Source organism: Streptomyces roseirectus (genome assembly GCF_014489635.1).
Taxonomy (GTDB): Bacteria; Actinomycetota; Actinomycetes; order Streptomycetales; family Streptomycetaceae; genus Streptomyces; species Streptomyces roseirectus.
On record NZ_CP060828.1, the window covers coordinates 799,048 to 856,021 of the forward strand.

Genomic DNA, 56,974 nt, shown 5'->3' on the forward strand with positions numbered 1-56,974 from the left:
GGCAGCGGCAGGGCGGCGCCGGCGAGGTGGACGACGAGGAGGTCGACGAAGGCCGCCGCGAGCAGGGCGCCGACGGCGAAGCCCCGGACGGTGGATCGCATGCCGCACACCGTAACGGGGACGAGCTGGTACGTTCCGACTCCCGAGAGCGTTGGGAGCGCGACCGTGCCGGACACCAGGTTCCTCCTCGGCGCCGTCGCCGGGGCGGCCACCGTCCTCCTCGCCGGCGGCGCCCTCACCCGCGCGCTCTCCACGACCGAGTCGACGACCCGGCTGGACGAGTTCGACACCGTCTGGCTCGACGGCCGCAAGGCCCTCGCGCCGAACATCGTCGCCGGTCGCACGGAGGGCAGGTACCACCCGCTGCCCTGGGTCGGCTTCCGCGTCCACGGGGTCAGTTGCCCCGGCGCGCTGCTCGCGGTCGCCGGGACGAGGATGACGTGCACCGGGCGCCGGGAGGACGGCACGGTCGTCGGCATCCCCGTCACGGTCGTCAACGCGACGGACACCCACATCACCTGGAAGTTCGACCGGTGCGGGTGCGCCACCGGCGCCGGCGTCAGCCCTTGACGGGCCCGCCGTTGATGGCGACGCGCCGGCCGTAGCGGGCGTAGGGGTAGTAGTCGTACGTCGCGTGGTGCTGGACGCACCGGTTGTCCCAGAAGACGAGCGTGTCCGGGGCCCAGCGGACCCGGCAGTGCAGGACCGGCCTGCGGGCGATCGTGTCGAAGAGCAGGTCGAGCAGGGCCCGGCTCTCGTCGGCGGACAGCTGCGGGATGCGGCTGGTGTACGCCTTGTTGACGTACAGCAGCGGGCGGTCGGTCTCGGGGTGGCGGGCGACGACCGGGTGTTCGCTCTTGGGGACGACGTAGTCCGGGGGCAGCGGGTAGCCCGCGAGGGCCTGCGCGCCGTCGTGGATCGCGGTCAGCGGGTCCAGCAGGGCGCGCATCGCCGGGGAGAGCATCGCGTAGGCGAGGTGCATGTTGGCGAACAGGGTGTCGCCGCCGCAGCCCGGTTCGGGGATCTCGGTGATGTGGAGCATCGAGCCCAGGGAGGGTTCGGCGTCGGCGGTGCCGTCCGCGTGCCAGCCGTTGCCGGCCACGTTCGCGGCGGCCGACGTCGTGCGGATCTCCAGGATGTGCGGGTCGCCCTCGGGCGGCGGCGGGTTGACGGGGCGCAGTTCGCCGAAGGCGGCGGCGAAGCGCTTGTGGTCCTCGGGGGTGATCTTCTGGTCGCGGAAGACGAGGACGTGGTGGTCGCGGAAGGCGGTCCGGATCTCCTCCAGCTGGTCCTCCGGGATCTCCCGCGCCAGGTCGACGCCGGAGACCTCCGCGCCCAGCACGGGCGTGATCCGTTCGACGGTGAGTGTGCGGTAGGGGTGCGCGGGACGTGTGGTCACCGCTTCCAGCGCTTCGCGCTCGTACGACTCCATGTCGTCAACCTCCAAAGGGGGATGGGGATCTACAGGTGCGCCCTGATGGCCTCGGCCACCGTGTCGACGTGGGGTGCCGCGACGACGCCGTAGTGGTCCGTGGGCAGGTGGCCGATGACGGCGGACGGGGGCAGGCAGTCACTCCACTGCCGGTCCTGTTCGTGCAGGGCGACGCGGGCGGGGATGTCCGCACTGCGGTGCTCGGCCAGCCACAGACGCGTGGGGACGGCGGCCAGGGGCCGTACCCGGTGCTCGCCGAGGCTGCGCAGGTTCGCGCGGCAGCAGCGGGCCAGCCGCTCGGCGTACGCCTGGGCGTGCCCGGCCGGCGACGAGGAGGCGCCGAGTTCGGCGGCGAACACCTTCTCCAGGTGCGCCTCGTCGTAGGCGGCGACCAGTTCCTTCGCCCGGGGCGGCGGCGGGTCCAGCAGGTGGAGGGCCGCCGGTGGCCGGCCGGCCTCCTCGGCGAGGCCCGCCATCTCCATCGCCACCCGGGCGCCGTAGGACCATCCGGCCAGGTGGAGCCGGTGATCCGGGCCGCCGAAGCGCTCCCGCAGCGCGGCGTCGTACTGCCGGGCCCGTTCGGTCAGCGACCAGACGGGCGCCCCGCTGTCACGGAGTGCCGGGTCGGCGATGAGGCACACGGTCGGCGCCGGACCGAGCGCCGCCACCAAGGGGCGGTACGCCTGGATGTCCCCGCCGACGGGGTGCACCAGGCACAGGACGGCCGGGCCGGTGCCCTCCTGCCAGACGTCGAGGACGACGTGGGCGGGTGCCTCGGGGGTGGGCTCGGCGGCGGTGAGGGCCGCCTCGACGTGTTTCAGGACCTCCGTGAGGCTGACGCGGTGGCTCAGGGAGGTGAGGTCGATCTCGACGCCGTGGTCGTCCTCGATCTGGGCGAGGAGGCTGATCAGGGTCAGCGAGTCGGCGCCCAGGTCGTAGAGGGAGTCCTCGGGGTCGAGTTCGGCCACGCCGAGCAGGTCGCGGATCACCCGGGCCAGGGATTCCGCCCGCTCCCCGGTGGCACCGACGGCTTCGCGGGCCGGCCCGGGTTCCGGGGCGCCGGCGGGGCTGTAGAAGGCCCGGGAGGCGTCGAGGTCGGTGGTGGAGACGAGGAGTTGGGGCAGTTTCAGGGCCAGGGCCCGCGCGAAGACCGTCTTGCCCTCCTCGACGCTCAGGCCGACCGCGAGGTGCGCCTGGTGGCGGCTGTCGCCGCCCAGGGCCCGGGTCGCCATGCCGGTCTCGCTCCAGATGTCCCAGTCGACGCCGATCCGGACGGTCGTCTCGCTCTCGTCGGCCCGGTGGTGGGCGAAGCCGTCGAGGAGACCCGCACCGGCCGCGTAGTCGCTCTGGCCGACCCCGCCGAGCAGGGCGGACATCGACGAGCAGTACACCGCGTACTCCGGGCGGTGGGCCCCGATCAGGTGCTCGACGACGAGTGCGCCCCGCTCGCGGACCGCGGCGGCCTCGCGCGCCGCGCCGGCGTCACGCCGGACGAGCAGCCCGCCGTGTCCGAGACCGGCCGCGTGGACGACGCCGTCCAGCCGTGCCGTGTGCTCGGCGACGGCCGCCGCGACCTCGTGCGCGGTCATGGTCGCGAGGTCCGCCGGGACGAGGCCGACGCGGTGGGCCCAGCCGGTCAGCTCCTCGGGCAGGCGCGGGTTCCTCGACAGCAGCAGGACCCGGCCCCGGGTGTGTTCGAGCAGCCAGGCCGCGACGGCGCGGCCGATGCCGCCCGTGCCGCCGAGCACCAGGTGGACGGTGTCCGCCCCGGCCGGCACGGAGGGCCGGGTGCCGTCCGGTTCCGGTACGGGGGTGGTGCCCGGCCGCCACCAATAGCCCTGCCGCAGCGCGAGCCGGCGCGGCAGGGGCGGCCCGGCCTCGTGGCTCGCGGCGACGGCCGAGGCCACGTGTCCGGCCCAGCGGGTGAGGTCGCCGTCGGGGAGGTCGAGCCAGTGGCCGTGCAGGGCGGACTCCTGCGGGGCGACCTCGACCGGCCCGGCCAGGAGCGCCAGTTCGGGGCGTTGCACCGATCCATTCACGGACTGAGCGCCGTAGGAGAGCCACCACACACGGGGCGAGCCGGTCCGCCCGGCCAGCGCCTGCGCCAGGGCCGCCGTGCTGTCCAGGCAGGTGTGCCGGGCGTGGGCCAGGGCGTCGGCGCCGACAGGACCGGTCACGCCTAGGGGCAGGGCGTGCACCCACTCCGTGTCAGCGAGAGCCTTTTCAGGCAGCGCGTCGAGGAGCTTGCTCAGGGACGCCGGGTCGGCGGGGTCCACGTCGTAGGCGTCCGGTCCCCTGCGGGCGAAGGCGTCGGCCGGGTGGACCCGGATCACCCGTGGCGCGACCGCCTCGAAGGGGGCGAGCGCTGCCGACGGGGTGTTCTCGGGGGCGACGACGACCACGGCGGACGCGCGGCCGGCCGGTCCGGCGGGGTCCGCGACGGTGGCGCGGCGCAGGCGGACCCAGTGCGGCTGGTGCAGCCAGTTCTCCGGGGGCAGCCGCCGGGGCGCGGCCGATTCCTGGGGCCGTCGCTCGAAGTCGTACTCCGCGAGGGAGAACGACGGGGGCGGGAAGTCCCAGGGCGCCGGGGCGGCGCCCGTCCCCCAGTCGACGGGGTGTCCGGCGGTCCAGTCCTCGGCGAGTTCGCGGGCCGTGCGGCCGGTCGCGTGGACCACTGCGGCGTCCGGGTCGGCGATGCCGGGCGGGACCTCGCCCGCGGCCACGGCTCGGAGCACGCGCACGGCATCGGCGGCGTCCGTCACCGGGGCCGCGATCCGCAGGCGGCGGGCGGGCAGTCCGGCCTGGAGGTGGCGCAGCACCGACGCGTGGCGCTCCGGGTGCTGGTCGAGGTAGTCGGCGATCCGGGCGGCGTCGGCGGTGAGGGCGTCCGTGCTGGAGGCCGACAGGACGAGGCAGCCGGGGATCTCGGGGGCCGTCGCAGGGGCGGGCGCGGTGTCCTGTTCCACGACGACGTGGGCGTTGGTGCCGCCGATCCCGAAGCTGCTGACGGCGGCGACCCGGGCGCGTCCCTCGGGCCAGGGCGTGGCCTTCGCCGGGACGTGGAAGGGGGTGGGGTCGGGGCCGATCTCGGGGTTGAAGGCACGGAAGTTGAGGGTGGGCGGGAGCACTCCGTGGCGCACGGCGAGGACCGCGCGCACGAGGCCGACCACACCGGCGGCGGCGCCCAGGTGGCCGAGCTGGCTCTTGACGGAGCTGAGGGCGCAGCGGCCGGACTCGTCCACGTCGAACGCCTGCCGCAGCGCCGCCACCTCGATCGGGTCGCCCAGCCGGGTGCCGGTGCCGTGGGCCTCCACGTAGCCGAGGTCGGCGCCGGTGCGGCCGGCCCGGGACAGGGCGCTGCGGATCACCTCCCGCTGTCCGGCCAGGGACGGCGCGGTGTAACTCATCTTCGCCGCGCCGTCGTTGTTGATCGCCGAGCCGGTGACGATCGCGTGGACGGTGTCGCCGTCGCGGCGGGCTTGCCGCAGCGTCTTGAGGACGACGACGCCGACGCCGCTCGCGCCGACCGTGCCGGTGGCGTCGTCGCTGAAGGGCCGGCAGTCGCCGTCCGCCGAGAAGATGTGCTGGGGGCGGTAGCGGTAGCCGCCGGTCAGTGTGGGGTCGACGAGGACGCCGGCGGCGAGCATCACGTCGGCCTCGCCCTGCCGGAGCAGGCCGGCGGCGAGGTGCACGGCGACCAGGGAGCTGGAGCAGGCCGTCTGGGCGCTGAGGACGGGGCCGGTGAGGCCGAGGTGGTAGGCCGCCTTGGTGGCCAGGAAGTCCTTCTCGTGGTGCAGGGCGAGCTGGAAGCCGTCGGGCAGCCGGTCGGGGTCCGCCTCGCGCAGCAGGGACTGGAAGTAGGTGTTCTCCCCCGCGCCGGCCACCAGGCCCACGCGGGTGGCCGAGGTGTCCGCGACTCCGGCGTGTGCCAGGGCCTGCACGGCGGCCATCAGCAGGTGGCGCTGCTGGGGGTCCATCAGGCGTGCTTCCTGGGGGCTGATGCCGAAGTGGCCCGGGTCGAAGGCGAGCATGCCGTCGAGGGTGCTGTGCACGCCGACGACTCCCTCGGGCGCGTCGACGGGCCGGATTCCGGTGCCGCCGGAGACCACCAGGTCCCAGAAGGCGGCCAGGTCCGGGGCGCCGGGCAGCCGTACGGCCATGCCGACGACCGCGATGGGCTCGCCGGGGTCGGGGGTCTCGACGTCGTGCGCGGTGGGCGGGGCTGATGGCTGCGGGGTGGTGAGGTGGCGGGCCAGGGAGCGGACGGTGACGTGCTCGAACAGGTCGGCGACGTTGAAGCGCAGGCCGAGTGCCGTGGTGCAGCGCAGGTGGAAGCGCATCAGGGTGAGGCTGGAGGCGCCCGCCTCGAAGAACGTCTGGTCCGGGGCGATCGGCGCGCCGGTGACCTCCTCGAAGGCGGCGGTGAGGCGTTCCTCCTCGGGGGTCAGGCCCGTGCGGGCGGTCGCCGAGCGGCGTATCTCCTCGCCGGGTGCCCGCACGACCGCCTGCCGGTCCAGCTTGCCGCTGGGGGTGCGGGGAAGCCTCTCCAGTTCGCGGAAGCGGTCCACCCGTACGTAGGTGGGCAGCAGGGCGGACAGGTGCGCGTTCAGGTCGTCGGCGGACGGTGTCTCGCCACGGATCTCCAGGCCCGCCGTCAGCCGGTCGCCGTCGGCGGTGACGGCGGCGTTGACCACGGCGGGGTGGCGCAGCAGGGCCGCCTCGACGGAGCCGAGTTCGAGCCGGTGGCCGCTCAGTTTGATCTGCTGGTCGTCGCGGCCCGCGTAGTGCAGCAGGCCCGCACGGTCGAAGTACGCCCGGTCGCCGCTGCGGTAGAACAGCCCGGCGCCGGGGAGTTCGGTGAACCGGGAGTCGTTCAGCGCGGGGTCGCCGAGGTAGCAGCGGGTGGTCATGGTCCCGCCGATCAGCAGCTCGCCGGTGCGTCCGGCCGGCACCGGGTCGCCCTGGGCGTCCACCACCCGCAGGTCGGCGCCTGCCACCGGGCGTCCGATGGCGGGGCGCTCGGGCCACCGTGCGGGGTCGCCCTCCAGGCACAGGGCGCTGACCACATGGGTCTCGGTCGGCCCGTAGTGGTTGAACAGCCGCGCGCCGGGCAGCCCGGCGAACCAGCGGCGGATGCTGTCGGTGCACACCAACTGCTCGCCCGCGGTGACCACTTCACGCAGCCGGGAGGGATACCGGTTCAGCCGGACCGCGTACTCGGCGAGCAGGTTCAGGGCCACGTAGGGCATGAAGATCCGCTCGGCGCCGGTGGCCTCCAGCCGGTCCAGGAGCGCGGGGGCGTCCTGACGCCACTCGGGGCGGACGAGGTGGAGGCTGCCGCCGGTGCACAGGGTCCCGAAGATCTCCTGGAAGGAGACGTCGAACGCCAGCTTCGAGAACTGCTGGGTCGCGGCCGGGGCGGTCAGACCGCCGGGGCCGGACTGCCACCCGATCAGGTCGCACAGGGTCCGGTCGTGGATCTGCACGCCCTTGGGGACGCCGGTGGAGCCCGAGGTGAACAGCGTGTAGAGGGGGCGGGCTCCCTCGTGCGCCGGAGTGCCGGCCGTGCGCGAGTCGTCCGTGCGCGGGTCATCCGTGCGCGCGTCGACGAGGTGGCGCACCACCCCGTCCGGGAGCAACGCCTGAAGCGCCGGTGCGCTGTCCCGTGTGGTCAGGACGCACAGCGGGTCGGTCTGTTCCAGGACCCGGCGCAGCACGTCGGCCGGGTAGGAGGGGTCGAGGGGGACGGCGGTGACGTTCAGCCGTGCCAGCGCCAGCAGCGCCGTCACGTGTTCGACCGAGGGGTCCAGGTACAGGGCCGCCCGGCAGGGGGTGTCGTCGGCCGGGACCGGGTAGCGGCCGGCCAGTTCGGCGGCGAGGGCGGCGGCGCGGGCGTCGAGGGCCGCGTAGCTGAGGGCGGCGCCGTCGGCCGTGACGACGGCGGGGGCGTCCGGGGTGCGGGCGACCTGGCGGGCGAAGCCTTCGGCGACCGTGGTGAAGCCGGGCCGCGGGGCGGGGCCTCGTCCGTGTTCCGGGAGGGACTGCCGGTAGGGCGTGACGAGTTCACGCGCGGTGCGCTCGCCACCGGCCGCGAGCGCGTCCACGCCCTGCCGCAGCAGCGCCGCCATCGCCTGGACGTCCGCACCGGTGAACCGGTCCTCGTCGTACTCCCACAGCACGTCCAGCCCGTCCGCGTGCTCGACCACGGAGACCGTCATCGGGCACTTGGCCTCCGCCGGCGCCCACCACAGGGGGCGGGCGGCGCAGCCGGGCAGCCGCAGCGCCCCGAAGTCGGTGTTCTCCAGGACGAACAGGAAGTCGAACGGCGTGCCGTCGCCGACGGCCTCCCAGCCGGTCAGGACGTCCATGAGCGCCACGTCCTGGCGTTCCAGGACCTGCCCCGTGCCGGTGCGGGCGAGGTGCGCGCGCAGATCCTCACCGGGTGCGACGGTCAGCGGCAGCAGCACGGTGTTGGCCATCATGCCGACGCTGTTCTCGAACTCGCGCACCGGACGGCCCGCGACCGGGGCGGCGATACGCGGGCGCACCAGGCCGGTCACGCCGTACAGGCACCAGGAGAACACGTTCAGCAGGATCTGGAACCGGGTCAGCCCGAACTCGGCGCACAGCCGGTCCACTTGGTCGCGCCGAGCGGCGTCGAGCGAGGTGTGCAGCAGACGCGCCCGGGGTGCCGCGTCCATGTCCTGGGCGGTCAGCGGTTCCTGAGGCTCCGTCAATCCCTGGTAGAACGCGAGGAGTTCAGCGCGCTGCGTCTGGTAGGCCGCGCTCGCGAACCGGTCGTTCTGCCAGACGGCGAAGTCCAGCGGGGTCGGCGCGGGCGCCTCGTGGAGGCCGCTCCCCGCGTAGGCGGCGGACAGGTCGCGCAGCAGGACGCTCACCGACCAGCCGTCCACGGCGATGTGGTGCAGGTGCAGCAGGAGCGTGCCGCCGCCCTCACGCGGCAGCCAGCAGGCGCGGAGCATGCGGGGGACGGCGAGGTCGAAGGGTTCGGCGAAGAAGGTGTCGGCGAAGGCGTGCGCGTCCTCCTCGTCCCAGGTCCGCCGGGAGTCGCCCGGCTCGTGCCACGGGTCGTAGGGCTCGCCGACGTTCTGTTCCAGGCCGTCCGGTCCGAGGCCGAAGCCCGTCCGTAGCGCCTCGTGGCGTGTCACCAGGGCGCGCAGGGCCTGTCGCAGGGCGGCGGTGTCGACGGGGCCGTCCACGTCGAAGACCTGGTTGACGGAGTAGGCCCGCGAGTCCGGGGTGCGGCGCTGGAGCAGCCACAGCCGCTGCTGTTCGCTGGTGGCGGGTGCCGTGCGGGCTCCGGAGACCACGGGGGCGGCGCTGTCCGGGCCGGGGCCGTCGGTGGTGAGGGACCGGGCGACGGCGGCCAGGTCGCCGTGCAGGACGGCGGCCTGGGTCAGCTCGCGGCCCCAGCGCTGCCGGGCGGCGAAGCAGAACCGCAGCGCCTTCAGGGAGTCGCCGCCGCTGGCGATCCAGCGGTCTCCTGGTCCGAGGCCGGTGGTGTCGAGGATTTCCTCGGCCAGGGCGACGACCTGGCGTTCGGTCTCCGTCGCGGCCGGTGCGCCGGTGTCGGAGGCGATGGGGCGCCAGGGCCGGCCGGCCTGGCGCAGCAGGGCGGCCTGGTCGACCTTGCCGTTGGCGTTCAGCGGCAGTTCGGCCACGCGGTGGATGTGATGGGGGCGCATGTAGGCGGGCAGGCGGTCGGTCAGGTGGCGGTCGAACTCCTCGTAGGACACGTCCTGTTGGAGGACGACGAACGCCAGCAGCTCGTTGGGCCCCTCCTCGCCCGCGCGGCGCGCGCACACGTGGGCCCGCTCGACCGCGGGGTGCGTGAGGACCCGCAACTCCACTTCGCCGGGCTCGATCCGGAAGCCGCGGACCTTGACCTGCCGGTCGATGCGCCCGACGTACTCCACCAGGCCCTCGCGGTCGGCCCGTGCGAGGTCGCCGGTGCGGTAGTACCGCTCCGCGCCGCCGTCGAGCCACGGCAGGCGTACGAAGCGCCGCTCGGTCTCCTCGGGGAGGTTGCGGTAGCCGGCGGCCAACCCGGCGCCGCTCAGCAGCAGTTCGCCGGTCTCACCGGGCGCGGCGACCCGTTCCTCGCCGGGGACGACGACGACCGCGCCGCTCTGCGGCAGGGGGCGGCCGATCGGCACCACGTCGCCGTCGAAGTCCGGCGGGATCGGATGGCTCAGGGCGAACGTGGTCGACTCGGTCGGCCCGTACCCGTTGAACAGCCGGGCGCCGCTGCCGGCGTTGTTCCGGTACCAGCGGCGGATCACCTGGGGGTTGAGCTGTTCGCCGCCCACCAGTACCTGTCCGGCCTCGGCGAAGCAGTCCGGGACGGCCGTGACCATCGCGTTGAACAGCGACGCTGTCATGAAGAAGGTGTGCACGCGGCCCCGCTTCAGGGCCTCGGCGAGCCGTTCGGGGGTCTGCACGTCGGTGTCGTTCAGGATCACGCAGCAGCCGCCGGTCAGCAGGGGTACCCAGACGTCGAAACTCAGCGCGTCGAACGCCGGGTTGGCGAGGCAGCCGAAGCGCTGGCCGGGGTCGAGGCGTAGGTAGCCGGGTCGGGCGAGCCGTCTGATGCCGGCGTCGCGGACCTCGACTCCCTTGGGCTGTCCCGTAGTTCCGGAGGTGTAGAAGAGGAAGGACACCTCGCCGGGCGCGGACGGGGCCGCCACGGCGGCAGCCGCGTCCGGAAGGCCGGGCAGCAGGGCGTGCACCGCGAACGTCCGTACGTCCTGCGGGAGTTCGGCGGCGCTCTCGGCCGTCTCGTGCACCAGGGCGACGGCGTCGGAGTCCCGCAGGATGAAGTGCCGGCGCTCAGCGGGGCTCTGCGTGTCGAGCGGCACGACTCGCGCGCCCAGCCGGAGGATGCCCAGCATCACGCAGACCAGCCGCCACGACCTCGGCAGCGCCACCGCCACGGCCTGCCCCGCGCCGACGCCGTGCCGCTCCAGCTCCCGGGCGACGGCGTCGGCCGCCGCGTTCAACGTCCCGTAGTCGAGGCCGACTTCGCCGTCGACGACCGCCTCGGCGCGCGGTGTCCGCAGGGCTCGGCGGTGAATCTCAAGGGCGATCCCGGCCACGTCGGTGGGGGACGTCTCGCCGCGCGGTGTCATCGTGCCTCCGACGTGCCTGAAGGTGCGGTGCTGGGTGCGGTGGTCATCCGGTGCAGTTCGGCGGTGAGGACGGCGGCGACGCGGGGCAGTTCGGCGCTCTCCAGCATGTCCCAGTGGCCGCAGGCGACCGGCTCGACGGCGAACCCGCCGCCGGCCCGCCGCTGCCAGAACTCCCGCAGGCCGCCGGCTGCGTCCGGGTCCTCCACGGCCGTCGCCTGCATCAGGACGACGCGGGCGGGCGAGACGGGGACGGCGTAGTCGCGGGCCGTCTCGCGGTGGTGGTTGTAGACGTTCAGGTAGCGGGCCACCTGGTCGTCGTCGATGCCCGGGTACATGCCGTTGAAGCGGACCAGCTTGTCCCGGAACTCGTCCATGCCGACCGGTGCGAGCGCGGCGCGCTGTCCGTCGTCCTGGGCGCCGTGGGTGTCGAGGAGGACGACGCTGACCTTCTCGTGGCCGGCCTCGGCCAGCCGGCGGCCCATCTCGTGGGCGACGAGGCCGCCGTAGGAGAGCCCGCACAGGACCAGGGCCTCGTCGGGGCGGGGGGCGACGAGCCGCAGGTACTCCTCGGCCATCGCCTCGACGCCGGGCAGGGTGGACTCGCCGGGGTTGATGCCGGGTGCCTGGAGGCCCACCACGCCGATGTCGTCGGCGAGTTCGGCGGACAGGGGCAGGTAGCAGAAGGCGGTGCCGCCGGCGGGGTGCACGCAGACCACGCGCTGCCGGCCGGCGCCCGCGCGGAACTCGACCAGGCTGCTGGGCCGCGTGGCCTCGCCGCCGTGGCCGCGCACCCGTTCGGCGAGCGCTTCGATGGTGGGGTGCAGCAGGACGTCGCGGACCGGCAGGGTGACGCCGAGTTCCCGTTCGACGGCGGAGGCCATCTTGATCGCCGATATCGAGGTGCCGCCCAGGTCGAAGAAGTTGTCGCCGATGCCGATGGCCGGGTGCAGCAGCACCTCGCGCCAGATCCGGTACAGCGCCATCTCCGCGTGGTCGCGGGGCGCGGCCGCGTTGACCCGTCCCGCGAGGGCCGTGGACGCGGCGCGCAGCACCTCGGTCCGGTCTGCCTTGCCGCTGCGGTTGAGCGGCAGTCGCGGGAACTCGACGACGACGGCGGGGATCATGTAGTCCGGCAGGCGGTCCGCCAGGTCCGCGCGCCACTCGTACGGCATCCGCGTGGCCCCGGTGTCGCAGCCGACGCCGGCGACCAGGCGGGGGCCGCCGGGTGCGTCGCGGTCGGCCAGGACGACGGCTTCCCGCACTCCGGGGAGCGCCAGCAGCGCCGCCTCGACCTCGCCGGGTTCGATCCGGAAGCCGCGCAGTTTGAGCTGGTCGTCGCGGCGTCCGGCGTACTCGGCGTTGCCGTCCGGCAGCCAGCGCGCCAGGTCGCCGGTGCGGTAGAGGCGTTCGCCGGGGACGAAGGGGTCGGGCACGAAGAGTTCGTCGGTGAGGTCGGGGCGGTTCAGGTAGCCGCGGGCCAGGCTGGCGCCGCCGAGGTAGACCTCGCCGGGGACGCCGACGGGGACCGGGCGCATGCGGTCGTCGAGCAGGTAGAGGCGGGTGCCGCGCAGGGGCCGTCCGATGGGGCAGGGCCGGTCATACGGCTGGGGGTCGGTGTAGGCGGTGGAGTAGAGGGTGGCCTCGGTCGGGCCGTAGCCGAAGCAGATGCGCAGGCCGGGCAGGAGTTCGCGCATGCGGTGCAGGGTGTTCTCGGGCAGGGACTCCACTCCGGTGAGGAGCTGGCGCAGGCTGGATCCGGCGAGCCGCGCGGCCGGGTCCTCGCCGATCCACAGGACGTAGGAGGGGGGCAGGAACGCCTGGGTGACCTTGCGTTCGCGCATCCAGTCCAGCAGTTCCCGGGGGTCGCCGCGCAGTTCGTCGGGGACGAGGTGGAGGACGGCGCCGGTGGTGAGGGGGACGAGGAGTTCGTGCACCGACGCGTCGAAGCCGATGCTGGACCAGGCCGAGGACGCCTCGCCGGGGGCGTCTCCCATGAGGTCGCGCCAGTGGTCGAGGAGGTTGACGACGCTGCCGTGCGTCACCGCGACGCCCTTGGGGCGGCCGGTGGATCCCGAGGTGTAGATGACGTAGGCGAGCCGGGCCGGGTCCGCGTCGAGGGCTGGCGCCTCCTCGCATGTGCCTTCCGCCTCCACCTTCGCCAGGTGTTCCCACCCTGACTCCTGGTCGCTCAGGACGAGGACGGGTGTGGCGTCGTCCACCATGGCGGTGAGCCGTTCCGGGGGCTGGCCGGGGTCGAGGGGCAGATAGGCGGCCCCAGCCTTGAGGATCCCGAGGACGCCGACGACGAGTTCGGCGGTGCGTCCGGTGTGCAGGCCCACGACGCGGTCGGGGCCGGCGCCGCGGGCGATGAGCGCGTGGGCGAGGCGGTTGGACCGGCGGTCGAGGGTCGCGTAGTCGAGTGCGGTGTCGCCGGCCACCAGCGCGCACTGCCCCGGCCGTTCGCGGACCTGCGCGGCGAACCGCTCCAGGACGCCGGCCGGCGCCGGTCCGGTCACGGCGGGTCCGGTGCTGAAGTCGGCGAGCAGGGCCCGCTGTTCGTCCTCGTCGAGCAGGGTCAGGTCGGTGATCTGGGCGTCGGGGCGTTCGGTCATCAGGCGCAGGACGCGCAGGAACTGGCGCCGGTAGCGTTCGACGGTCGTCCGGTCGAAGAGGGCCACGGCGTAGTCGATCTCGCCGGTGAGCTGTCGGCCTTCGTCGGCCAGGGCCAGGACCAGGTCGAACTTCGCGGGGACGTGGGCGGCGTCGGTCCTGGGTTCGACCGTCAGGCCCGGCAGTTCGAGTTCCCGCCGCATGGAGGGGACCCAGGCGACCATGGTCTGGAACAGGACGGTGCAGGCGGGGCTGCGGGGCGGGTTGACGAGTTCGACGACGCGTTCGAAGGGCAGGTCGACGTGTTTCAGGGCGTCGCGGATCCGCTGGTTCACCTGTTTCAGGGCGTCGGTGACGCTGGGTGAGCCGGAGAGGTCGGCGCGCAGGGCGACGGTGTTGACGAAGAAGCCGATCAGGCCCTCGACGTCGCCGCGCCGGCGGTTGGCGGTGGGGGCGCCGACAACGATGTCCTCCTGGCCGGAGAGCAGGGCCAGCAGCACGGACCAGCCGGTGAGGACGGTCGCGTACAGGGAGACATCGTTGTCCTCGGCCAGGGCGCGCAGGGCCCGCGTCAGGTCCTCGTCGACGGTCACGGGCACCCGGGCGCCGCGGAAGTCCTGCTCGGGCGGGCGGGGCCGGTCGGTGGGCAGGGGGAGCGCGGCGGGGGCGCCGGCAAGTGCGGCGGTCCAGTAGTCGGCCTGCGCGCGGGGTTCGTCCCCCGCCATCCACTCCCACTGCCAGCGCGTGTAGTCGCTGTACTGCCAGGTCAGTTCGGGCAGCGAGACCTCCTGGCCGCGCTGGAGCGCGGAGTACAGCAGGCCCAGCTCTTTCAGCAGCAGGGAGCGGGACCAGCCGTCGAAGACGAGGTGGTGTGCCGTCAGGATCAGGACGTGGTGGTCCGGCTGGAGCGCGATCAGGCAGCCGCGTGCCATGGGTTCCTCGCCCAGGCGGAAGGGGGCTCCCTCCGCCTCCGTCCGCAGGCGGGTGAGCCGTTCGGCCTGGTCCGGTGCTCCCGTCAGGTCCTCGAAGGTCACCGGGAATCCCGTGTCCGGCGGGTCGACGACCTGGAGGGCCGTTCCCTCGGTGGGGACGAGCCGGGTGCGCAGGGCCTCGTGCCGGGCCGCGAGCAGGCGCAGCGCCTCGGTGAGGAGGTCGCGGTCCAGTGGTCCCCGGATGTCGAAGGGCATCGGCTCGTTGTAGGCGGCGCCGGCGTCTCCGTCCATGCGCGCCATGACCCACAGGCGCTCCTGCGCCAGGGACAGGGGCGCGAATTCGGTCTCTTCGCCGGAGGGAGCGCCGGCTGGGATTCGGGACAAGGACACGGATTACCCTTCACAAGAAGAAAACGCGGCGGAAACATTTCCGGCAGCGCCGGAGTGATGTCCGGAATAGGTGAGTCGCGGTCGAGGCGCGATCTGGGTGAATTCCTGAAGGGTGCGCGAAGTGTACGCGGGGTGAAGATTTTGGGGGGTTTCTTTTATTCGGCCGCCCGCGCGGCGGCCCATTCGCGTTGATGCTAAATGCGCTCGGATTAGGCGGTCAACTGTGACCAGCACCACAGGAATTCGGCGGCGGAACGCCGTTTGGTGATCACCTCGACGGCGTCACCGCAGCTCGCCGGTCAGCCTGCGTGCCGCCACCTCCGCCCCGTCGGTGCGGAGCCGGCCCGCCAGGGACCGCGCGCGCTCGCGGGTCTCGGGCGACAGGGCGGTCTTGAGCGCGACGCCCAGGGTCTCGGCGGTCGTCTCCCGCGCGTCGAGGGCCGCGCCGAGGTCCAGCGCCGCCACCCGGCCCGCCCAGTACGGGTTGTCCGACAGCTGGAGGGGGACGACGACCTGCGGCGCGCCCGCGCGGGCCGCCGTCAGCGTCGTGCCCGCGCCTCCGTGGTGGACCACGGCGGCCACCCGGGGGAACAGGTTCTGGTGGTTGGCCTCGCCGACGGCGAAGCAGTCGTCCCCGTCGTCGAGGAGGTCGAGGTCCGCCCAGCCCCGGGACACGAGGACCCGGTGCCCCTGGGCGCGGATCGCCTCGACGGCCATGGCGCCGACGCCCTCGGCCGGGGACATGCTGCCGAAGCCCACGTAGACCGGCGGGTCGCCCGCGTCCAGGAACCTCGTCAGGTCGGCCGGGAGGGGGCGGTCGTCCGGCAGGGTCCACGCGCCGGTCTGCACGACGTCCAGGCCAGGGGTTTCCTGCCACGGGCCCAGGACCGGGTCGGCCGCGAGCCACGGGTGGTCGGTGATGATGTGGTCGCGCACGTTGTCCACCGCAGGCAGGCCGAGCGCCGCCCGGTGCCTGGCCAGCGCCGCGCCGAACTGCGCGTCGACGTTGCGGGCGTCGAACTCCCACCGGGCCGCGTTGCCGGCGGCCTCGGGCTCCGGCCAGCCCGGCCGGGGCGGCGGCGCGTGGTGCGGCGACGGCAGGTGGACCGCCGCGTAGCTGACGTAGAGGTAGGGGATGCCCAGGGACTCGGCCACGGACCGCGCGGCGACCTGTCCCAGACCGGCCGCCAGCACCACGTCGCAGCCGTCGAACGCCGCGGGGAAGGCGCCGAACTGCGTCTCGACCAGCTCGTCGCGGTAGCGGGCCAGGTCCGCCGCCGAGGGCAGGGTCTTGCCGCGCATCATCTCCTTGACCGGCGGCCCGACCGGCACGAGCCCCACTCCGACGCCCGCGAGCCGCGCCGCGAACTCCTCGTCCGGCGGGGTACACATCCTCACCTCGGCGCCGAGCTCCCGTAGCCGCACCGCGAGTGCCACCAGCGGCTCGACGTCGCCACGTGTCCCGTATGTGGACAACAGCACGCGCATTCAGCGTCCTCTTTCGTCGGGTTTCTCATAACGCCGGGCGGGCTCCGCCGGGCCACAGCGGAATTATCCTTTCCCGAGTCACCGGAAACAGTCGCACCGGTAAGAATTTCGTATGCGATCGGCGTGAAAGGTTCGGCGCCGTCCGGAACCGGGCAGTCTGTGCCCGGCGAGGTGTGCAATTCCCCCCTCCACACAATCGGAGCGCTACGCGATGCAGAGTTCGTTCACACCCGTACCTGATGTGTCGGTCATCCTGCCCTGCGCCGGGCACGGAACGCGTTTCGGGGCGCCCTACCCGAAGGAGCTGCACTGCCTGGCTTCTGGAATCACGGTGCTGGACCGCAGCCTGGAAGCCGTCGTCGAACTCGCCAAGAGCGGACTGACCGTGCGTCTGGTCGTCGTGTTCGCGGAGCACAAGCTGGACACGGTGCGTCATCTGGCCCGCTACGCCGACCTCTTCCAGATGGTCTTCGTCTACCAGGCGGACTCGTACGGACCCGGTCTCGACGGGGCGATCCGGGCCGCGCTGCCGATGACCCGGGGGCCGGTGGCCCTCGTCCTGCCCGACATCGTTGTCACAGGGCCGGACACCCAGGGCAAGCTCCTCGACGCCTTCCGGCGGGTGGAGGTCGCGGGCTGGAGCGTGGTCGCCGCCGAGGAACGGGACCACGAGACGCTGCGGCAGATGGGCGCGCTGGCCGTGGCCGAGGTGGACGGCGTCCTGACCGTGGGGGCGGCCACCGACAAGCCGGCGGACCCCTCGGGCTTCAACGCGTTCTGGGGCATGGTCGCCGTCGCCGAGAACGAGGCGCACCGGCTGCCCGACGTCGTGTGCGTGGGGGCCGCCAACCCGCTGGCCGGCGCGACCGCCCTCATGGTGGAGGGGATCGTCAACTACAACACCCCCGCGGGCTGACACCGAACGGCTCCGGCCCCGCCGCCCGTGGGGGCGGGGCCGGAGCGCGGTCACGGGGTGACGCTCAGGAGGGTGCGGCCGACGGCTCCGGTGCCGTCGCCGTAGCCGATCAGGCCGAGGTAGGGGCGGCCGGCCGGGAGGTCCTGCCAGGAGACGGTGACCCCGGTGGGGGTGCCCCGGGTGACCGGCTGTTCGGCCGGGGTGGCCGTGGCGGTGTGGTCGGGCCGGGTGCCCTTGCCGATCAGCCAGGTGCGCAGGGTGTACGTCTGGCCGGTCGCGCCCTGCGGGAGGGCGTACTGGTTGAGGTAGACGTCGTAGGTGCCCGGCTCGGTGAGGTCGACGTGTTCGTCGTTGCCGGTGACGAGGTTGACGAGGTTGTCGCCGTTCTTGTCGAGCACCCACAGGTCCAGGTCGCTGCCCGGCAGGTGGTCGGCGGACCGGATCGCGACGCGGGCGAGTTCGGTGCCCTCGGGCACGGTGATCCGGGTCCTGATCGTGGCGGCCGGCAGCGGCGACCGGCCCGGGGCGAAGTCGGGGTTGGTCCCGGTGAGGGTGCCGGTCTCGGCGGTGCCCGCGTACAGGCCGTTCACCGCCGTGGTGAGGGTGCCGTCCCAGCCGGGCTTCGGCGCGAGGGCGACCGAGCCGGTGGCGCCCTCGCCGGTGGCCTCGGCGGCGACGGCGAGCGGGGTGGCGCGCAGGGCGACGGCGCTGCGGACCCGGTGGCCCTGCCGGTCGTGCCAGGTGAGCGAGCCGAACGCCCAGTCGCCGTAGGCGGCGTCGGTGCGGGTGAAGGTGACCCGGTAGCCGGCCGACGCGCCGGGCTTCACGACGAGTTCCTTCGGCGTGACCTCGGCCCGGTAGCCGGGCGGCGTGCGCAGCTCGGCCGTGTAGACGCCGGTCGCGGCGCTGACGTTGGTGACGGTGCGGGTGACGGTCTGCTTCCCGGCGAGGGCGCCGACCGAGATCGTCGGGTAGTTCAGGTCGCTCGGGGCGGTCCGCTCCCCGGTGGGGCAGGAGTCACCGGCGGTCACCGGGGCGCCCGTGACGGCGCAGTTGTACGCCGTCCAGTCGGCCGGGGTGGAGTCGTAGACCAGGCCGGGGTCGTCGGCGCGGTTCGGGACGGCCTGTCCGGCGCCGTAGTCGAGCGGGGTGGCCGGGCGGCCGGTGCCGATGCGGGTGATGGGCTCGCCCGCGCGGTCCGTGGTGGTCGCCGTGGTCATCAGCGCCGACCTGATCTCCATGGGGGACCAGTCGGGGTGGCGTGCGCGCAGCAGCAGCGCGAGGCCGGCGACGTGCGGGGTCGCCATCGAGGTGCCGGACATGATGCCCTGCTCGCCCGTGAAACGGCCGTCGTCGCCGCCCGGGGTGGTGCCGGCGACGATGTCGAGGCCGGGGGCCGCGAGGTCGGGCTTGAGCAGGTCGCCGGTGACAGGGTTGGGGCCGCCGGAGGAGAACGCCGCGATCTGCGGGGCCCGTTGCGCGACGGCTCGGGCCGCGCTGAGGCGGACGGTGGCGCCGGGGCCGTCGGCGTATGCCTTGACGGCGGCGCCCGCGGTGTTGTCGAGGTGCACGCGCGGGAGGGGGTAGGTGTAGGTGAGCCGGTCCTGGACCGCGTTCGGGTTGTAGAGCACGATGCCGACGCCGCCCGCCGACTCGACCTCGACACTGGTGTCGGTGTTGACGGACTGGCCTCGCCGGCACAGCACGACGGCGCCCTTGACCTTGGCCGGGTCGAGGGTGCCCGGCTGGCACAGCTCGGCCTGTCCGACGTCCGCCCCGCTCTTGGCGGCCTTCGCGGCGTCGACCAGCGGCGCGGACGGTACGGCGCGGTCGCTGATGCCGGCCCCCTCGTACGTCTTGCCGTCGCCGAGGGTGACGGTGGTGCGGTAACCGGTGTCGTGGGTGGACGCGGCCACCGTGGTCACCCAGGGGACGTTGTTGCGGACGGTGCCGGGGCCGGAGTTGGCGGCGGAGGCGGCGATGAAGACGCCCGCCTTGGCGGCGTTGAACATCGCCGTGTACTCGGGGGTGGCGGCCAGGGCGTTGCTGCCGACGGAGTAGTTGATGACGTCGACGCCGTCGGCCACGGCCTTGTCGAAGCCGGCGACGACGTCCACGGTCGGGCAGCCGACGCTCCAGCAGACCTTGTAGACCGCGATGCGCGCGGCCGGGGCGATCCCGGAGACACGGCCGGAGATGGCGGTGCCGGGCACGTGCGCGGGCACGTCCATATCGCCGGCCGCGGTGGTCGCGATGTGGGTGCCGTACGAGCCGGAGTCCCGGGGCGAGGCCCAGTCGGACTTCGTCGGGTTGGGCAGGCCCTGGTTGAAGTACTGGGCGCCGATCACCTTGTTGTTGCAGGTGACTTGGTGCGCGGTGTCGGCGCCCCGGTCGCAGGCGCCCTTCCACTTCGCGGCGATGATCCGGGCGTCGGGCCGGGGTTCGGGCAGGGCGCGCAGCGACGGGTTGTCGGTGTCGATGCCGCTGTCGAGCACGCCGATGATCGTGCCCTCGCCCGCGTCGCGCTGCCCGCCGGGGGTCTTCGCGTACAGTCCCGTGCGCTCCTTGAGACCCAGGAACGCGGCGGTGTCGGGGACGGGCAGGTGCTCGGACGTCGGCTCGGACGGAGGCTCGGGAATGGGCTGGGTGCCGGCGGGTGCCGTGGCCCGCACACTCTCTTCGGCCGGGGCGTCGTCGGCCGGCCTGCGTATCTCGTTGGGCGTGAGCGAGACGACGCCGGGGGTGCGGGCCAGTTCGGACGCCTGGCGTGCCGTCAGGCGGGCGGCGAATCCGTTCAGCACGTACTGGTAGGTGTGCAGCGGTTCGACGCCCGCCACCCGTTCCAGCACCCGGTCGCGTTCGCGGGTCAGCCGGCCGGTGTAGTCGCGGACCGCCTGGGACCGCGTGTTCAGCCGTGCGCCCCCGGCGGGCGCGGTGCCGGGGTGGGCGGCGACGGGCTGGTCCGCGAGCTGGACGAGGTAGGTGCCGGCGGCGTAGGTCGTCCGCCGGGCCGCGTCGGCCGGCGCGTTGGACGCCTGGGCGGCCGGTCCCGAGGTGAGGGCGAGGCCGGCGAGGAGTGCCGGGGTCAGCAGGAGTGCCGTTCTGCCGCCGGTGCGGCGTCGGCCGGGGTGGTGCTGGGACACGTGGGTGCCTTTTCCCGCGCACGGCTTGCGGGCGTGTGCGCGTGACGGTCGGTCCGGTGTGGGAGGTGTGATCGAGTTCCCCCGTGATCGCCGTCATCCTGGGCCACGGTCCGGTCGCGGCGGACGCGAACAACTTGAGAGCTGAATAGATTCACCGGCTCTTCACAGCGTTCTCATGGCGGACGGGCGTCCGGGGAACCCGTGACCTTCTGGGCAGCACGGCCGATACTGCCGTGAGGGTGGCTATGATCCGCACGACCGCCTTCGGCCGCCGCCCACCGCCAAGGGCGAACGACGTCACTAGGAGACACGCCATGAGGATGCTCATCAACGTTCCGGAGACCGTGGTCGCCGACGCGTTGCGAGGGATGGCGGCGGCGCATCCGGAGCTGGTCGTGGACGTCGAGAACCGGGTGATCGTGCGCCGGGACGCGCCGGTCGCCGGGAAGGTGGCGCTGGTGTCGGGCGGCGGTTCGGGGCACGAGCCGCTGCACGGGGGCTTCGTGGGCCCCGGCATGCTGTCGGCGGCCTGTCCCGGCGAGGTGTTCACCTCGCCGGTGCCGGACCAGATGGTGCGGGCGGCGGCGGCCGTGGACAGCGGGGCCGGGGTGCTGTTCGTCGTGAAGAACTACACCGGGGACGTCCTCAACTTCGAGATGGCGGCCGAACTCGCCGAGGACGAGGGCATCCAGATCGCGAAGGTCCTCGTGGACGACGACGTCGCCGTCACCGACAGCCTTTACACCGCCGGGCGGCGCGGCACCGGGGCGACGCTGTTCGTGGAGAAGATCGCGGGCGCGGCGGCCGACGAGGGGCAGCCGCTGGAGCGGGTCGAGGCGATCGCCCGTCAGGTCAACGAGAACTCCCGGAGTTTCGGCGTCGCGCTGAACGCCTGCACCACCCCGGCGAAGGGCTCCCCCACCTTCGACCTGCCGCCGGGCGAGCTGGAACTCGGCATCGGCATCCACGGCGAGCCGGGGCGGGAGCGGCGGCCGATGATGACGTCCGGGGAGATCGCGGACGTCGCCGTCAACGCGATCCTGGACGACTTCACGCCCCGCAACCCCGTCCTCGCGCTGGTCAACGGCATGGGGGCGACGCCGCTGCTCGAACTGTACGGATTCAACGCCGAGGTGCAGCGGGTGCTGGCCCAGCGCGGGGTGGCCGTCGCGCACACGCTCGTCGGCAACTATGTGACCTCGCTGGACATGGCGGGCGCGTCGGTGACGCTGTGCCAGATCGACGAGGAGCTGCTGCGGCTGTGGAAGGCGCCGGTCAGCACGGCGGGACTGCGCTGGGGGATGTGATCCGTCGTATGGCGAACGTGTCCGCCGACCGAGGAGTTCCCATGCTGGACGCCGGTTTCCTCATCCGCTGGCTGACGACGGCCGCCGCGCTCGTCGAGCGTGAGGCGGACCGTCTCACCGAGCTCGACTCGCCCATCGGGGACGCCGATCACGGCGCGAACCTGCGGCGCGGGTTCACGGCCGTGACCGCCGCCCTGGCGAAGGAGGCGCCCGCGACGCCGCGCGCGGTCCTCCAGCTCGCCGGACGGCAGCTCATCTCGACCGTCGGCGGCGCCTCGGGCCCGCTGTACGGGACGCTGCTGCGCGGCACCGGCAAGGCGCTCGGGGACGCGGCCGAGGTGAGCGAGGCCGAGTTCGCGGCGGCGCTGCGGGCGGGGGTGGAGGCGGTGATGCGGCTCGGCGGGGCCGCGCCGGGCGACAAGACCATGGTCGACGCGCTGCTCCCGGCCGTGGACGCCCTCGACGCCGGGTTCGGCGCGGCGCGGGACGCGGCCGAGCGGGGTGCGGAGGCGACCGTGCCGCTCCAGGCGCGCAAGGGGCGCGCGAGCTATCTCGGCGAGCGCAGCGTCGGTCACCAGGACCCGGGGGCGACCTCGGCGGCCCTGCTGATCGCGGCGCTCGCCGACAGTCAAGAGCAAGGGGAGGACAGCACTTCATGAGCGAGCGGAAACTCGTCGGGATCGTCCTGGTCTCGCACAGCGCGACGGTCGCGGAGTCCGTCGCGGACCTCGCGCGCGGCCTCGTCGGCGACGGCACGGACGTGCCGGTGGCCGCCGCCGGAGGGACCGAGGACGGCCGGTTCGGGACCAGCGCCGCGCTGATCACGCGGGCCGCCGCCGAGGTCGACCAGGGCGCGGGGGTCGCCGTCCTCGCCGACCTGGGCAGCGCCGTCCTGACCGTCAAGGCGCTGCTGGAGGACGACGAACTCCCGCACGACATCCGCCTGTTGGACGCCCCGTTCGTCGAGGGGGCGATCGCGGCGGCCGTCACGGCGGCGACGGGGGCGGACCTGACGGCGGTGGAGGCGGCGGCCGGGGAGGCGTACGCGTACCGCAAGGTGTGAACCGGTGGGCCGTCGGGTGCCGGACGCCTGATCATGGGCGGGCCACCCGACGGCGACCCGGTCTACGGCTGACGGGCCCTAGCCGTCCCCGCGCACGAACAGCTTCGCCAGGCGTTCGCCCACCGCCACCGCCTCCTTCTTGTCCTCGATCGGCTTGACCCGTGAGTCCTTGAAGACGATGTAGGTGACGCCTGAGGGGACGCCTCCGGTGCTGGGGTCGGCGGGGATGCCGAGGGCCTTGGCGGTGGCGTAGGACGCCTCGCCGATGATGTCGTCGGGTCCGGTGTCGCCGACGACGGCGTACTGGATCCGGCCCTGGTAGATCACGGCGGCGACGGATCCGGCGAGGACGCCGCTGTCGCGGTGGTTCCAGGTCCGGCTCTTCATGGGGACGACGATGTAGGGCAGCGTCTCGGCGCTGAGGTGGCGCCCGTCGGACTGCTGGAACGCGGTGGTGGGGGCGAAGAGGGGGTCGGTGTCGCGGTTGCAGTGGCGGCCGGGGCGCCCGTCGCAGTCGATGTCCATGTCGGCCTTCCAGAAGACCGCGTCGCGGGTGCCGCAGACGGGGACGGTGCGCGGGGCGCCGTCGTCCGTGCGGTACTTGCCGCGTGAGACGGGGTCGCAGTCGCGGACCTTGGCCAGCAGGTCGTCGGCGTCCACGGGGCCGTCGGAGGTGGGGAGGCCGAACGCCTGGGGGACGGCGGGCGCGGTCGGTGCCAGCAGGGCGAGGCAGACGGCGGCGAGTGTCAACGACTGGGGGCGACGCACGTGGAGAAACCCAATCCGTGGGGGGACTCTGACGGACACTCAGGTAAATCTGGTGCCCGCGCGTCCCGTCGGCCACCTCAAGGGGGCCGTACGGTGCACGCGGGTTGACGGACCGCCAGGATCCGGGGCTGCGGCGGGGCCGGCAGGTTGCGCCGTACGGAGGAATCCGTCACCTGCCCGGCGGCCCCGGGGTGCGGGCCCCGCCGTGGCCGCGTTGGCTTCGGCTGAGGCAGCACGGCCGTTCCCGACCCCCGGCGGATGAACCGCCGACCGTGCCGCCGGGAGGGCACATCCGATGCGCACACTTCAGCTTCTCGTCGGCTCCGGGGCGGCTGCGGCGACCGTCGCGCTGGCAGCGGGTCCGGCGTTCGCGGCCGGGATCTCGGTGAGTACGACGGGGTCGACGGTGTCGGTGGTGACGAGCACGTGCACGACGCAGGTCGACGGCAGCTACGGCACCGGGTCTCTGCTGACCAGCAGCCAGACCAGCTTCAGCCAGGGCCGCCAGGCGACCCTGTCCGGGACGACGGTCAGCCAGTCGGCCGCCTGGACGAACGTCACCCCCGGCACGTACACGGTGATGGTGCGCTGCGCGGACGGCCGCGACGCCGGTTCCCAGGTCGTCATCGTCTCCACCGCCTCCGCCCCCACCATCTCCGCGACCTCCGCCCCCTCCCGCGGCGTCCTCGGCGGTATCGGAGGCGGCATCCGCGACTACGGCACGGTGACCCTCGCGGCGGGCGGAGCGCTCACCGCCGTCGGCATGCTGGCGGCGGGCTGGTTCCTGCGGCGCCGCCGGCGGCCGTACCGGCTCTGAGCCCGTTCTCCACGGTCCGAGGTCAGGGTTCCTCGGCGGGGAGTTCCGCGAGGGCTCGGGCGAGCCAGTCCGTCCAGAACGTCTCCAGTTCGATGCCGGCGCGCAGGACCAGGTGGTGCAGCCTGGCCTGCGTGCTGTCGTCCCCGGGCGGGAAGTCGCGGGCCTCGATCTCCTGGTACTCGGCCAACTGGCGCTGGTGCAGGGCGAGATGGCGGGTGAGGTCGGTGGCGAGGCCGGCGGTGCCGACGACCGCGGCGGCGCGCAGGCGCAGGAGGGTCGCGTCGCGGTGGGGGCGGGGGTCCTGGGGGCCGGCCGTCCAGCGGGCGAGTTCGGCGCGGCCCTCGGGGAGGACTTCGTAGGACTTCTTCTGGCCGCGCGCGGGGGCCTCGGAGGGGAGGGCGCGGATATGGCCCTCCGCCTCCAGTTTTCCCAGCTCGCGGTAGATCTGCTGGTGCGTGGCCGACCAGAAGTATCCGATCGACCGGTCGAACCGGCGGGTCAGCTCCAGCCCCGAGGACGGTTTTTCGAGCAGGGCGGTGAGGATCGCGTGCGGGAGTGACATGCGGTCATCCTAGAAAGGCCCCTACAGGGCGGCGGCGGTCTCCGTGCCCTGCTTGATGGCGCGTTTCGCGTCCAGTTCGGCGGCGACGTCGGCGCCCCCGATCAGGCGCGGCGTGCGGCCCGCGGCCACCAGCGCGTCGTACAGGTCCCGGCGCGGTTCCTGCCCCGTGCACAGGACGACCGTGTCGACCTCGACGACCGTGCTGTGTCCATCGACGGTGATGTGCAGGCCGGCGTCGTCGACGCGGTCGTAGGTCACACCGGGGGTCATGGTGACGCCCCGGTGCCTGAGTTCGGTGCGGTGGATCCACCCGGTGGTCCTGCCGAGGCCCGCGCCGACCTTGGTGGGCTTGCGCTGGAGGAGGTGGACGGTGCGGGGCGGGGTGGGGCGGTCGGCGGTGGTGAGGCCGCCGGGGGTGGTGTGGTCGTGGTCGACGCCCCAGGCGCGGAAGTAGGCCGCCGGGTTCTCGTGGGCCTTGTCGCCGCTGTCGGTGAGGTGTTCGGCGACGTCGAAGCCGATGCCGCCGGCCCCGAGGACCGCGACGCGCTCGCCGACAGGGGCCTCGTCGCGCAGGACGTCGAGGTAGCCGAGGACGCTGGGGTGGTCGACGCCGTCGATGTCGGGGACGCGGGGGACGACTCCGGTGGCGACGACGATCTCGTCGTAGGACGTCAAGTCGTCGGCCCCGACAGGGGTGTTGAGGCGGACGTCGACCTGATGGGCCGTCAACTGGTGGCGGAAGTAGCGGATCGTCTCGTCGAACTCCTGCTTGCCGGGGACCTTGCGGGCGATGTTGAGCTGGCCGCCGATGTCACTCGCGGCGTCGAACAGGGTGACGGCGTGGCCGCGTTGGGCGGCCGTTACCGCGCAGGCGAGGCCGGCGGGTCCGGCGCCGACGACCGCGACGCGTTTGCGCAGGCGGGTCGGGGAGAGGACGAGCTCGGTCTCGTGGCAGGCGCGGGGGTTGACCAGGCAGGAGGTGATCTTCCCGCTGAACGTGTGGTCCAGGCACGCCTGGTTGCAGCCGATGCAGGTGTTGATGGCCTCGGGGGTGCCGGCCGCCGCCTTGTTCACGAACTCCGGGTCGGCGAGCATCGGGCGGGCCATCGAGACCATGTCGGCGACGCCGCCGGCCAGCAACTCCTCGGCGAGTTCCGGGGTGTTGATGCGGTTGGTGGTGACGAGGGGGATGCCGACCTCGCCCATGAGCTTCCGCGTGACGAAGGTGTAGGCGCCGCGCGGCACCGACGTCGCGATGGTCGGGATGCGGGCCTCGTGCCAGCCGATGCCGGTGTTGATGAGGGTGGCGCCGGCCGCCTCGACGGCCTTCGCGAGGGTGACGACCTCGTCGAAGGTGGAGCCGCCGGGGACGAGGTCGAGCATGGAGAGCCGGTAGACGAGGATGAAGTCGTCCCCGACGGCCTCGCGGACACGGCGGACGATCTCGACGGGGAACCGCATCCGGTTCTCGTAGGAGCCGCCCCACTCGTCGGTGCGGTGGTTGGTCGGGGCGGCGATGAACTCGTTGATGAGGTAGCCCTCGGAGCCCATGATCTCGACGCCGTCGTAGCCGGCCGCGCGGGCGAGGCGGGCCGTGCGGACGTAGTCCTCGATGGTCTTCTCGACCTCGGCGCCGGTGAGTTCGCGGGGCGTGTGGGGGCTGATCGGGGCCTTGAGTGCGCTGGGGGCGACCAGGTCGGGGTGGTAGGCGTACCGGCCGAAGTGCAGGATCTGCAGGGCGATCAGGCCGCCCTCGGCGTGCACGGCGTCGGTGACGGCGCGGTGCCGCTCGGCCTCCTCCTCGGTGGTGAGCTTGGCGCCGCCGGGGTAGGGGCGGCCCTCGTCGTTCGGGGCGATGCCGCCGGTGACGATGAGGCCCACTCCCCCGCGTGCCCGTTCCGCGTAGAAGGCGGCCATCCGTTCGAAGCCGCGCTCGGCCTCCTCAAGGCCGACGTGCATCGAGCCCATGAGGACGCGGTTGGGCAGTGTGACGAAGCCCAGGTCGAGCGGGCTCAGCAGGTGCGGGTAGCGGCTCATGGTGCCCTCCTTCGCGGTGTGTGCCCCTCTGTTGTAGAGGGCCGGACGTCATTATGCAACTAGTTGCAAAACAGTGCGGGGTCGGCTCCCGGGCGCGCGGGCTGGTATGACTGGCCCATGCAGGAAGAGACCGCGCGGTCCGCGATCGACACGTTCATCTCCGCCTTCAACGCCTCGGCCGACGCCTATGTGACGTCCCTGCTCGCCCAGGCCCTCACCTCGGACGTCGTCTTCTGGGGTCCGCTCGGCCGCAGCGAGGGCATCGAGGCGGTGGAGCGCTTCGTCCTTGACATCCGCCGCCACCCGGCGGGCACCGGCACCATGGTCCGCTCCTCGGCCATCGACATGCCCGACGAGTGGGCCCGCTACCGCTGGGTCTTCACCACGCCCGACGGCGGCCCCCGGCTCGCCGGCACCGACGTCGTCCACCTGCGCCGCGGCCTCATCGACCAGGTCATCGTCTTCGCTGGCGAGATCGGGCCGCCCGGCTTTGCGTGAAAGCGTGAGCGGACAGGCCCGGGTCCGCCAGCATGGGCGGCATGCCTGTGAAGAGTGACGGTCTGACCCACGAGAACGAGCTGGTCGCGCGGAACGTACGGCGGTTCCGGCTGGAGCGGGCCATGTCGCTGGGGGAACTCGCGCGCCGGTCGGGGCTGTCGAAGCAGACGCTGTCGAAGATCGAGCAGGGCACCGGCAACCCGACCGTCGAGACCCTGTCCCTGCTGGGGGCCGCCCTCGACGTCCCCACGCGCAGGCTGCTCACCGAGTGGGGGACGCCCGTCCACGTCCAGCGGCACGACGAGGGCGAGTGGTCGCGCGCCGGGAACTGGTCGCAGCGGCTGCTGGACGAGGTGTACGGCTCCGGGTACGTCCGCACGCTCGTCCTGCGCCTCGACCGCGCGGCGGGCCGGCCCGAGCCCATCGCCCCGCACGCGCCCGGCACGCTCCACCACGTCTACGTCATCACCGGCCGGCTCCGCACGGGACCGCTCACCGAGCCGGTCGACCTCGCGGCCGGGGACTTCGCACGCTTCCCCGGGGACATCCCCCACCAGCACATCTGCCTGAGCGAACGCGCCGTGGCCCACATGGTGACAACACTGCCGCAGGTCAGGCAGGTCAGCTCGACGGCGGTGCGCTGAGGCGAGGGGGGACGGCTGCGGGGCGGCGAGGCGAGGGGGCGAGACGGCGGCGATCCGCCGGGACGTGGGGGGCGCCGGCGGCAGTTCGGCGAGGCGTGCGGGGCGTCAGCAGCGGTCCAGCGAAACATGCGAGGCACCGACGGCAACTCGGCGAGACGCGCGGGGCGTCAGCAGCGGTCCAGCGAAACGTGCGGGGTGTCGTCGGCCGCGCTCCGGCGAAACATGCGGCGCGTCAGCAGCGGTCCAGCGAAACATGCGGGGCACCAACGGCAACTCGGCGAGACGCGCGGGGCGTCAGCAGCGGTCCAGCGAAACGTGCGGGGTGTCGTCGGCTGCGCTCCGGCTAGTCGTGCGGGGCGCGTCGGCGGCGTCGCGGCGACCGCCGGTTCCCTCAGCCCCTCAGCCCCGCAGGTCCCTCACGCCGGCCCCGTGCTCGCTCGCAGTGAGATCGGCGGCGTCAGCAGGTGGTGGCGGGCGGGGGCGGACGGGTCGGTGAGGCGTTCGATGAGGAGGTCCACCGCCAGCTCGCCCATCCGCGCGGCGGGCACGTCGGCCGCCGTGAGCGGCGGGGTGACCGTCTCGGCCCAGCGGGCGGCGACGACGCCGGTGACGGAGAAGTCGCGGGGGACGTGCCGGCCGGCGTGCGCGAGCCCCCGGTACAGGCCGCCGAGCGCGGCCTCGTTGAGGGTGACAAGGGCGGTCGTCGCGGGGTCGTCGCGCAGGATCCGCTCCACGCACGCCTCGCCGGAGGCCGCGTCGTCGCCGCAGCAGTACGCGCGGACGGTCAGCCCGCGTTCGGCGGCGGCCTTGGTGAAGCCTTCCAGCCCCCGGTGCGCGGACTCGTAGCCGGAGCGCAGGAGGCGTTCGGGGCGGTTGACGAAGGCGATGCGGCGGTGGCCGAGGTCGGCGAGGTGGTGGACGCAGGCGGCGGCGAGGGCCGTGTGGTCGAGGGCCACCCACCACTGGCCCTCCGGGCGGGCGGTGCGGCCGATGGTGACGGCGGGGAAGCCGAGGCCGGCGAGGTGGTCGACGCGGTCGTCCGCCAGCTTGATCTCCATGAGGATCGCGCCGTCGACCCGCCTCTCCCCGAGCAGGCGTTGGAAGGAGCGGTCGCTGTCGACGCCGCTCGGGGAGAGCAGGACGTCGTGGTCGTGGGCGGCGGCGGCCTCGACGACGCTGCCGATGAAGTCGAGTTGCATGCCGGTGTAGTGGGGCCCGGCGGGCGGGAAGACCAGGCCGATGGTGGAGGTGCGGCCGTTGGCGAGGGCGCGGGCGCTGGCGTTGGGGCGGTAGCCGAGTTCGTCGATGACGTGCTGGATCTTGCGCCGGGTGTCGTCGGAGACGGGGCGCTTGCCGCTGAGGGCGTAGGAGACGGTGCTCCGGGAGACACCGGCCCGCCGGGCGATCTCACCGATGTTCACGGGTGCTCCTTCGGCTGCGGCGGGCGGTCCGGGTCCCCGCGTCGAACTGCGGGGACCCACGCCGAAAGCCTACGCACCGCGCGGCCTCGGTCAGCCCGTCACCCGGATCTCCAGGAGGACCGTCGGCGGCTTGCCCAGGCCCTCGCCGACGCCCTGGAGGTCGTTCTTCGGGACGTCGACGGTCTCTGTCTGCCCCTCGGCGGTGAGTTCGACGCGGACCGGGTGGCTCTCGGTCTGGACGGCGAAGACGTCGGCGAGTTCGAGGGTGAGGAAGCCGCTCGCGGACGTGGTGGCGAAGCAGAAGTCGCCGGTGCCGGTGCGGGAGAGGACCTTGATCTGGTCGGCGGCGTCGTCGCAGGCGGCGAGGGTGATGTGGCCGTCGCCCCGGACGAGCTTGATGCCCCGCTCGGCCTCGATCTTCGCGGCGTTCGGGTAGGAGAAGTCCTCCGCGAGGTAGGGCGGCTCGTCCCCGGCGGTGGGCGCGGCGCCCGGGGCGGCGATGGCGAGCGCGGTGCCCGCGGCGAGGGCGGCGCCGACCCCGGCACTGGCGATCAGGAGTTTATGGGCGCGGGAAATCACCAGGGATTCCTTCCGGTGTACGGACAGAAAGTGTGCGACAAACGGGCAGATCCGGGAAATTCGCCGGTACGGCGTCGCGTCGGTACGACCGGTCTCGCTTTACGTACCGTTGGCACACTTCCCCCGTTTTTGACCGCCCCGATCTCGGCCACGATCGTACGGTATCAAGCCGCTCCGCAGGTGGGACAGGACGTATTCTCCGGGAGGCACCGTCCGGTGCGTCTTGTGCTTTCCTCGGGAAAGAAAGGATTTGACCCCGTCTTGACGCATAGATTCAGAACAGACGGAATACGGAATTCCGCACGAGCCCTCTGTCTCGTCCTCCTTCTCTCGCTCTTCGTGGGCCTGCTCGGCACCCCCGTCCAGGCGGCCGTGCCGCCGGACTCCGGCGAGCCCGTGGGCACGGACCACATCCCCGACACCCCGCGCGGCGAGGTCCTGCGCGCGTGGAAGTCGGGCGGCCCCGGTGTGAAGGCGGCGGCGGAGGCCGCGCTACTGGGCACGGACGCCCAGGTCCGCGCGTTCCTCGACAGCGAGCGCGCCGTCGCCGAACTGTCGGACGACCGCGTGGCCACCGTCCAGATCTTCTCGGCCGGCGGCCGGGGTGTGCGGGAGGCGGCCGAGCGGGCGCTCGCCGGGACCCCGGCGGACCTCGACGCGTTCATCGAGTCGGGCTGGCAGGCGCCGCTGGTGCAGGACCAGCGGGTGCGCGCGACGCAGATCATCAGCGCGGGCGGCCCCGAGGTGAGGAGCGCGGGCCGGGCGGCGCTCGACGGCACCCCCGACGACGTGCAGCGTTTCATCACCGACGGCCAGTACGACGCCCGGCGCGACGACGAGCGCGTGGAGGTCGTCCAGCTCCTGTCGGCCGGCGGTCCGGCCACGCGTGAGGCCGCGCAGGTGGCGCTGGACGGGACGCCGGAGGACGTGACCGAGTTCCTGGAGGTGGGCCGGCACCTCGCGCTCGCCCGTGACCAGGAGCTGGCCACGATCGAGGACCTGGTGAAGCTGGTCGAGGAGTCCGGCCGGCTGGCCAAGGTCGAGACCGAGGCCGCCAAGGAGGCGTCGGCGCGGGCCGTCGCGGCGACGAAGCTCGCCAAGGAGGCCGCGCAGAAGGCCGCCGCCGAGACGGCCGCCGCGAAGGAGGACGCGACCAAGGCGTCCAACGCGGCGGGCCGGGCCGCCGATGCCGCCAGTGGCGCGGCGAAGGCGGCCCAGGAGGCGATCAACGCGTCCCGGGCGGCGAACACGTCGGCGCGCATCGCGGCCAACGCGGCGGCGCAGGCCGCCTCGGCGGCGTCCGCGGCGGCCCAGTCGGCGGCGAGCGCGCGCGGTGCCGCGGCCGACGCGGCGACGGACGCGACGAAGGCGTCGGCGGCGCGCAAGGCGGCCGAGGGCGCGTACGCGGCGGCCAAGGGCGCGGAGACCGCGGCGAAGGCGGCCGATCAGGCGGCGATCGCGGCCGACGAGTCGGGCAAGGCGGCGCTCGCCGCCGCCAGCGCGGGGACGAACGCGGACCTCGCGGCGGCTGCCGCGCAGGAGGCGAGCGGGCACGCCAACGTCTCCAGCGCGCAGGCCCAGCGGGCGACGGCGGCCGCCGCCGAGGCCCGTCGGCAGGCGGCCGAGGCGACGCGCGCGGCCAACCGTGCCGTCGCGCTCGCGGCGAAGGCGGCGAAGGCGGCCCGTGCGGCGCGGGACGCGGCCAACTCGGCCGCGGTGCACGCCCGTAACGCGGGCGCGGCGGCCGAGGAGGCCGCCGAGCACGCCGGGGACGCCGCCAAGGCGGCCACCGAGTCCACCAAGCACGCGGCCGAGGCGAAGAAGGCCGCCGACGCGGCGACCGCAGCCGTCGTCGAGGCCAAGGCCACCTACGACGTCGCCCGCGAGGTGGAGGCGGCCGAACTCGCCGACCGCCGCTACACGGACGTCGAGCAGGCGAAGGCGCTCAAGCGCGCGGACGCCGAGCGCACGGCGCGTGAGCAGCGGGCGGCGACCGAGGCGCGGGCGGCCGACGAGGAGGCGCGGGCCCTTGCGGAGGAGGTCACCGCGCCGGACGCCGACCTGACGCGGATCGCCGGCAAGGCGCGTGCGGTCGCGCTGCACATCGCCGCCACGCGCGGCCCGTGGAGCGTCACCACCGCCGAGTCCGCCCTCGCGGGTTCGGACGCGCTGGTCGTCGAATACGTCAGGACGGGGCTGCCGGAGGCCGCCCGGCGCGACGAGTACGCCCGTACGGTCAACCTGGCCTGGGAGTCGGACTACGCGGCCGTGCGGACGGCCGCGAAGGCGGCCCTGACCGGGGACGCGGCGCGGATCAGCGCGTTCATCGCGACGGGCCAGCACCAGGCGGCCCGGGACGACTACCGGATCCGGGTCACCCAGCTGGTCACCGGCGCCGGGCCCGGCGTGAAGAAGGCGGGACAGGCCGCCCTGGACTCCGGGTCGACCGACGCGCTGCGGGAGTTCGTCCACACCGGGTACTACACGGCGCGCACGAGCGACGAGCGGGTGCGTGCCGTCCAGCTCTACAGCGCGGGCGGGCCGGAGCTGAAGGCCGCCGCCGATGTGGCGCTGAACGGGCCGCCGGAGGTGCTGCACCGGTTCATCGAGGTCGACCAGTACCGGGCCGTGCGCAAGGACCGGCTGACGGCGACCCACGTGTCCCGGCTGCAGGGCATGATCGCCGGGGCGGCGCGGGTGGCCGCGACGGCGCAGCAGAACGCGCTGATCGCCGCGAAGGTGGCGGCGACGGCCCGCAAGGCCGCCGAGGAGGCGGCCCGCTACGAGCAGCAGGCCAAGGAGTCGGCCGCCGAGGCCACGGAGTACGCCAGGCAGGCGGACGCGCACGCCGACGCGGCGGAGAAATCCGCGGCCGAGGCGGCGGCGTCCGCGCGGACGGCCCGTGCCGCCGAGGCGTCCGCGAAGGACGCCGTGGTGCGTGCCGACGTGTCGGCGGGCCAGGCCCGGTCGTCGGCGGCGGCCGCGCAGGTGTCGGCGAGCAGCGCGTGGGCGGCGGCCGACGCCGCGTACGCGTCGAAGATCGCCGCCGGTGAGGACGCCGCCGCGGCGAGCAAGGCGGCGACGCAGGCCGGCGAGGTGGCGTTCCGCAAGCTCCAGGAGGAGATCCGGCAGCACTTCGCGCAGGCCGCGGCCGAGGCGGAGGAGTTCGGTCTGCTGGCGGAGGACGAGGAGTTCGCCGCGTACATGGCCGAGCTGGAGGACATCGACTGGGGTCAGGTCCTCTCCGAGGGCGGTCACTTCGCCCTCGACGTCCTCGGTCTGATCCCCGGTTTCGGCGAGGCCGCCGACGGTGCCAACTGCCTGTGGTACGCCGGTGAGGGCAACGGGATCGACGCGGGTCTGTCCTGCGCCGGGATGGTGCCGTTCGCCGGGTGGGGCGCGGCCGGGGTCAAGGGCGGGAAGTGGGCGACGAAGGCGGACGATTTCTTCCGCCGGCTGTTCGGCAAGACCCCGCAGTTCCCGGTGTGCGTGCGGCCGCTGGCGCGGACGGCGCTCGCGGCGGGCGCCACGTCGTGCCCGGTCAACTTCCAGAACCTGGGCAACGACATCTTCCAGTCGCCGGGCGGCCTGGTCTACATGCCGCAGGGCAGTTCGCACCGCATCGACCACGTCATGGAACACACCCGGCCCAACCCCGACAAGCCGTTGCACGGCGTCTTCGTGACGAAGGGCCAGGACGAGGTGCTGGCGATGATCGACGACGCCTGGGAGCGGGTCAAGAACCAGACGCCGCAGATCAGCGCCGGGAACAAGGTGTTCGCCCACGAGTACGCCGAGGCCATCGGCGAGGGCGGCGAGAAGTTCCTGTGCATCGTGACCCGGTACAAGAGCAAGAAGTACCGCGTCATCACGGCGTACCCGTCGGCGTCGGCGTCGTGTCCTCGGACGTGACCCCGGCAGGCTGACAAGCTCAGGGGCGGCGACCTGGTCGCCGCCCCTTCCCGCACCTCCTCACGACTCCTCGACGACAAGGCCCGCCATGCACTCCCCCGACCGCCTCCGCACCCTCCTGCGCGAGCTGGACGACCCCGACCGCCTCGAACTCCCCGCAGGCCACGACCTGTCCGCCGCCCGGCACCGCTTCGCCCGCCTCGCCGGGGCCCTGGAGGACCGGTTCGGCCCGTCCGTGACATCCGGCGTGGTCCAGGACGCGAGCTTCCACGGCTACGTCTCGACCCCGGACCGCTGGGTCCTGCTGAGCAACTTCGGCCCCTTCGTCACCACTGGCACTGGCCCTGACTGGGGCGTGCCGGGTTGCGAGGAGGGCCTGGACCCGGGGTTCGTGACCTGGCTCGACGGCCTCTGCGCGTCCCTCGGCTGCGTGTACGTCCCCGTCGCCCTCCTCCTGGAGCCCTACGACGGCCCCTCGCCCCTCGCCGACGAGCCGATCCCCGGCGAGGAGGACGAGGACGACGACGCGCCGCCGCTGTGGTGGGACCGGTACTTCCAGTACATGTGACGCCGTTCAGCGGGCCGGGATCAACTCCGCGCGGCCGAACAACAGGGCGTAGCCGGGCGGGAGTTGAGCGAGCACCCGGTCGACGAGGTCGTCGCCGGCGACTTCCGGCAGGGTGCTCAGGACCGAGCTGACGTCCCAGCGGACGGTGGCCAGGGCGGCGGCGTTCTCGCTGCGGGTGGCCACCGAGGCGACGAACTCCGGGCCGGTCAGCGGGCGCCGGGCCGGGATCTGGGCGGCGATGATCCGGGCGGCCTCGCCGGGCAGGGCGCGGGCGAGGGCGACGCGCTCGTCGGCGACCACCTGGGTGCCGAGGGCCGCGAGGACGGTCCGGGTGATCCGCTCGGCCTCGGCCGGGGTCGCGTAGTGGCCGTTGCGGCGGACTCGTTCGACGAGGTCGGACCAGTCGTTCTCGCGCGCCGGGGTGGGGGGCACGGTCGTCACGGTCATGGGTGGTTTCTTCCTCCACGGTGCGTGGGTGTGCGGCGCCCCGCGGCCGGACGTCGCCGCGGGGCGCTGGTGGTGCGGTGGGGTTACTTGCCGAGTTCCCTGCGGCCGGTGCCGCCGGTGATGCGGATGCGGCGCGGCTTGGCCTGTTCGGCGACCGGGATGCGCAGGGTCAGGACGCCGGCGTCGTAGGAGGCGTCGACGCGGTCCGTGTCGAGGGTGTCGCCGAGGAAGAGCTGACGGGTGCAGGTGCCCGTGGGGCGTTCGGCGACGATCAGCTCCGCGCCCTCGGGGGCGGGGCTGCGGCGCTCGGCGCGGACGTTGAGGACGTTGCGCTCGATGTCGAGGTCGATCGTCTCGGGGTCGATGCCCGGGAGGTCGAAGTGGACGATGAAGTCGTCACCCGACCGGTAGGCGTCCATCGCCATCGCGGTGGGGCGGGCGCTGGAGCCGAGGACCTGCTGGGCGAGCCGGTCGAACTCGCGGAACGGGTCGGTACGCATGAGCATCACGGGTCACTCCTCTCTTCGGATTCCGGGGTGCGATGCCCTGTGCCTTCTTATATAGCGCCGAGAAGGAAACTTGACAACCCTGGACTCAGGGCAGGGATGGTCCGCCCTTCAAACATTCAGGGCGGTTAAGTTCCCGCAACATCCCCGGCACGAGCCCATAACGCTGCAAACGGTTTGCGCATACCTTTCTGAGGACGGGCAGGTGCGTCGGCACGACGAAAGTTGATCGCCCGACCAGGGGACTCCAGTTGATGCCCAGCAAGACCGTCCTGACCCGTCGTCGCCTCATCGGACTCGCCGCCCTCGGTGGCCTCGCCGCGTGCAGCAAGGTCGAGGGAGGCGCCACCGACGACGCGGAACTCCTCCCCGCGCTGCGCAAGCGCGGCTACGTCAAGGTTGCGTACGCGAACGAGGCGCCGTACGGATTCCGGGAGGGCGGCACCCTGAAGGGCGAGGCACCGGCGCTGCACGGCGAGGTGTTCAAGGCGCTCGGCGTGCCGGAGCTGCGGCCGGTGTTCTCGGAGTGGGACGGGCTGATCCCGGGGCTGCTGGCCGGGAAGTACGAGGTGATCAGCGCCGGGATGGCGATCCTGCCGGACCGCTGCGAGAAGGCCGCGTTCTCCGAGCCGGAGTTCATCTCGCCGACGGCCATGATGGTGCCGTCCGGGAACCCCAAGAAGCTGACCGACCTGGCGTCGGCGAAGCGTGCCGGGGTCACCGTCGGCGTGATGTCGGGCGCGGCCGAGAAGGGGTACGTGCGGGACGCCGGGATCGCGGACGGCCGGATCAAGACGCTGACCAAGCCGCAGGACGGCGCCGACGCCGTCAAGAGCGGGCGCATCGACGCCTTCGTGCTGACCGGTGTGTCGCTGCGCTGGCTGGCGCGGACCAACAAGGGGCTCCAGGTGACCGAACCGTTCGTGCCGATGATCGGCGGGGTGAAGCAGTACAGCCCGGGGGGAGCGGTGTTCCGCAAGACCGCGACCTCGCTGCGGGACGCCTTCAACGTCCAGCTGAAGAAGATCACTTCGGACCGGGAGCGGTATGTGCGCCTGCTGGGCGCGTACGGTTTCACGGCCGCCGAACTGCCGCCCGCCGGTCTGTCGACCGCGCGTCTGTGCGCCGCCTGAGCCGGAGGCGTCGTCATGGGTGACTTCCTCTCCTTGTTCCGCGACGAACTGCCCTCGGTCGGCTCCGGGTTGTGGGTGACCGTCCAGGCGACCGTGCTGGGCGCGCTGCTCGCCGTCGCCGTCGCGTTCGGCTGCGGTCTGGCCGCCGGGTCGCGGCTGCGCGTGGTGCGCTGGACGTCTCGGGGGGTCGTGGAGTTCTTCCGCGGGACCTCCCTCTACATCCAGTTGTTCTGGCTGTACTACGCCTTCCCGCTGCTGACCGGGTACCAGTTCGATCCGCTGGCGTGCGGGGTGCTCGCGTTCGGCCTCAACTACGGGGCGTACGGCTCCGAGGTGGTGCGCGGGGCGCTCGCGGCGGTGCCGACGCCGCAGCGGGAGGCCGCCGTCGCGCTGAGCTTCACCCCGCTCCAGCGGCTGTACCGGGTGCTGCTGCCGCAGGCGTGGCCGCAGATGATCCCGCCGTTCACCAACCTGCTCATCCAACTCCTCAAGTCCACGCCGTTGTTGTGGCTGATCTCGGTGGCTGACCTGACGACGGTGATCCAGACGCTGCGCGACCGTACCGGGGAGACCGTGCCCGCCTATCTGACGCTGCTGGCCCTGTACTTCGTCCTCGCGTGGGCGCTGACGGCCGGAATGCGGTGGCTGGAGCGGCGTGCCGCCGGACGGCTGGGCCGTACGGTCGCGCCGAAGGCCGGGACGCCCGTGGTGATGAGCGGGGGCCGCCCGTGAACTACCACTGGGACTGGGACGCGGTGCGCGAGGCGTTGCCGCTGCTGCTCGAAGGGTTCGAGACGACGCTCCTCGCGACCGTGCTGGGGACGCTGGTCGCCGCCGTCCTCGGGCTCGCGCTCGCGGTCGGCGGGCGGGCGCCGACGCGGTGGGTGACCCTGCCGCTCGCGGGCCTCGTCACGTTCGTGCGCTCGACCCCGCTGCTGGTCCAACTCGCGGGCGCGTACGCGGTGTTCACCACGCTGGATCCGCTGACCATCGGCGTCGCGGTGCTCGGCGTCCACTACTCCGCCTACCTCGCGGAGGTCTACCGGGCCGGTATCGACGCCGTCCCGAGGGGGCAGTGGGAGGCGGCGCGGGCGCTGTCCCTGACGCCGGGGCTGACCTGGCGGGACGTCATCCTGCCGCAGGCGGTGCGCACCGTGCTGCCCGCGCTCGGCAACTACGCGATCTCCATGTTCAAGGAGACGCCGTTCCTCGCCGTGATCACCGTCGCGGAGATGGTCGCGCAGGCCCGTGAGTACGGCGCCGACCACTTCGCCTACCCGGAGGCATTCACCCTCGCCGGCCTGGTCTTCCTGCTGGCGAGCTACCCCACCTCGCTCGCCCTGCGGAAACTGGAGCAACGCCTTGGCCACTGACACCGAACCCCGCGTCCATTCCACCGCCGCCGTCACACCCCCGATGATCCGCTTCGAACGGGTCGTCAAACGCTACGGCGAGAACACCGTCCTCGACGAACTCGACTTCTCCGTCGAGCGCGGCCGGCACATCACCCTCATCGGGCCCTCTGGCTCCGGCAAGACCACCATCCTGCGGCTGCTGATGACGCTGGAGCCGGTCACGGACGGCGTGATCTGGGTCGACGGCGAACCCCTCACGCACCAGCGCACCCCCGACGGCTCGCTGAAGCCGGCCGACGAGAAGCACCTGCGGGCGCTGCGGCGCCGGATCGGCATGGTCTTCCAGCACTTCAACCTGTTCCCGCACATGAACGTGGTCCGCAACATCACCGAGGCGCCCGTGCGGGCCCTCGGACAGCCCCGGGAACAGGCCGAGGAGCGGGCGCGGGAACTGCTCGACATGGTCGGCCTCGCGGACAAGGCGCTCGCGCATCCCACCCAGTTGTCCGGCGGGCAGCAGCAGCGGGTCGCCATCGCCCGCGCGCTCGCCATGGAACCGGAGGTGCTGCTGCTCGACGAGGTGACGTCGGCTCTCGACCCCGAACTCGTCACCGGCGTCCTCGACCTGCTGCGGGAGATCGCGGAGACGACCGACATCACGCTGCTGTGCGTGACGCACGAGATGGGGTTCGCCCGGGACGTCTCCGACGAGGTCCTGATGTTCGACGCCGGGCGGGTGGTGGAGGCGGGCAGCCCCGAGCAGTTGTTCAGCGCGCCGAGCCACCGGCGTACGCGGGAATTCCTGAGCGCGGTGCTGTGAACCCGAACCGCCGGCTCCGCGCGCGTGGTCCGCCCGCCGGGCCCGTCGCCCGTCTCCCCGTTCCCGGCCCAAGGGACTCATGCCCTTTCATCCTGCCCTGACCATCGACCGCCCGACCGTGGACGACGGGAGCGCCCTGTGGCGCATCGCCCGGGACTCCCAGGTCCTCGACGTCAACTCCCCCTACAGCTACCTCCTGTGGTGCCGTGACTTCGCGGACACCTCGGCCGTCGCCCGGCACGCGGGCGAACCCGTCGCGTTCGTCACCGGCTACCTGCGGCCCGACCGCCCCGGCACCCTCTTCGTCTGGCAGATCGCCGTCGCCGACGCCCACCAGGGGCGGGGACTGGCCGGCGCCCTGCTCGACGCGCTGACCGCGCGGACCGCCGCGCGCATGGTGGAGACCACCATCACGCCGGACAACGCCGCCTCCCGGGCACTCTTCGCGTCGTACGCGGAACGTCACCGCGCACCGGTCGAGGAGACCGTGCTGTTCGACGACGCGCTGTTCCCCGGCGCCGGGCACGCACCCGAGGTGCTGCACCGCATCGGCCCCCTGCGCTGACCCTCCCCCTTCTTTTTCCTCCCTCCCCCCTTTATGAGGAGTTTTTCGCATGACCACCATCGAGACGCCCCTGAGTACGTTCGAGCTGCTGGAGTCGGAGGTCCGCAGCTACTGCCGCGGCTGGCCCGTCGTCTTCGACCAGGCGCGCGGCAGCCATCTGTGGTCCGAGGACGGGCGCCGCTACCTGGACTTCTTCGCCGGCGCCGGCTCGCTGAACTACGGGCACAACAACCCGGTCCTCAAACGCGCCCTGCTGGACTATCTGGAGCGGGACGGCGTCACGCACGGCCTGGATATGGCGACGACGGCCAAGCGGGCCTTCCTGGAGAGCTTCCACGACCTCGTGCTGAAGCCGCGCGACCTGCCGTACAAGGTGATGTTCCCGGGGCCGACGGGGACCAACGCTGTGGAGTCCGCGCTGAAGCTGGCCCGCAAGGCGAAGGGGCGGGAGTCCGTCGTCTCGTTCACCAACGCGTTCCACGGGATGACGCTGGGGTCGCTCGCGGTCACCGGCAACGCGTTCAAGCGGGCCGGGGCGGGGATTCCGCTGGTCCACGGGACGCCGATGCCGTTCGACGACTACCTCGACGGGCAGGTCCCGGACTTCCTGTGGTTCGAGCGGCTGCTCGCGGACACCGGGTCCGGGCTGAACCATCCGGCGGCGGTCATCGTCGAGACCGTGCAGGGCGAGGGCGGGATCAACGTGGCCCGGCCCGAGTGGCTGCGGGGGCTCGCGGCGCTGTGCGCGCGGCACGACATGCTGCTGATCGTCGACGACATCCAGATGGGGTGCGGGCGTACGGGGTCGTTCTTCTCCTTCGAGGAGGCGGGGATCACGCCGGACATCGTGACCGTCTCCAAGTCGATCAGCGGGTACGGGCTGCCGATGGCGCTCACCCTGTTCCGGCCCGAACTCGACCTGTGGGAGCCGGGCGAGCACAACGGGACATTCCGGGGGAACAACCCGGCGTTCGTGACGGCGACGGCCGCGCTGCACGCGTACTGGGCGGACCAGGAGACGGAGCTGCGGACCCGGCGGCTCGGTGAGCTGGTCGAGCAGCGGCTCCTCGCGCTGTGCGCGGAGCACACCGGGACGTCCTGCCGGGGGCGCGGGCTGGTGTGGGGGGTCGAGTTCGAGGACCCGGCGCGCGCTTCCGAGGTGTGCGCGCGGGCGTTCGAGCGGGGGCTGCTGCTGGAGACGTCGGGGCCCGAGGGTGAGGTCGTGAAGCTGCTGCCGGCGCTGACGGTGAGCGAGGCCGAGCTGGACGAGGGGCTGGACATCCTCGACCGGGCCGTGCGGGCGTCGGACTGAACGAGGGTCGCACTGAACGGAGGATGACTTACCCATGATCATCAGGTCGCTTGCGGAGATCGAGAACACCGACCGCCACGTCCGCTCCAGGTCCGGCACCTGGGAGAGCAAACGCATCGTCCTCGCCCGCGAGAAGGTCGGGTTCTCGCTGCACGAGACGGTCCTGTACGCCGGGACCGAGACCAGCATGTGGTACGCGAACCACGTCGAGGCGGTGCTGTGCGTGGAGGGCGAGGCGGAGCTCACCGACGAGGAGACCGGCCTCACCCACCTCATCACCCCCGGCACGATGTACCTCCTCGACGGCCACGAGCGGCACACGCTGCGGCCGAAGACGGACTTCCGGTGCGTGTGCGTGTTCAACCCGCCCGTCACCGGCCGTGAGGACCACGACGAGAACGGCGTCTACCCCCTGCTCCTGGAGGACTGATCCCATGACCACGCTCACCGATCTCTACCCGAGCCGTGGCCCCCGCGAAGTCACGACCCCCCGCCGGGACCCGGTCGTCTGGTCGCCGCCCGGCACCCCGGGGCCGATCACCCCGGCCGACCTCGCCGCCTACGACACGGACGGCTTCCTCCCGGTCGACCGGCTCCTCGATCCGGCCGAAGTGAACGTCTACCGGGCCGAGTTGAACCGTCTCCTCGACGACCCGGCGGTCCGCGCCGACGAGCGCGCCATCGTCGAACCCCGCTCCGGCGAGGTCCGCTCGGTCTTCGAGGTGCACCGGATCAGCGAGGTGTTCGCCGCCCTCGTCCGTGACGAACGCGTCGCGGGGCGGGCCCGGCAGATCCTCGGCTCCGACGTGTACGTCCACCAGTCCCGGGTCAACGTCAAGCCCGGTTTCGGGGCGTCCGGGTTCTACTGGCACTCCGACTTCGAGACCTGGCACGCCGAGGACGGACTGCCCCGCATGCGCACCGTCTCCGTCTCCATCGCCCTGACACCCAACTACGACACCAACGGCGCCCTCATGATCATGCCGGGCTCCCACAGGACGTTCCTGGGCTGCGCCGGCGAGACCCCCCGCGACAACTACAAGCGCTCCCTCCAGATGCAGGACGCCGGCACCCCCTCCCCCGACGCCCTGACCCGCCTCGCCGACGCCCATTCCATCCGCCTCTTCACCGGCCCCGCCGGCTCCGCCGTCTGGTTCGACTGCAACGCCATGCACGGCTCCGGCGACAACATCACCCCCTACCCCCGCTCCAACCTCTTCATCGTCTTCAACAGCACCGAAAACCCCGCCACAGACCCCTTCGCGGCCCCCGTCCGCCGCCCGGACTTCATCGGCGCCCGGGACTTCACGCCGGTCCGCTGAACCACCACGGCCGTGCCCCGGCCTGTCCCGGGGCACGGCCGTGAGGCGAGGTACAACGAGGCGGTTCAGGTGCCGCCGGCGAACCGGCCGAGTGACATCGGGGGCCTGTTGTGCGCGGAGCGCGGGCGGCCGGCGTCGGCGCGGCGGGCACGACGTCGGCGGTGGTCAACCGCGACCCGCGCCGCTCCGAGAACCCTGCCCGGCGAACGCGCGCCGCCACCGCCTCCTGCCGACGTACATCGTGCGCGGCCCCGGCGACGGCGGCTACGCGACCGTCGAGCGGGCCGTCTCCCTGAGCCGGCCCGGCCTCGCGGCGCGGCTGATCAGAGCCTCTGAGCCCATTCCGTGGAGCAGGACGCTGCCGAGGACGCAGAGGACGGTGGTCTGGAGGACGGTGTCGGCGCCGGGGCCGTCGGGGAGGCTGTTGTAGGCGATGAGGCCGAAGACGATGGTGGTGGTGCCGCGGGGGCCGAGGAGGCCGAGGAGGAGGCGGTCGCGGCGGTTCAGGGGGGAGGCGGTGAGGGAGAGGAGGACTGGGATGATGCGGACTGCGGTGAGGGCGCCGAGGCAGAACAGGGCCGCCTGCCAGCTCACGCCGATCTCGAAGGTGACGACGGCCGCGAGGCCGACGACGAACCACATGGTCATCGTGAGCAGCGAGGTCACATCCTCAAGGAGGACCACCTCGTGGCTCCCGAGGGCCGAGCGGTGGGCCTGCCTGCGGGCGACGAGGACGCGGTGGACGTACCGGAAGGCGATCCCGCACACGAACGACGTGACGAACCCGTTGCCGCCGATCTCGACGCCGGCGCTGTAGGCGATCAGCGGGGTCAGCAGGACGGCGAACCGGCGTGACTGGTCGGTCGTCCAGCCCGCGCGGTCGGCGCGGTGCAGCAGCCAGGCGACGAGCGCGCCGATGATCAGCCCGGCGATGATCGCCTTGACCGCCTGCCCGGCGGCGCTGGTCAGGGCCTCGGTGGGGGTGTGGAGGGCGGAGTCCCCGCCGGCGAGCAGCAGGGCGAACAGGAACAGCGGCGAGACGATGCCGTCGTTGTAGCCGCTCTCGACGTTCAGCACGCTGCGCACCCGCGACGCCAGCCGGGTGTCGCGGACGACGCTCTCACTGGGCGCGAAGTCGATGGGGACGACGATGCAGGCGATCACCAGCATCAGCGCCCACGGCAGCCCGGGGAACGCGAGCTTGCCGAGCAGGACGGCCGCGCCGAGGCTCAGCGGCAGCGCGATCAGCAGGACCCGGCCGACGAGCTTCGGCGCGTTGCCCCAGAGCTTGCCGCCGCGCACCTCGGTCGCGTCGACGAACAGCAGGAACGCGAGGATGATCTCGGCGGCGTGCTGGGCGACCTCCGTGTTGAGGGCTGCGGCGACGGAGTCCTCGATGCTGAGCCCGACGACGATCCCGGCGAACACCATCGTGGCCGGTGCGCCGAGGTGCCAGCGCTGGAGGCGCAGTGCGGCGAGGGAGCGGATCAGGGCCATCACCGCGGCGGCCAGGATGGTGGGGAGCACGTTCTTCCATGGGGCGGTAGGGGGACGAAGAGGGACTGACTGGAGCGTAACCGGCGGGGGTGGGACCCCGCGCCCTCAGCTCAGTGCGTCCCCGTCACCGTCGCGGCGATGCCCTCGACCAGCCCGCCGTACAGGTCGGGCCGGATCACCGCCAGGACGGCGATCGTCGCGGCGATGCTCAGAAGGACGCCTTCCCAGCGGGGCGCGCGGGTCTGTGTCTTGCGTTCATCACGTTGCATGCCTCAAGCCTCGCCGCCGGCCGGGGCGCGGCCCATCCGGCGGGTGTCCGGTGCGGGCCCGCCGGTCGGGGGCGGGGCATCCCCCGGTCGGGGGGTGGGGAGCAGTCCTCCACTGGACTGAATTTTGGCATAGGACAAAGCTGCTAGGGTCGCCCCCGGAGGTGATCACATGCCCATCACCGGAACGACGGCCGCCGAGATCGCCGGCAGCGTGCGCGACCAGGTCGCATCGGGCGACCTCGCGCCCGGCACCCCCCTCCCCCCGGTCCGCGCCCTCTGCGCCGAACTCGGCGTCAACCGCAACACCGTGGCCCTGGCATACCGCCGGCTCGTCGAGGCGGGCGTCGCGCAGACCCGGGGGCGCGGCGGAACCGTCGTCGCGGCGGTCCCCCGGCTCGCCCGGGAGGGCGTCGGGGCGGGCGGCGAGGCCGTCGACCTGGCCAGCGGCAACCCGGACCCGGAGCTGCTGCCGCACATCCTGACGGCGGCCCGCGGGGGCGAGTTCCTGTACGGGGTCCCGGCCGTCGACCCGGCGCTCGCGGCCTGGGCCGAGGCCGACTTCGCCGAGGACGTCGACCGTCCGCTGCGGACGCTGGTCACGCACGGCGCGGTCGACGCGACCGAGCGGCTGCTGGGCGTCCACCTCACGCGGGGCGACCTCGTGGCCGTCGAGGACCCGTGTTTCCTCGCGACCATCGGCACGCTCCGGCTGGCCGGCTACCGCGTGGCCCCGGTCCCCGTCGACGCCCACGGCATGGACCCCGGCGCGCTGCGGGCAGCCCTCGACGCCGGGGCCCGCGCGGTGGTGGCCACACCCCGCGCCCACAACCCGACCGGCGCGAGCCTCACGGCGGAACGGGCGCAGGAGCTGCGCGCCGTCCTCGCCGGGCATCCGCAGGTACTGGTGATCGAGGACGACCACTTCTCGGCGGTGTCGGCCCGGCCGTACCACCGCATCACCCCGGCGGGGACGGCGCGCTGGGCGCTCGTGCGGTCCGTGTCCAAGTTCCTCGGGCCCGACCTGCGGGTCGCGCTGGTCGCGGCCGACCCCGAGAGCGCGGCGCGGCTCGGCGCGCGCCTCAGTGCCGGGATGACCTGGGTCAGCCGGCTCCTCCAGCGCACCGTGCACGACCTGCTGGCCGACCCCGCCGTCCACGACCTGCACGAGCGGGCCCGCGAGAGCTACGCCGGCCGGGCCGCCCTCCTCGCGGAGCGGTTGCGCGCGCACGGGTTCGACGTCCCGCCGGACTCCGACGGGCTGAACCTGTGGATCGGACTCGACGTCGACGAACGGTCCGTCACCGACGCGCTGGCCCACCGGGGCTGGGCCGTGCGCCCCGGTCACGTCTTCGCCGTCGCCCCCTCGCCGCGCGCCGCGATCCGCGTCACCACCTCCACCCTCACCGAACCCCGCGCCGAGGCGTTCGCCGCCGAACTGGCCGCCGTCGTCGCGGACCTGCGTACCGCCTGACTCCCCAAGGAGCTTCCCGTGTTCCGTGGCCTCAGCGCCTTCCCGCTCACCCCCGTCGACGAGGACGGCGTCGACCTCACGGCGTACGCCGCCCTCGTGGCCCGGCTCGCCGGCGCCGGGGTCGACTCCATCGGCGCCCTCGGCTCCACCGGCGGCTACGCCTATCTCACCCGCGAGCAGCGCGCCCGCGTGGCCGAGGCCGCCGTCGACGCCGCGTCCGGCACGCCCGTCATGGTCGGCATCGGCGCCCTGCGCACCCGCGACGTCCTCGCGCTGGCCGAGGACGCGCAGAACGCGGGCGCCGCCGCCGTCCTGCTGGCGCCGCTGACCTACCAACCCCTCGGCGACGACGAGGTGTTCGGGCTGTACGAGGACGTGACCCACCACCTCTCCGTGCCTCTCTGCGTGTACGACAACCCGGCGACCACGCACGTCCGCTTCAGCGACGAACTCCACGCCCGTATCGCCGCGTTGCCGCACATCGGCTCCGTCAAGATCCCCGGCGTCCCCACCGGGGCCGAGGACCGTGTCGCCGCACTGCGGGCCCTCCTCCCGGCGTCCGTCGCCCTCGGTGTCAGCGGCGACTGGACGGCCGTCCGGGGGCTCAACTCCGGTTGTGACGTGTGGTATTCGGTCCTCGGCGGCACGTTCCCGCGCACAGCGCTGGCCCTCACCCGCGCCGCGCAGTCCGGCCACGCGGATCACGCGAACGACCTGTCTGACGCCCTCGAACCCCTGTGGGCCCTGTTCCGCCGCCACGGCAGCCTGCGGGTGATGGCCGCCGCCGCGTCCCACCTCGGCCTGACCGGCGAGGTCAACCTCCCGCGCCCGCTACGGGGGTTGGACGCGGAACAACGCCGCGAGGTCGTCGCCGTGCTGGATGCGCTCGGGCTGGACGAGTGAGCCGGCTTCCCCTTCACCGGCCGGTGCCGCGGAAACTCCCGGCATCTCGCCGGCCGGTGCCGCAGAGTTTCCCCATGACACTCCCCGCCCTCCCCCACGGCTACCACAGCCGCCCACCAACTCCCGCCGACGCCCCGGCCGTTCACCACCTGATCACCGCCTGCGAGACCACCCTGCACGGCCACGCCACGACCGACCTCGACCGCGTCACCGCCGACCTCGGTACGCCCGGGGCCAGTTCAATCCTCATCCACGGCGACGGGGGCAAGCCGGCCGGCTGGGGCTGGGTACGGGGCCGACGCGCCACCGTCCACGTCCACCCCGCCCACACCGGCCGGGGGCTGGGCAGTTGGCTGCTGGACTGGACAGAGGCCTGGGGCACGGACCGGCTGGCCCAGTCATCACCGCTCGCCTTCATGAACGGCCAACTGGTCGGCGCAGTCCTGTCGTTGGACGTACCCGGCGACGAGGGATACGTCGAACGGGTCGCCGTACGGCGCGACCAGCGGGGCCGGGGCATCGCCCGACTCCTGCTCCTGGACTCCTTCCGCACCTTCCAGCGGCAGGGCAGACGGGGTTGCGTCCTGTGGACGCACTCCGACACGGGGGCGCTGGCCCTGTACGAGCGTGTCGGCATGGCGGTCCGGCGCGGTTCCACGGTTCTCAGCAAGACCCTCAGCGCCGGGCGCACGCCGGTGTCGAACCTGCCTGTTCCGCAAGGTACTTCGCCCGTTCCCCGACGGTGAGGCCACGGCCGACGGCCCGGCAGACCCGGTCGAGCGCCGCCTTCCCGGAGGGGACGTCGACGGGCCACAGGCGCACGGTGTGGTCGATGCTCGCGGTGGCGAGGGTGCGGCCGTCGCGGGTCAGGCCGATCGCCATGACGGCCGCGTCGTGCCCGGTGAACACCGTGCGCAGGCGGCCCGTGGGCACGTCCCACAGCCACGCGGCGCGGTCGCTGCCGGCGGTGACGAGGGTGCGGCCGTCGGGGGTGAAGGCCAGGCCCATGAGGAAACCGTCGTGGCTGGTGATCGTCCCCATGCCCGTGCTCCAGCTGAGCTGGCTGTCCCCGGTCGCCGTGTCCCACATCCACACGATGCCGCCCGCGGTGGCGGCCAGGGTGCGGCTGTCGGGGCTGAAGGCGAGCCTCGTGTCGGGGTCGACCCCCATGGCGTCCAGGTCGTCGCGCACGCGCCCGGTGCGCGCGTCCCAGAGCCGTACGGTGCGCCCGGTGACCGTGGCGAGGAACCGGCCGTCCGGGCTGTACTCGACGGCCGTGACCTCGCCCCGGGTCCTGGGGAGCGTGGCCCGCAGGCGCCCGTGCGCGGTGTCCCAGACGCGGACGGCGCCGTCGTCGGTGCCGGTCGCGACGGTTTCGCCGTCCGGGCCGAACGCCACGACGCGCCCGGCGAAGGTGGTGCGCACGCGGCCGGTCGCGGCGTCGTGCAGGCGCGCGGTCCCGTCGTGGCCGCCGGTGGCGACGGTACGGCCGTCGGGGCTGAACTCGACGCTCTCAGCGCGTCCTTGGCTCCCCGCGAGGGCCGTGCGCACGCGGCCGGTCGCGGTGTCCCTGAGGTGTGCGCCCGCGCTGCTCACGGTCGCGAGAACACGCCGGTCCGGGCCGAACGCCACCGACGTCACCAGGTCCCGCGACGCCGTGAGGACCCGCCCGACCGGCACGTCCCACAGCCGGACGGTGTGATCGTCGCCGCCGCTCGCGAGCGTGCGCCCGTCGGGGCTGAAGGCGAGCGCCGTGACACCGTCCAGGTGCCCGGCGAACACGGCGCGCGGGGCCCGGGTCGCGAGGTCCCAGGTCCGGACGTTCCGGTCGGCGCCGCCGGTCGCTAGCGTGCGGCCGTCCGGGCTGAACGCCAATGCCCCGACGGGCTGTTCGGTGGTGAGGGTGCCGCTCCGGCGGCCGGTCGCGGTGTTCCACAGGCGGACGTTCCGCTCGGCGCCGCCGACGGCGAGGGTGCGGCCGTCGGGGCTGAACGCGAGGGCGCCGGCGTCGTCCGTCGTGAGGGTCGCGCGCAGGCGGCCGTCTGCCGTGTCGTGGAGCTGTACGGGGTCCGAGGTGGCGACGGTGCGGCCGTCCGGGCTGAACAGGACGCTCCAGCCGGCGCCGGGGAAGGAGGTGCGGGAGCGGCCGGTCGTCGCGTCCCACAGGCGGACGGTCCCGTCCTCCCCGGTGGCGGCGAGGGTGCGGCCGTCGGGGCTGAGGGCCGCCGCGTTCGGGCGGGGCACGTGGAGGGCGAGGGTCGTGCGGGGGCGGCCGGTCCGGGTGTCCCAGCGGCGCAGGACGCCGTCGGCGTAGGCCACGGCGAGGGTGTCGTCGTCGGTGAAGCCGACGGCGCGGGCGAGGTTCTCGGGGTCGTGGGGGAGGTTTTCGCGCGGCCGTCCGGTCCGGGTGTCCCAGAGTTTCACCGTGCGTGTGTCGTCGGTGTTGGCGCCGGAGCTGGCGAGGGTGCGGCCGTCGGGGCTGAACGCCAGGTGCAGGACCGGGCCGTGGTGTCCCGTGAGGCGGTGGCGCAGCGGCAGGGAGGCCGCGTTGCGGAGGCTGGTGTCCGCCTCGGTGGTGGCGCTGACCAGATACGCCTGGGCGGCGAGGAGGGAGGCGAGGTCCGGGTCGTGGTCGAGCCATCCGCCGGCCTCGACGGACAGCAGCCGCGACACGTTCCGCCGCTGGGCCGCCGCGTCACCGCGCACGGAACTCAATTCCCTCTCGCGCCACCGCAGAACGAGACCGCCCGCGACGAGAGAAGCGACGAGAACACCGATCAGCAGAATTCGATATGGCCTCACTGATTCCCCCGAACCTCTTCCCCCACACGCGGCGGACCGCGGGCGTATTTCGAATGTACTCCCCGCCGACCCCTCCGTACCCGGGTAATACGTCGGGTATTTTGGGCCGGAAATCCCGGAAATCACGGACGGGGAGGAGCCCTCGATGCCGGACGATCCCCCTGCGCCACCGCGCCGGTTCTGGCGGGACGGGAACTTCATCGCGACGGCGGTCGTCGCGCCGGTCGTCGTCTCGCTGATCGGGCTCGGGCTGGCCGGCGGTTTCTCCTGGCTCGGCGACCGCTTCGAGGACGATGCGACGCCCCCGCCGCACGTCACCGCCTCCCGCTCGCCGAGAGCCGCCGAGTCGGTCGGCGCGCGGGCCGCGGACGCCGACGGCGTCCACTACACGCGCAGCGCCTACCGCTGCCCGTGGACGGCGTGGGTGGTGACCAGGCCGCCCGGCGCCTTCACCCGCGTACCCGTCCTCGGGGACGGCACCCCGGACCCGGCGCTCATCGGCGCCGGCACGGCGGGCGACCCGGACCGCACCCGGGTGGGCCTCGACATCCAGCCCGTGGACGACAGACCGCTCCAGATCAAGGAACTGCGGATCAAGGTGCTCGCCCGGAAACCGGCGCCGACCGCGAAGGACGCCACCGTGATCGGCCTGCGCGACGGGCAGTGCGGCGGCGGGCCCGAACGGCTGGCCGCCTCCGCCGATCTCGACGGCGGCGCCGATTTCGCGACCGTGCGTTTCGCGGAAGGAAAAGGGCTTCCCTGGGAAATCACCGGCGGAAGGTCACTGCTCATCGATCTCACGGTGACGACCCGGACCTGTGACTGTTCCTGGGTTCCCGAGATCGTCTGGTCCAGGGACGGAAAAGTACGGACCTTGGAATTCCGTTTCGACGGAAAGGACTTCCGTACGATCCCGTCCCGGGGACTGGAGCGCCGCGCCTGGGTCCAGGACCTGGACACGGGGCACTGGTCGAGGACCGCCTTCGACGAGTCGGTCCTCGGGTGAGGTCACCCGCGCAGCCCCAGCGCCGCCGCCCCGGCGTACCGGGCCTGGGTGCCCAACTCCTCCTCGATGCGGACGAGTTGGTTGTACTTGGCGGTGCGGTCGGCGCGGGAGAGTGAGCCGGTCTTGATCTGGCCGCAGCCGGTGGCGACGGCGAGGTCGGCGATGGTGGTGTCCTCGGTTTCGCCGGAGCGGTGGGACATGACGACGGTGTAGCCGGCGCGGTGGGCGGTGGAGACGGTGGCCAGCGTCTCGGTGAGGGTGCCGATCTGATTGACCTTCACCAGCACCGAGTTGGCGACGCCGTCGCGGATCCCGGCGCGCAGGAGGGCTTCGTTGGTGCAGAAGACGTCGTCGCCGGTGAGCTGGCAGCGGTCGCCGAGGCGCGCGGTGAGGTCGCGCCAGCCCTCGTGGTCGTCCTCGCCCATCGGGTCCTCGATGGAGGCGACGGGGTAGCGCTCGACCAGCTCCGCGAGGTACGCGGCGTGTTCGGCGGAGCTGCGGCGCACGCCTTCACCGGCGTAGACGTACTCGCCTTCCTCGTGGAACTCCGAGGCGGCGGGGTCCATGACGAGGGTGATGTCGGTGCCGGGCTTGTAGCCGGTCCGCTCGATGGCGCGGACGACGAAGTCCAGGGCCTCCTCGGCGGTGCGCAGGTCGGGCGCGAACCCGCCCTCGTCGCCGACGTTGACGCTGTGCCCGGCGGCCAGCAGGCTCGCGCGCAGGGTGTGGAAGACCTCGGAGCCCATCCGGACGGCCTCGGCGAAGGTGGCCGCGCCGATGGGGGCGATCATGAACTCCTGGAAGTCGAGCGGGTTGTCGGCGTGGGCGCCGCCGTTGACGATGTTCATCATCGGCACGGGCAGCAGGCGGGCGTCGACGCCGCCGACGTAGCGGTAGAGCGGCATGCGGTGCGCGACTGCGGCGGCCTTGGCGGTGGCGAGGGAGACGCCGAGCAGGGCGTTGGCGCCCAGGCGTGACTTGGTGGGGGTGCCGTCCAGCTCGATCATGGTGGCGTCGACGGTGGCCTGATCCTCGGCGTCGAGGCCGGTCACGGCGTCCGCGATGGTCTCGTTCACGGCGTCGACGGCGCGCCGGACGCCCTTGCCGTGGAAGCGGCTGGGGTCGCCGTCGCGCAGTTCGACGGCCTCGCGGGCGCCGGTCGAGGCGCCGGAGGGGACGGCCGCGCGGCCGAGGGAGCCGTCCTTCAGCTCGACGTCCACCTCGACCGTCGGGTTGCCCCGGCTGTCGATGATCTCCCGTGCGACGACTCTGCTGATCGTGGTCACGACACGCTCCTTAAGTTCCGACTGGAAACAAAGTGAGTCCCGAAAGGGAACTTACTATGGGCGCATGAGGATGCACAACGCGGACGAGACCTGTGGGATCGCGCAGGCCGCACTCGTCCTGGGCGACTGGTGGAACGTACTCGTGCTGCGCGAAGTCGCCCGGGGGCACGTCAGGTTCGACGCGCTCGCCGCCGAGATCGGCCTGTCCCGCAAGGTCCTCACCGAACGGCTCGGCCGCCTCGTCGCCCACGGCGTCCTGCGCCGCAGCCTCTACCAGCGGCGCCCCGTGCGCTACGAGTACCTGCTCACCGACTCCGGCACCGCGCTGCTGCCGCTGCTGGTCGCGATGCAGGACTGGGGCGACCGGTGGATCCTGGGCGACGGCGCCCTCACCGCGACGGCCGCACAGGACGGCGCCGAACACGCACGCATGCACGCCCTGCCCGGGACGCGCCTGCCGGACGGCCTCCACGCACCCGACGCCACCGCGACCGTCCTGTTCACCTATCCCGGCACGGGTGTCGACTGGGGGGATCCCGCGATCGCGGGAGCGGCCGGGTGCGCGCTGGAGCACGGGCTGTTCCGCGACGCCTGGCCGACGTTCCGGCGGGCGGGTGTGGAGGTGCGCGGGATCAGCACCCAACTCCCCTACGAACAGGCCGAGTTCGCCCGCGCCGAGAACATCCCGTACCCGCTGGTCTCCGACGCCGGGCACGAGATCGCCGCGGCTCTGCGCCTGCCGACGTTCCGGGGAGCGGGGCGGCTGCGGCACAAGCGGCTGATCCTGGTCGCGGACGGCGACGGGATCGTGCGGCACGTCCTCTTCCCCGTCACCGACATTCCGGAGGCGGTCTCCGAGGCCCTGCGGCTGGCGCTCGGCCGGCCCGCCCCGGAATTCCGTTGATCGGCGTCCCCGCACCCGACTAGCGTGACCTGTCATGACCACCACCCCCGACGCCACTGACTGGCGTGCCACCAACCGCGCCAACTGGGACGAGCGCGTACCGATCCACACCGCCGGCTCCTTCTACGACCTGCCCGGTTTCGTCGCGGGCGGGGACTCGCTGCGGGACTTCGAGCCGGCGGAGGTCGGCGACGTCAAGGGCAAGAGCCTGCTGCACCTCCAGTGCCATATCGGGCTGGACACGTTGTCGTGGGCCCGGCGCGGGGCGGACGTCACCGGGCTCGACTTCTCACCGGCGGCGGTCGAGGCGGCCGGGGAGCTGGCCGGGCGGATCGGCGCGGACACGGCCCGCTTCGTCGCCGCCGACGTGTACGACGCCGTCGAAGCCCTGGACGGGCGGCGGTTCGACGTCGTCTACACCGGCTTCGGCGCGCTGTGCTGGCTGCCGGACATCGCCGCGTGGGCGCGTACGGCCGCGGAGCTGGTGGCCGACGGGGGCTTCCTGTACCTGGCCGAGTACCACCCCGTCGCCGATCTGCTCGCCGAGGACGGGACGACCGTCGAGGGCCGGTACTTCGACCGTGCGCCGATGGTGGTGGACGCGCCGGGCACGTACGCCGACCCCGACGCGCCCATGGAGGCGACGCTGACGGTGGAGTGGCGGCACGGCGTGGGGGACGTGGTGAGCGCGGTCGCGGCGGCGGGGCTCAGGGTGGAGTTCCTGCACGAGCACGACCTGGGCCACTTCCGGCTCGCGCCGGGGCAACGGGTCCCGCAGGTCTACTCGCTGCGGGCGTCGAAGGCCGGATAGCGGCGGGCGGTGAAGGCCGGGTAGCGGCGGGCGGTGAAGGCCGGGTAGCGGCGGGCGGCGCCGGTATACGCGCGCTTGACCCGCGCATTCCATATGCATGAATCGCCATATGTTAATGTCACGACGTGAAGTCGGCGGGAACCAGCCGCCGGCACCCGATCCCCTTTCCAGGAGCACCACATGACCACCGTCGCCGAACACCGCACCCACGACAGCCACACGCACACCCACGGCGAGGGCTGCGGCCACACCGCCATCCCGCACGGCGACCACACGGACTACGCGCACGACGGCCACCTGCACCGGGTCCACGAGGACCACACCGACGAGTGCGCCGCGACCGGCCACGCCACCCACGAGGGCCACGACCACACGCACGGCGAGGGCTGCGGCCACGTCGCCGTCCCGCACGAGGACCACGTCGACTACGTGCACGACGGCCACCGGCACGCGTCCCACGACGGCCACTGGGACGACCACTGAGCCGGCAGCCCCGTCGATCACCGAGTCGATCACTGGGCTGACCTGGGACGGTTGCCAGATGCTAACGTGCGCATATGGCAACCGTTCCCACCTCGCAGCCGCCCGCGCCGGACGAACCGCTCCGCGAACTGCAGGCGGCCAGCGAGTTGCTGAAGGCGCTGGCCTCCCCCGTGCGCGTCGGCATCGTGCGCGAGCTGGCGCGGGGCGGGAAGTACGTCCATGAACTGGTCGCGGTGCTCGGCGTGAGCCAGCCGCTCGTGTCGCAGCACCTGCGGGTGCTGCGCAACTCGCGGATCGTGACGACGCAGCGCCAGGCCCGCGAGATCCAGTACTTCCTGACGGACGAACACGTCGCGCACATCGTGCTGGACGCGATCCGGCACGCGCAGGAGTAGCGCGAGCCCCGGCCGCCGGGCGGATTTTGACGGTCGCTTCCTCTGTGCTGGACGAACGCTGGACGGGCGTTAACCGGCCTCCCGAGAGGGTGAGTTCACCACTCCACTCAAGGGACATCGAGGGGCTGACTCATGAACGACGCCGTCCGGCCGCAGCGCAGGGCCGTCCTCGCCGGAGGGCTCGCGGTGGCCACCACCGCCGTCCTCGCCGGCTGTTCGTCGACGGACGGATCCGGACCGGCCAAGGCGGTGAGCGCCGGTACGCCGTCGCCCGCCGCCTCCCCGAACGCCGCTCCCCCGGCCGCCCGGCCCGCCACCGCGCGGGCCGCCTACGCGCGGCTGCTGGAGGGCAACGAGCGCTGGGTGAAGGGGACGCCCCAACACCCCGACCAGAACCCGGCCAGGCGCGCGGCCCTCGCCCCCGAGCAGAAGCCGTACGGTGTGGTCGTCTCGTGCATCGACTCGCGGGTCCCGCCGGAGCTGGTCTTCGACACCGGGATCGGCGACCTGTTCGTGATACGCACCGGCGGGCAGGTCGTGCAGCCGGTGGTCGCCGGGTCCGCCGAGTACGGGCCCCTCACCGCGGGCTCCCCGCTCATCGTCGTGCTCGGGCACCAGAACTGCGGTGCGATCAAGGCGGCGTACAAGGAGCTGAAGAGCGGCGGACGGCTGCCGGGCGACCTCCAGTCGATCGTCGAGGCCCTGCGCCCGGCGTACCGGGAGATCGCCAAGGTCAAGCACGCCGATCCGGTGGACGCGATGATCCGCGCCCACGCGAACCGCACCGCCGCCGACCTGCGCTCCAGCGACGTCCTCGCCCCGCTGGTGAAGAAGGGCGAGCTGACCGTGGTCAGCGCCTACTACTCGCTCGACACCGGCCGGGTGGAGACGCTGGCGGGGGCGCCGTCCGGAGTGCGGTGAACGACCCTCCCGCACCCCGGCGTCAGCAGCCGCCGATCGCCTCCCCCCGCACGAACCCGCTGAAGCGGTCCGCGAACTCGGCGCTGACGTACAGCTTCCCGCCGTTTCGCACGAACAGGTGCAGGTGCCGGGCGAGCCAGTCCTGGAAGAGCTTGCCGTCGCGGTGGGCGTCGAAGGCCGCGCGGTCCTTCCAGGCGCCGAGGAAGATCAGCTCGTTCGGGGTGGGCGGCGGGAGGGAGCCGTCGACGACGGCGGTGTGCAGGCAGTACATGTAGGTGTCCGGCTCACCGTTCCTCACCAGTTCGACGAGGTCCTTGAGCGCGGCGACGGCCTCCTCCCGCTTGCCTTCGACGTGCCACCACTTGGTGACGATGGAGATCATGACGAGGCTCCCTTCGGCGTCGGGGTGTAGTGGAACCGGGGGCAGAGCCGGCGGGCGGGGTGGGCCGGGTCCGGGGTGCGCATCAGGGCGACGGCCTTGTCCTTGAGGGCCTTCATGCCGTGGACGGCCAGCAGGAGCGGGTCGGCGTCGCGTTCGCCGCCGGGGGCGAGCCTGTCCTTGACCTTCCGGGTCCGGCCGGCGAAGGCGAGGTAGAGGTCGTCGACGAGCCGGGAGTAGGTGCGGTCGAACTGGTCGAGGGCCAGGTCCTCGGGGCTGTGCGGGGCGCCGGCGCGCTTGACGTGGAACGCCGGGTGGACGGCGTCGTAGTCGATCGGCACCAGGGAGCCGCGCGGAATCTCGTCGGCGGTCTGGTCGCTGCGGAAGCGGCGTCCGGTCTGGAGTTCGCGGAAGCGGGCGTAGTGCGAGTACATCTGCCAGCCGTTGTTGAGGCGGTCCTCGGTGGTGACCTTCTTGGCCTGGCGGCGCGTGTACTGCTCCGGCATGCCCTCGCCCTCGTCCACGATCATGTGGATCGCGGCGAGCGCGCTCGCCCGGTCGACGACCTGGATCGCGCGGCCGGCGCCCCCGTAGTAGTGGGTGGCCGCGACCTGGTTGCCGTGGGTGAAGTCGGCGTCCTGGCAGATCCCCGCCGCCGCGCCGAGCGCGGCGGCGACGGCCTCGTAGAACTCGCCGATGGTGGCGTACCTGCCCTCGACGCGCTGGAGTTCGTCCAGGGACTTCGCGCCGTGGTAAGGCGACTCGATCCTTACGAAGCTCTCCACGGCGGCGGGGGTGAAGGGCTGGAGGGTGAGCGTGCCGATGCCGGAGACGAGGGCGCTGTCGAGGGGGTACTCGGGGACCGGGTGGATGTTCTTGGCGGTGCGGAAGGTGACCGGCTCGGTGCTGGGTCTCTCGCCGAGCGCGTTGAGGACGTTCGCGGCGAGCGTCATGTGCAGCATCTCCTCCATGACGACGCTGCGGATGGTCTGGACCGCCTCGGTGTTGGTGCCGTCCTTGATGGAGTAGAGGGCGGTGAGGTAGACGGGGATGGTGCTGAGTTCCAGGCCGATGGCGAGCTGGAGGGCGGCCTTCAGCTCGGTCAGGTTCTTCAGGGGGGCCGGTTTGCCGGTGGGCGGGGTGCTCACGTGAACAGCTCCTCGGCGATCTTGTCACCCGTGTGCAGCGCCAGGGCGGTCATGGTGAGGGTGGGGTTGGAGGTGCCGAGCGTCGGCATGCTGCCGCAGCCGACGACGTACAGGTTGGGCAGGTCGTGGCTGCGCTGGTACTTGTCGACGACGGAGGTCTTCGGGTCGTTGCCCATGCGGTGGGTGCCGACGACGTGGCCGGCGCCGGCGACCCAGTAGGTGACGCCGTCGTACTCGACCTCCATGGGGTTGTCGGTGTCGTAGTGGCTGTAGTCGCCGGTCTCGTACGTGGGCCGCTTCACCTTCCGGGTCATGCCGAGCCTGGCGAAGAGCTGCCGGTTCGCCTCGGCTGCCCAGGGCAGGGCGGCCCGGACGTACTCGGAGAGGTCGTAGTGGATGACGGGGCGGTGTTTGCCGAGCGCGTCGCGGTAGGTGTCGTCGATGGTGACGCGGTTGCGTTCCTCGGGGTCCTGTTCCAGCTCCCAGGCGATGCGGAACTGCCGGGGCACGATCTCGCCGATCCGCTTGCGCAGCGCGGCGCCGTACAGCGCGGGGCGTTCGCTGCCGACGAGGTCGATGACGGTGTCGTAGGGGGCGTTCTCGGGGAAGTTCCAGCCCCAGTTGCCGATCTCGACGCGGAAGGCGGTGCGTTCCCCGCGGAAGGTGCCGTCACGGAAGGCGGGGATGCCGGAGGTGGAGCCGGGGCCCCGGTAGGCGCCGACGTTGTCGGGGAGCAGGCCCCAGGTGAGCAGCAGGGGGTGGTCCATGAGGTTGCGGCCGACCTGTTTGCTCCGGTTGGCGGCCTTGGAGGCGAGGAGCAGGGTGGCGTTCTCGATGGCGTTGGCGGCGAGGACGTAGGTGCGGGCGGTGACGGTGTGGTCGGTGGGCGGTGCGCCGTCCTGGTAGGTGCGGTACTTGATGCCGGTGACCTCGGCGCCTTGCCCCGTGGTGTGGACGACCTCCATGGCGACGGACTGGCTGCGGATGGTGACGCGGGCGCGTT

At 73.0% G+C, this 56,974-nt stretch carries 47 protein-coding genes (2 of these 47 running past the window's edge); 27 read left to right on the forward strand and 20 right to left on the reverse strand.

Annotation, left to right across the window (positions count from 1 at the left end):
* Positions 1-101, reverse strand: the 5' portion of a protein-coding gene (locus tag IAG44_RS03155; protein ID WP_187745606.1) for a sensor histidine kinase. The gene continues 1,024 nt to the left of window position 1, outside the view; only the first 101 of its 1,125 coding nucleotides appear in the window; its start codon is at positions 99-101; its stop codon lies off the left edge, out of view.
* Positions 102-165: 64 nt separating this feature from the next.
* Here IAG44_RS03155 and IAG44_RS03160 point away from each other — a divergent pair, with 64 nt between their 5' ends.
* Complete coding sequence (locus IAG44_RS03160; RefSeq protein WP_187745607.1) at positions 166-570, forward strand: hypothetical protein; 405 nt, start codon at positions 166-168, stop codon at positions 568-570.
* Here the strand turns inward: IAG44_RS03160 and IAG44_RS03165 are convergent.
* The 4 genes from IAG44_RS03165 to IAG44_RS03180 all read right to left on the reverse strand — a co-directional run bounded on the left by IAG44_RS03165 (position 560) and on the right by IAG44_RS03180 (position 16,001).
* Positions 560-1,432 (reverse strand): TauD/TfdA dioxygenase family protein, encoded by an 873-nt coding sequence (locus tag IAG44_RS03165; RefSeq protein WP_187745608.1) that lies wholly within the window; start codon positions 1,430-1,432, stop codon positions 560-562. The genes IAG44_RS03160 and IAG44_RS03165 overlap by 11 nt on opposite strands.
* Before the next feature lie 29 nt (positions 1,433-1,461).
* Positions 1,462-10,581 carry a non-ribosomal peptide synthetase gene (locus IAG44_RS03170; RefSeq protein ID WP_187745609.1) on the reverse strand — a complete coding sequence of 3,040 codons (9,120 nt, stop codon included), beginning with the start codon at positions 10,579-10,581 and terminating at the stop codon, positions 1,462-1,464.
* The gene (locus IAG44_RS03175) at positions 10,578-14,513 is read right to left on the reverse strand and encodes a non-ribosomal peptide synthetase (RefSeq protein WP_281404268.1); all 3,936 of its coding nucleotides are present in this window, start codon (positions 14,511-14,513) and stop codon (positions 10,578-10,580) included. The genes IAG44_RS03170 and IAG44_RS03175 overlap by 4 nt, the downstream gene beginning before the upstream one ends.
* Before the next feature lie 282 nt (positions 14,514-14,795).
* Entirely contained in the window at positions 14,796-16,001 is a 1,206-nt protein-coding gene (locus IAG44_RS03180) for a glycosyltransferase (RefSeq protein ID WP_187745611.1), read from the reverse strand.
* Between the two features lie 211 nt (positions 16,002-16,212).
* On the opposite strand from IAG44_RS03180, the gene IAG44_RS03185 reads away from it, so the two are divergent.
* Positions 16,213-16,917, forward strand: a complete 705-nt coding sequence (locus IAG44_RS03185; RefSeq protein WP_187745612.1) for a glycosyltransferase family protein — start codon at positions 16,213-16,215, stop codon at positions 16,915-16,917.
* A 50-nt stretch (positions 16,918-16,967) separates the two neighbouring features.
* Here the strand turns inward: IAG44_RS03185 and IAG44_RS44175 are convergent, their stop codons facing one another.
* Positions 16,968-20,060: a S8 family serine peptidase gene (locus IAG44_RS44175; RefSeq protein WP_187745613.1), complete on the reverse strand. Its 3,093-nt coding sequence runs from the start codon at positions 20,058-20,060 to the stop codon at positions 16,968-16,970.
* 314 nt (positions 20,061-20,374) lie between these two features.
* Between IAG44_RS44175 and dhaK the strand changes: the two genes are divergently transcribed.
* From dhaK to dhaM, 3 genes are read left to right on the forward strand one after another with little or no spacing between them, the layout of a single operon-like run.
* Entirely contained in the window at positions 20,375-21,367 is a 993-nt protein-coding gene (dhaK, locus tag IAG44_RS03195; protein ID WP_187745614.1) for a dihydroxyacetone kinase subunit DhaK, read from the forward strand.
* Between the two features lie 41 nt (positions 21,368-21,408).
* Positions 21,409-22,026, forward strand: a complete 618-nt coding sequence (gene dhaL / locus IAG44_RS03200; protein WP_187745615.1) for a dihydroxyacetone kinase subunit DhaL — start codon at positions 21,409-21,411, stop codon at positions 22,024-22,026.
* The gene (gene dhaM, locus IAG44_RS03205; RefSeq protein ID WP_187745616.1) at positions 22,023-22,430 is read left to right on the forward strand and encodes a dihydroxyacetone kinase phosphoryl donor subunit DhaM; all 408 of its coding nucleotides are present in this window, start codon (positions 22,023-22,025) and stop codon (positions 22,428-22,430) included. The genes dhaL and dhaM overlap by 4 nt, the downstream gene beginning before the upstream one ends.
* 78 nt (positions 22,431-22,508) lie before the next feature.
* On the opposite strand, the gene IAG44_RS03210 is transcribed toward dhaM, so the two are convergent.
* Positions 22,509-23,198: a glycoside hydrolase family 75 protein gene (locus IAG44_RS03210; protein ID WP_187745617.1), complete on the reverse strand. Its 690-nt coding sequence runs from the start codon at positions 23,196-23,198 to the stop codon at positions 22,509-22,511.
* Between the two features lie 295 nt (positions 23,199-23,493).
* Between IAG44_RS03210 and IAG44_RS03215 the strand changes: the two genes are divergently transcribed.
* Positions 23,494-24,015: a hypothetical protein gene (locus tag IAG44_RS03215; protein WP_187745618.1), complete on the forward strand. Its 522-nt coding sequence runs from the start codon at positions 23,494-23,496 to the stop codon at positions 24,013-24,015.
* 22 nt (positions 24,016-24,037) lie between these two features.
* Here IAG44_RS03215 and IAG44_RS03220 read toward each other — a convergent pair whose 3' ends face one another.
* Both IAG44_RS03220 and IAG44_RS03225 read right to left on the reverse strand, forming a co-directional pair.
* Complete coding sequence (locus tag IAG44_RS03220) at positions 24,038-24,577, reverse strand: PadR family transcriptional regulator (protein WP_187745619.1); 540 nt, start codon at positions 24,575-24,577, stop codon at positions 24,038-24,040.
* Positions 24,578-24,598: 21 nt separating this feature from the next.
* Positions 24,599-26,614, reverse strand: a complete 2,016-nt coding sequence (locus tag IAG44_RS03225) for an NADPH-dependent 2,4-dienoyl-CoA reductase (protein WP_187745620.1) — start codon at positions 26,612-26,614, stop codon at positions 24,599-24,601.
* A 117-nt stretch (positions 26,615-26,731) separates the two neighbouring features.
* On the opposite strand from IAG44_RS03225, the gene IAG44_RS03230 reads away from it, so the two are divergent.
* Positions 26,732-27,112: a nuclear transport factor 2 family protein gene (locus IAG44_RS03230; RefSeq protein WP_187745621.1), complete on the forward strand. Its 381-nt coding sequence runs from the start codon at positions 26,732-26,734 to the stop codon at positions 27,110-27,112.
* A 41-nt stretch (positions 27,113-27,153) separates the two neighbouring features.
* On the forward strand, positions 27,154-27,756 hold the full coding sequence (locus IAG44_RS03235) for a helix-turn-helix domain-containing protein (RefSeq protein WP_223006773.1): 603 nt from the start codon (positions 27,154-27,156) through the stop codon (positions 27,754-27,756).
* Between the two features lie 416 nt (positions 27,757-28,172).
* Here IAG44_RS03235 and IAG44_RS03240 read toward each other — a convergent pair whose 3' ends face one another.
* Together IAG44_RS03240 and IAG44_RS03245 are read right to left on the reverse strand one after the other, a co-directional pair.
* Positions 28,173-29,177, reverse strand: coding sequence for a LacI family DNA-binding transcriptional regulator (locus tag IAG44_RS03240; RefSeq protein WP_187745622.1), 1,005 nt, complete (start codon positions 29,175-29,177; stop codon positions 28,173-28,175).
* A gap of 90 nt (positions 29,178-29,267) precedes the next feature.
* On the reverse strand, positions 29,268-29,756 hold the full coding sequence (locus IAG44_RS03245) for a hypothetical protein (RefSeq protein WP_246561401.1): 489 nt from the start codon (positions 29,754-29,756) through the stop codon (positions 29,268-29,270).
* Between the two features lie 339 nt (positions 29,757-30,095).
* Between IAG44_RS03245 and IAG44_RS03250 the strand changes: the two genes are divergently transcribed.
* Together IAG44_RS03250 and IAG44_RS03255 are read left to right on the forward strand one after the other, a co-directional pair.
* Positions 30,096-33,668 (forward strand): ALF repeat-containing protein, encoded by a 3,573-nt coding sequence (locus IAG44_RS03250; RefSeq protein ID WP_246561403.1) that lies wholly within the window; start codon positions 30,096-30,098, stop codon positions 33,666-33,668.
* Positions 33,669-33,756: 88 nt separating this feature from the next.
* Positions 33,757-34,236 (forward strand): hypothetical protein, encoded by a 480-nt coding sequence (locus IAG44_RS03255; RefSeq protein ID WP_187745624.1) that lies wholly within the window; start codon positions 33,757-33,759, stop codon positions 34,234-34,236.
* 6 nt (positions 34,237-34,242) lie between these two features.
* On the opposite strand, the gene IAG44_RS03260 is transcribed toward IAG44_RS03255, so the two are convergent.
* A complete protein-coding gene (locus IAG44_RS03260) occupies positions 34,243-34,683 on the reverse strand; it encodes a DUF2267 domain-containing protein (protein ID WP_187745625.1) in 441 nt (146 codons plus the stop codon).
* A gap of 83 nt (positions 34,684-34,766) precedes the next feature.
* Positions 34,767-35,189: an Hsp20/alpha crystallin family protein gene (locus tag IAG44_RS03265; RefSeq protein ID WP_187745626.1), complete on the reverse strand. Its 423-nt coding sequence runs from the start codon at positions 35,187-35,189 to the stop codon at positions 34,767-34,769.
* A 254-nt stretch (positions 35,190-35,443) separates the two neighbouring features.
* Between IAG44_RS03265 and ehuB the strand changes: the two genes are divergently transcribed.
* From ehuB to thpD, 8 genes are all read left to right on the forward strand, one after another.
* The gene (ehuB, locus tag IAG44_RS03270) at positions 35,444-36,322 is read left to right on the forward strand and encodes an ectoine/hydroxyectoine ABC transporter substrate-binding protein EhuB (protein ID WP_187745627.1); all 879 of its coding nucleotides are present in this window, start codon (positions 35,444-35,446) and stop codon (positions 36,320-36,322) included.
* Positions 36,323-36,337: 15 nt separating this feature from the next.
* Positions 36,338-37,054: an ectoine/hydroxyectoine ABC transporter permease subunit EhuC gene (gene ehuC / locus IAG44_RS03275; protein WP_187745628.1), complete on the forward strand. Its 717-nt coding sequence runs from the start codon at positions 36,338-36,340 to the stop codon at positions 37,052-37,054.
* Positions 37,051-37,695 (forward strand): ectoine/hydroxyectoine ABC transporter permease subunit EhuD, encoded by a 645-nt coding sequence (ehuD, locus tag IAG44_RS03280; protein WP_187745629.1) that lies wholly within the window; start codon positions 37,051-37,053, stop codon positions 37,693-37,695. The genes ehuC and ehuD overlap by 4 nt, the downstream gene beginning before the upstream one ends.
* Positions 37,696-37,738: 43 nt before the next feature.
* Positions 37,739-38,497: an ectoine/hydroxyectoine ABC transporter ATP-binding protein EhuA gene (gene ehuA / locus IAG44_RS03285; RefSeq protein WP_187752473.1), complete on the forward strand. Its 759-nt coding sequence runs from the start codon at positions 37,739-37,741 to the stop codon at positions 38,495-38,497.
* 79 nt (positions 38,498-38,576) lie between these two features.
* Positions 38,577-39,062, forward strand: a complete 486-nt coding sequence (ectA, locus tag IAG44_RS03290) for a diaminobutyrate acetyltransferase (protein ID WP_187745630.1) — start codon at positions 38,577-38,579, stop codon at positions 39,060-39,062.
* A gap of 49 nt (positions 39,063-39,111) precedes the next feature.
* Entirely contained in the window at positions 39,112-40,374 is a 1,263-nt protein-coding gene (gene ectB, locus IAG44_RS03295; protein WP_187745631.1) for a diaminobutyrate--2-oxoglutarate transaminase, read from the forward strand.
* A 34-nt stretch (positions 40,375-40,408) separates the two neighbouring features.
* Positions 40,409-40,804 (forward strand): ectoine synthase, encoded by a 396-nt coding sequence (locus tag IAG44_RS03300; protein ID WP_187745632.1) that lies wholly within the window; start codon positions 40,409-40,411, stop codon positions 40,802-40,804.
* 4 nt (positions 40,805-40,808) lie between these two features.
* Positions 40,809-41,696, forward strand: coding sequence for an ectoine hydroxylase (gene thpD / locus IAG44_RS03305; protein WP_187745633.1), 888 nt, complete (start codon positions 40,809-40,811; stop codon positions 41,694-41,696).
* A 264-nt stretch (positions 41,697-41,960) separates the two neighbouring features.
* On the opposite strand, the gene IAG44_RS03310 is transcribed toward thpD, so the two are convergent.
* Positions 41,961-43,223 (reverse strand): cation:proton antiporter domain-containing protein, encoded by a 1,263-nt coding sequence (locus IAG44_RS03310; RefSeq protein WP_187745634.1) that lies wholly within the window; start codon positions 43,221-43,223, stop codon positions 41,961-41,963.
* 80 nt (positions 43,224-43,303) lie between these two features.
* A complete protein-coding gene (locus IAG44_RS03315) occupies positions 43,304-43,462 on the reverse strand; it encodes a hypothetical protein (RefSeq protein WP_187745635.1) in 159 nt (52 codons plus the stop codon).
* 169 nt (positions 43,463-43,631) lie between these two features.
* Between IAG44_RS03315 and IAG44_RS03320 the strand changes: the two genes are divergently transcribed.
* The 3 genes from IAG44_RS03320 (at position 43,632) to IAG44_RS03330 (ending at position 46,582) form a co-directional block, all read left to right on the forward strand.
* The gene (locus IAG44_RS03320) at positions 43,632-44,933 is read left to right on the forward strand and encodes an aminotransferase class I/II-fold pyridoxal phosphate-dependent enzyme (protein WP_187745636.1); all 1,302 of its coding nucleotides are present in this window, start codon (positions 43,632-43,634) and stop codon (positions 44,931-44,933) included.
* Positions 44,934-44,951: 18 nt separating this feature from the next.
* Complete coding sequence (locus tag IAG44_RS03325) at positions 44,952-45,836, forward strand: dihydrodipicolinate synthase family protein (protein WP_187745637.1); 885 nt, start codon at positions 44,952-44,954, stop codon at positions 45,834-45,836.
* Positions 45,837-45,910: 74 nt separating this feature from the next.
* On the forward strand, positions 45,911-46,582 hold the full coding sequence (locus tag IAG44_RS03330; protein WP_187745638.1) for a GNAT family N-acetyltransferase: 672 nt from the start codon (positions 45,911-45,913) through the stop codon (positions 46,580-46,582).
* Here the strand turns inward: IAG44_RS03330 and IAG44_RS03335 are convergent.
* Positions 46,512-48,542 (reverse strand): WD40 repeat domain-containing protein, encoded by a 2,031-nt coding sequence (locus tag IAG44_RS03335; RefSeq protein WP_187745639.1) that lies wholly within the window; start codon positions 48,540-48,542, stop codon positions 46,512-46,514. The genes IAG44_RS03330 and IAG44_RS03335 overlap by 71 nt on opposite strands.
* 241 nt (positions 48,543-48,783) lie before the next feature.
* Here IAG44_RS03335 and IAG44_RS03340 point away from each other — a divergent pair, with 241 nt between their 5' ends.
* Positions 48,784-49,644: a hypothetical protein gene (locus IAG44_RS03340; protein ID WP_187745640.1), complete on the forward strand. Its 861-nt coding sequence runs from the start codon at positions 48,784-48,786 to the stop codon at positions 49,642-49,644.
* A gap of 2 nt (positions 49,645-49,646) precedes the next feature.
* Here IAG44_RS03340 and eno read toward each other — a convergent pair whose 3' ends face one another.
* Positions 49,647-50,930, reverse strand: a complete 1,284-nt coding sequence (gene eno, locus IAG44_RS03345) for a phosphopyruvate hydratase (RefSeq protein ID WP_187745641.1) — start codon at positions 50,928-50,930, stop codon at positions 49,647-49,649.
* 64 nt (positions 50,931-50,994) lie between these two features.
* On the opposite strand from eno, the gene IAG44_RS03350 reads away from it, so the two are divergent.
* The 5 genes from IAG44_RS03350 (at position 50,995) to IAG44_RS03370 (ending at position 54,444) form a co-directional block, all read left to right on the forward strand.
* Positions 50,995-51,834 carry a winged helix-turn-helix transcriptional regulator gene (locus IAG44_RS03350; RefSeq protein WP_187745642.1) on the forward strand — a complete coding sequence of 280 codons (840 nt, stop codon included), beginning with the start codon at positions 50,995-50,997 and terminating at the stop codon, positions 51,832-51,834.
* Between the two features lie 34 nt (positions 51,835-51,868).
* Positions 51,869-52,645, forward strand: a complete 777-nt coding sequence (locus tag IAG44_RS03355; protein WP_187745643.1) for a class I SAM-dependent methyltransferase — start codon at positions 51,869-51,871, stop codon at positions 52,643-52,645.
* 180 nt (positions 52,646-52,825) lie between these two features.
* A complete protein-coding gene (locus IAG44_RS03360; protein ID WP_187745644.1) occupies positions 52,826-53,128 on the forward strand; it encodes a hypothetical protein in 303 nt (100 codons plus the stop codon).
* Between the two features lie 74 nt (positions 53,129-53,202).
* Positions 53,203-53,523: an ArsR/SmtB family transcription factor gene (locus IAG44_RS03365; RefSeq protein WP_187745645.1), complete on the forward strand. Its 321-nt coding sequence runs from the start codon at positions 53,203-53,205 to the stop codon at positions 53,521-53,523.
* Positions 53,524-53,655: 132 nt separating this feature from the next.
* Positions 53,656-54,444 carry a carbonic anhydrase gene (locus IAG44_RS03370; RefSeq protein ID WP_187745646.1) on the forward strand — a complete coding sequence of 263 codons (789 nt, stop codon included), beginning with the start codon at positions 53,656-53,658 and terminating at the stop codon, positions 54,442-54,444.
* A gap of 22 nt (positions 54,445-54,466) precedes the next feature.
* Here IAG44_RS03370 and IAG44_RS03375 read toward each other — a convergent pair whose 3' ends face one another.
* The 3 genes in view from IAG44_RS03375 to IAG44_RS03385 are tightly spaced (each overlapping or abutting the next) and all read right to left on the reverse strand, a layout consistent with a single transcriptional unit that may run on beyond the window.
* A complete protein-coding gene (locus IAG44_RS03375; RefSeq protein ID WP_187745647.1) occupies positions 54,467-54,826 on the reverse strand; it encodes a putative quinol monooxygenase in 360 nt (119 codons plus the stop codon).
* Positions 54,823-55,971 carry a ferritin-like domain-containing protein gene (locus tag IAG44_RS03380; RefSeq protein WP_187745648.1) on the reverse strand — a complete coding sequence of 383 codons (1,149 nt, stop codon included), beginning with the start codon at positions 55,969-55,971 and terminating at the stop codon, positions 54,823-54,825. Before IAG44_RS03380 ends, IAG44_RS03375 begins: the two co-directional genes overlap by 4 nt.
* On the reverse strand, positions 55,968-56,974 hold the 3' portion of the coding sequence (locus tag IAG44_RS03385) for a GMC family oxidoreductase (protein ID WP_187745649.1). It continues 964 nt past the right edge of the window; the window shows 1,007 of its 1,971 coding nt (coding positions 965-1,971); its start codon lies beyond the right edge, outside the window; the stop codon is at positions 55,968-55,970. Before IAG44_RS03385 ends, IAG44_RS03380 begins: the two co-directional genes overlap by 4 nt.

Excerpts from the sequence above, each read along its gene's own strand:
- IAG44_RS03165 (WP_187745608.1), bottom strand. The coding sequence starts at position 1,432 with ATGGAGTCGTACGAGCGCGAAGCGCTGGAAGCGGTGACCACACGTCCC.
- IAG44_RS03170 (WP_187745609.1), bottom strand. The coding sequence starts at position 10,581 with ATGACACCGCGCGGCGAGACGTCCCCCACCGACGTGGCCGGGATCGCC.
- IAG44_RS03180 (WP_187745611.1), bottom strand. The coding sequence starts at position 16,001 with ATGCGCGTGCTGTTGTCCACATACGGGACACGTGGCGACGTCGAGCCG.
- IAG44_RS03185 (WP_187745612.1), top strand. The coding sequence starts at position 16,213 with ATGCAGAGTTCGTTCACACCCGTACCTGATGTGTCGGTCATCCTGCCC.
- dhaK (WP_187745614.1), top strand. The coding sequence starts at position 20,375 with ATGAGGATGCTCATCAACGTTCCGGAGACCGTGGTCGCCGACGCGTTG.
- dhaL (WP_187745615.1), top strand. The coding sequence starts at position 21,409 with ATGCTGGACGCCGGTTTCCTCATCCGCTGGCTGACGACGGCCGCCGCG.
- dhaM (WP_187745616.1), top strand. The coding sequence starts at position 22,023 with ATGAGCGAGCGGAAACTCGTCGGGATCGTCCTGGTCTCGCACAGCGCG.
- IAG44_RS03215 (WP_187745618.1), top strand. The coding sequence starts at position 23,494 with ATGCGCACACTTCAGCTTCTCGTCGGCTCCGGGGCGGCTGCGGCGACC.
- IAG44_RS03220 (WP_187745619.1), bottom strand. The coding sequence starts at position 24,577 with ATGTCACTCCCGCACGCGATCCTCACCGCCCTGCTCGAAAAACCGTCC.
- IAG44_RS03225 (WP_187745620.1), bottom strand. The coding sequence starts at position 26,614 with ATGAGCCGCTACCCGCACCTGCTGAGCCCGCTCGACCTGGGCTTCGTC.
- IAG44_RS03230 (WP_187745621.1), top strand. The coding sequence starts at position 26,732 with ATGCAGGAAGAGACCGCGCGGTCCGCGATCGACACGTTCATCTCCGCC.
- IAG44_RS03235 (WP_223006773.1), top strand. The coding sequence starts at position 27,154 with ATGCCTGTGAAGAGTGACGGTCTGACCCACGAGAACGAGCTGGTCGCG.
- IAG44_RS03255 (WP_187745624.1), top strand. The coding sequence starts at position 33,757 with ATGCACTCCCCCGACCGCCTCCGCACCCTCCTGCGCGAGCTGGACGAC.
- IAG44_RS03260 (WP_187745625.1), bottom strand. The coding sequence starts at position 34,683 with ATGACCGTGACGACCGTGCCCCCCACCCCGGCGCGCGAGAACGACTGG.
- IAG44_RS03265 (WP_187745626.1), bottom strand. The coding sequence starts at position 35,189 with ATGCTCATGCGTACCGACCCGTTCCGCGAGTTCGACCGGCTCGCCCAG.
- ehuB (WP_187745627.1), top strand. The coding sequence starts at position 35,444 with ATGCCCAGCAAGACCGTCCTGACCCGTCGTCGCCTCATCGGACTCGCC.
- ehuC (WP_187745628.1), top strand. The coding sequence starts at position 36,338 with ATGGGTGACTTCCTCTCCTTGTTCCGCGACGAACTGCCCTCGGTCGGC.
- ehuA (WP_187752473.1), top strand. The coding sequence starts at position 37,739 with ATGATCCGCTTCGAACGGGTCGTCAAACGCTACGGCGAGAACACCGTC.
- ectA (WP_187745630.1), top strand. The coding sequence starts at position 38,577 with ATGCCCTTTCATCCTGCCCTGACCATCGACCGCCCGACCGTGGACGAC.
- ectB (WP_187745631.1), top strand. The coding sequence starts at position 39,112 with ATGACCACCATCGAGACGCCCCTGAGTACGTTCGAGCTGCTGGAGTCG.
- IAG44_RS03300 (WP_187745632.1), top strand. The coding sequence starts at position 40,409 with ATGATCATCAGGTCGCTTGCGGAGATCGAGAACACCGACCGCCACGTC.
- thpD (WP_187745633.1), top strand. The coding sequence starts at position 40,809 with ATGACCACGCTCACCGATCTCTACCCGAGCCGTGGCCCCCGCGAAGTC.
- IAG44_RS03315 (WP_187745635.1), bottom strand. The coding sequence starts at position 43,462 with ATGCAACGTGATGAACGCAAGACACAGACCCGCGCGCCCCGCTGGGAA.
- IAG44_RS03320 (WP_187745636.1), top strand. The coding sequence starts at position 43,632 with ATGCCCATCACCGGAACGACGGCCGCCGAGATCGCCGGCAGCGTGCGC.
- IAG44_RS03330 (WP_187745638.1), top strand. The coding sequence starts at position 45,911 with ATGACACTCCCCGCCCTCCCCCACGGCTACCACAGCCGCCCACCAACT.
- IAG44_RS03340 (WP_187745640.1), top strand. The coding sequence starts at position 48,784 with ATGCCGGACGATCCCCCTGCGCCACCGCGCCGGTTCTGGCGGGACGGG.
- IAG44_RS03350 (WP_187745642.1), top strand. The coding sequence starts at position 50,995 with ATGAGGATGCACAACGCGGACGAGACCTGTGGGATCGCGCAGGCCGCA.
- IAG44_RS03355 (WP_187745643.1), top strand. The coding sequence starts at position 51,869 with ATGACCACCACCCCCGACGCCACTGACTGGCGTGCCACCAACCGCGCC.
- IAG44_RS03360 (WP_187745644.1), top strand. The coding sequence starts at position 52,826 with ATGACCACCGTCGCCGAACACCGCACCCACGACAGCCACACGCACACC.
- IAG44_RS03365 (WP_187745645.1), top strand. The coding sequence starts at position 53,203 with ATGGCAACCGTTCCCACCTCGCAGCCGCCCGCGCCGGACGAACCGCTC.
- IAG44_RS03370 (WP_187745646.1), top strand. The coding sequence starts at position 53,656 with ATGAACGACGCCGTCCGGCCGCAGCGCAGGGCCGTCCTCGCCGGAGGG.
- IAG44_RS03375 (WP_187745647.1), bottom strand. The coding sequence starts at position 54,826 with ATGATCTCCATCGTCACCAAGTGGTGGCACGTCGAAGGCAAGCGGGAG.